The organism is Salipaludibacillus aurantiacus (assembly GCF_900111295.1).
Lineage (GTDB): Bacteria > Bacillota > Bacilli > Bacillales > Salisediminibacteriaceae > Salipaludibacillus > Salipaludibacillus aurantiacus.
In genome coordinates, this window is record NZ_FOGT01000005.1 from 115,343 (window position 1) to 173,013 (window position 57,671).

At 40.8% G+C, this 57,671-nt stretch carries 58 protein-coding genes, 1 pseudogene, 1 riboswitch and 1 other annotated feature (2 of these 61 running past the window's edge); of the genes and pseudogenes, 54 read left to right on the forward strand and 5 right to left on the reverse strand.

From position 1 onward, the window contains the following. The 7 genes from BMW59_RS07640 to BMW59_RS07670 form a co-directional block, all read left to right on the forward strand. A protein-coding gene (locus BMW59_RS07640) for a valine--tRNA ligase (protein ID WP_093049765.1) crosses the window boundary here: on the forward strand, positions 1–986 show its final stretch. Its footprint begins 1,663 nt before the window's first position; the window shows 986 of its 2,649 coding nt (coding positions 1,664–2,649); its start codon lies off the left edge, out of view; its stop codon occupies positions 984–986. A gap of 55 nt (positions 987–1,041) precedes the next feature. Next, positions 1,042–1,899, forward strand: coding sequence for an aminotransferase class IV (locus BMW59_RS07645; RefSeq protein ID WP_093049768.1), 858 nt, complete (start codon positions 1,042–1,044; stop codon positions 1,897–1,899). A gap of 493 nt (positions 1,900–2,392) precedes the next feature. Continuing rightward, positions 2,393–2,743, forward strand: coding sequence for a lmo0954 family membrane protein (locus BMW59_RS07650; RefSeq protein WP_093049771.1), 351 nt, complete (start codon positions 2,393–2,395; stop codon positions 2,741–2,743). Between the two features lie 22 nt (positions 2,744–2,765). Further along, positions 2,766–3,422 carry a PspA/IM30 family protein gene (locus BMW59_RS07655; protein WP_093049774.1) on the forward strand — a complete coding sequence of 219 codons (657 nt, stop codon included), beginning with the start codon at positions 2,766–2,768 and terminating at the stop codon, positions 3,420–3,422. 71 nt (positions 3,423–3,493) lie between these two features. Beyond that, complete coding sequence (liaF, locus tag BMW59_RS07660; protein ID WP_093049777.1) at positions 3,494–4,222, forward strand: cell wall-active antibiotics response protein LiaF; 729 nt, start codon at positions 3,494–3,496, stop codon at positions 4,220–4,222. Further along, entirely contained in the window at positions 4,219–5,268 is a 1,050-nt protein-coding gene (locus BMW59_RS07665; protein WP_093049780.1) for a sensor histidine kinase, read from the forward strand. Before liaF ends, BMW59_RS07665 begins: the two co-directional genes overlap by 4 nt. After that, positions 5,261–5,893 (forward strand): response regulator, encoded by a 633-nt coding sequence (locus tag BMW59_RS07670; protein WP_093049783.1) that lies wholly within the window; start codon positions 5,261–5,263, stop codon positions 5,891–5,893. The genes BMW59_RS07665 and BMW59_RS07670 overlap by 8 nt, the downstream gene beginning before the upstream one ends. Before the next feature lie 33 nt (positions 5,894–5,926). Here the strand turns inward: BMW59_RS07670 and BMW59_RS07675 are convergent, their stop codons facing one another. Both BMW59_RS07675 and BMW59_RS07680 read right to left on the reverse strand, forming a co-directional pair. After that, the gene (locus BMW59_RS07675) at positions 5,927–6,790 is read right to left on the reverse strand and encodes an ATP-grasp domain-containing protein (RefSeq protein ID WP_177174230.1); all 864 of its coding nucleotides are present in this window, start codon (positions 6,788–6,790) and stop codon (positions 5,927–5,929) included. Between the two features lie 20 nt (positions 6,791–6,810). After that, on the reverse strand, positions 6,811–7,713 hold the full coding sequence (locus BMW59_RS07680; RefSeq protein WP_093049789.1) for an ATP-grasp domain-containing protein: 903 nt from the start codon (positions 7,711–7,713) through the stop codon (positions 6,811–6,813). A gap of 128 nt (positions 7,714–7,841) precedes the next feature. On the opposite strand from BMW59_RS07680, the gene BMW59_RS07685 reads away from it, so the two are divergent. The 36 genes from BMW59_RS07685 (at position 7,842) to BMW59_RS07860 (ending at position 44,329) form a co-directional block, all read left to right on the forward strand. Next, positions 7,842–9,179 (forward strand): bifunctional folylpolyglutamate synthase/dihydrofolate synthase, encoded by a 1,338-nt coding sequence (locus BMW59_RS07685; RefSeq protein ID WP_093049792.1) that lies wholly within the window; start codon positions 7,842–7,844, stop codon positions 9,177–9,179. Positions 9,180–9,319: 140 nt separating this feature from the next. Beyond that, entirely contained in the window at positions 9,320–11,017 is a 1,698-nt protein-coding gene (locus tag BMW59_RS07690) for a sensor domain-containing diguanylate cyclase (protein WP_093049794.1), read from the forward strand. Between the two features lie 140 nt (positions 11,018–11,157). Then, positions 11,158–11,421: a hypothetical protein gene (locus tag BMW59_RS07695; RefSeq protein ID WP_093049796.1), complete on the forward strand. Its 264-nt coding sequence runs from the start codon at positions 11,158–11,160 to the stop codon at positions 11,419–11,421. Between the two features lie 31 nt (positions 11,422–11,452). Further along, positions 11,453–13,147: a VanW family protein gene (locus BMW59_RS07700; RefSeq protein WP_177174231.1), complete on the forward strand. Its 1,695-nt coding sequence runs from the start codon at positions 11,453–11,455 to the stop codon at positions 13,145–13,147. A gap of 329 nt (positions 13,148–13,476) precedes the next feature. Continuing rightward, positions 13,477–14,256: a prepilin peptidase gene (locus BMW59_RS07705; protein WP_093049800.1), complete on the forward strand. Its 780-nt coding sequence runs from the start codon at positions 13,477–13,479 to the stop codon at positions 14,254–14,256. Next, positions 14,244–15,248, forward strand: a complete 1,005-nt coding sequence (pilM, locus tag BMW59_RS07710; protein WP_177174232.1) for a type IV pilus biogenesis protein PilM — start codon at positions 14,244–14,246, stop codon at positions 15,246–15,248. The genes BMW59_RS07705 and pilM overlap by 13 nt, the downstream gene beginning before the upstream one ends. A gap of 3 nt (positions 15,249–15,251) precedes the next feature. After that, positions 15,252–16,154 carry a PilN domain-containing protein gene (locus BMW59_RS07715; RefSeq protein ID WP_093049804.1) on the forward strand — a complete coding sequence of 301 codons (903 nt, stop codon included), beginning with the start codon at positions 15,252–15,254 and terminating at the stop codon, positions 16,152–16,154. After that, positions 16,154–17,038 carry a hypothetical protein gene (locus BMW59_RS07720; protein ID WP_093049806.1) on the forward strand — a complete coding sequence of 295 codons (885 nt, stop codon included), beginning with the start codon at positions 16,154–16,156 and terminating at the stop codon, positions 17,036–17,038. Before BMW59_RS07715 ends, BMW59_RS07720 begins: the two co-directional genes overlap by 1 nt. A gap of 434 nt (positions 17,039–17,472) precedes the next feature. Next, complete coding sequence (locus BMW59_RS07725; protein ID WP_093049808.1) at positions 17,473–18,576, forward strand: hypothetical protein; 1,104 nt, start codon at positions 17,473–17,475, stop codon at positions 18,574–18,576. A gap of 28 nt (positions 18,577–18,604) precedes the next feature. Then, complete coding sequence (gene aspA, locus BMW59_RS07730; RefSeq protein ID WP_093049810.1) at positions 18,605–20,038, forward strand: aspartate ammonia-lyase; 1,434 nt, start codon at positions 18,605–18,607, stop codon at positions 20,036–20,038. A gap of 101 nt (positions 20,039–20,139) precedes the next feature. After that, on the forward strand, positions 20,140–20,697 hold the full coding sequence (locus tag BMW59_RS07735; protein WP_093049812.1) for a Maf family protein: 558 nt from the start codon (positions 20,140–20,142) through the stop codon (positions 20,695–20,697). A 13-nt stretch (positions 20,698–20,710) separates the two neighbouring features. Further along, a complete protein-coding gene (radC, locus tag BMW59_RS07740) occupies positions 20,711–21,397 on the forward strand; it encodes a RadC family protein (protein ID WP_093049814.1) in 687 nt (228 codons plus the stop codon). 253 nt (positions 21,398–21,650) lie between these two features. After that, positions 21,651–22,691, forward strand: a complete 1,041-nt coding sequence (locus BMW59_RS07745) for a rod shape-determining protein (protein ID WP_093049816.1) — start codon at positions 21,651–21,653, stop codon at positions 22,689–22,691. A gap of 14 nt (positions 22,692–22,705) precedes the next feature. Continuing rightward, entirely contained in the window at positions 22,706–23,593 is an 888-nt protein-coding gene (gene mreC, locus BMW59_RS07750) for a rod shape-determining protein MreC (RefSeq protein ID WP_093049818.1), read from the forward strand. Continuing rightward, the gene (mreD, locus tag BMW59_RS07755; protein WP_093049820.1) at positions 23,590–24,114 is read left to right on the forward strand and encodes a rod shape-determining protein MreD; all 525 of its coding nucleotides are present in this window, start codon (positions 23,590–23,592) and stop codon (positions 24,112–24,114) included. The genes mreC and mreD overlap by 4 nt, the downstream gene beginning before the upstream one ends. 36 nt (positions 24,115–24,150) lie before the next feature. Beyond that, entirely contained in the window at positions 24,151–24,840 is a 690-nt protein-coding gene (gene minC, locus BMW59_RS07760) for a septum site-determining protein MinC (protein WP_245732997.1), read from the forward strand. Between the two features lie 55 nt (positions 24,841–24,895). Further along, a complete protein-coding gene (minD, locus tag BMW59_RS07765) occupies positions 24,896–25,696 on the forward strand; it encodes a septum site-determining protein MinD (RefSeq protein WP_093049824.1) in 801 nt (266 codons plus the stop codon). A gap of 347 nt (positions 25,697–26,043) precedes the next feature. Further along, positions 26,044–27,411, forward strand: coding sequence for an ABC transporter substrate-binding protein (locus tag BMW59_RS07770; RefSeq protein ID WP_093049825.1), 1,368 nt, complete (start codon positions 26,044–26,046; stop codon positions 27,409–27,411). A gap of 151 nt (positions 27,412–27,562) precedes the next feature. After that, positions 27,563–28,552 (forward strand): LacI family DNA-binding transcriptional regulator, encoded by a 990-nt coding sequence (locus BMW59_RS07775; RefSeq protein ID WP_093049827.1) that lies wholly within the window; start codon positions 27,563–27,565, stop codon positions 28,550–28,552. 89 nt (positions 28,553–28,641) lie between these two features. Continuing rightward, entirely contained in the window at positions 28,642–29,970 is a 1,329-nt protein-coding gene (locus BMW59_RS07780) for a carbohydrate ABC transporter permease (protein ID WP_093049829.1), read from the forward strand. An 18-nt stretch (positions 29,971–29,988) separates the two neighbouring features. Next, positions 29,989–30,810 (forward strand): carbohydrate ABC transporter permease, encoded by an 822-nt coding sequence (locus tag BMW59_RS07785; RefSeq protein ID WP_093049831.1) that lies wholly within the window; start codon positions 29,989–29,991, stop codon positions 30,808–30,810. Positions 30,811–31,142: 332 nt separating this feature from the next. Beyond that, a complete protein-coding gene (locus BMW59_RS07790; RefSeq protein WP_177174233.1) occupies positions 31,143–31,973 on the forward strand; it encodes a M23 family metallopeptidase in 831 nt (276 codons plus the stop codon). Between the two features lie 58 nt (positions 31,974–32,031). Further along, the gene (locus tag BMW59_RS07795) at positions 32,032–32,808 is read left to right on the forward strand and encodes a M50 family metallopeptidase (RefSeq protein WP_143051209.1); all 777 of its coding nucleotides are present in this window, start codon (positions 32,032–32,034) and stop codon (positions 32,806–32,808) included. A gap of 65 nt (positions 32,809–32,873) precedes the next feature. Continuing rightward, positions 32,874–34,337, forward strand: a complete 1,464-nt coding sequence (locus BMW59_RS07800) for an Rne/Rng family ribonuclease (RefSeq protein ID WP_177174234.1) — start codon at positions 32,874–32,876, stop codon at positions 34,335–34,337. A 78-nt stretch (positions 34,338–34,415) separates the two neighbouring features. After that, positions 34,416–34,488, forward strand: a sequence feature (ribosomal protein L21 leader region). Between the two features lie 13 nt (positions 34,489–34,501). Beyond that, a complete protein-coding gene (gene rplU, locus BMW59_RS07805; RefSeq protein WP_093049841.1) occupies positions 34,502–34,810 on the forward strand; it encodes a 50S ribosomal protein L21 in 309 nt (102 codons plus the stop codon). A gap of 14 nt (positions 34,811–34,824) precedes the next feature. Further along, on the forward strand, positions 34,825–35,154 hold the full coding sequence (locus BMW59_RS07810; RefSeq protein WP_093049844.1) for a ribosomal-processing cysteine protease Prp: 330 nt from the start codon (positions 34,825–34,827) through the stop codon (positions 35,152–35,154). 19 nt (positions 35,155–35,173) lie between these two features. Beyond that, the gene (gene rpmA / locus BMW59_RS07815; RefSeq protein ID WP_093049847.1) at positions 35,174–35,467 is read left to right on the forward strand and encodes a 50S ribosomal protein L27; all 294 of its coding nucleotides are present in this window, start codon (positions 35,174–35,176) and stop codon (positions 35,465–35,467) included. Between the two features lie 292 nt (positions 35,468–35,759). After that, positions 35,760–37,451, forward strand: a complete 1,692-nt coding sequence (locus BMW59_RS07820) for a PQQ-binding-like beta-propeller repeat protein (protein ID WP_093049850.1) — start codon at positions 35,760–35,762, stop codon at positions 37,449–37,451. A 40-nt stretch (positions 37,452–37,491) separates the two neighbouring features. Beyond that, positions 37,492–38,232: an MBL fold metallo-hydrolase gene (locus BMW59_RS07825; protein ID WP_093049853.1), complete on the forward strand. Its 741-nt coding sequence runs from the start codon at positions 37,492–37,494 to the stop codon at positions 38,230–38,232. A 414-nt stretch (positions 38,233–38,646) separates the two neighbouring features. Next, entirely contained in the window at positions 38,647–39,657 is a 1,011-nt protein-coding gene (locus BMW59_RS07830) for a PstS family phosphate ABC transporter substrate-binding protein (RefSeq protein WP_093049856.1), read from the forward strand. Positions 39,658–39,732: 75 nt separating this feature from the next. Next, positions 39,733–40,665 carry a phosphate ABC transporter permease subunit PstC gene (gene pstC / locus BMW59_RS07835; RefSeq protein ID WP_093049858.1) on the forward strand — a complete coding sequence of 311 codons (933 nt, stop codon included), beginning with the start codon at positions 39,733–39,735 and terminating at the stop codon, positions 40,663–40,665. A gap of 9 nt (positions 40,666–40,674) precedes the next feature. Next, on the forward strand, positions 40,675–41,550 hold the full coding sequence (gene pstA / locus BMW59_RS07840) for a phosphate ABC transporter permease PstA (protein ID WP_425441262.1): 876 nt from the start codon (positions 40,675–40,677) through the stop codon (positions 41,548–41,550). A 67-nt stretch (positions 41,551–41,617) separates the two neighbouring features. Continuing rightward, positions 41,618–42,397, forward strand: a complete 780-nt coding sequence (gene pstB, locus BMW59_RS07845) for a phosphate ABC transporter ATP-binding protein PstB (protein WP_245733015.1) — start codon at positions 41,618–41,620, stop codon at positions 42,395–42,397. Between the two features lie 13 nt (positions 42,398–42,410). After that, on the forward strand, positions 42,411–43,064 hold the full coding sequence (gene phoU, locus BMW59_RS07850; protein WP_177174235.1) for a phosphate signaling complex protein PhoU: 654 nt from the start codon (positions 42,411–42,413) through the stop codon (positions 43,062–43,064). A 22-nt stretch (positions 43,065–43,086) separates the two neighbouring features. Next, a complete protein-coding gene (locus tag BMW59_RS07855; protein ID WP_093049870.1) occupies positions 43,087–43,839 on the forward strand; it encodes a response regulator transcription factor in 753 nt (250 codons plus the stop codon). A gap of 130 nt (positions 43,840–43,969) precedes the next feature. Continuing rightward, complete coding sequence (locus BMW59_RS07860; protein WP_093049873.1) at positions 43,970–44,329, forward strand: YisL family protein; 360 nt, start codon at positions 43,970–43,972, stop codon at positions 44,327–44,329. 116 nt (positions 44,330–44,445) lie between these two features. Here BMW59_RS07860 and ald read toward each other — a convergent pair whose 3' ends face one another. The 3 genes from ald to BMW59_RS07875 all read right to left on the reverse strand — a co-directional run bounded on the left by ald (position 44,446) and on the right by BMW59_RS07875 (position 46,199). Further along, positions 44,446–45,564, reverse strand: a complete 1,119-nt coding sequence (gene ald / locus BMW59_RS07865) for an alanine dehydrogenase (RefSeq protein WP_093049876.1) — start codon at positions 45,562–45,564, stop codon at positions 44,446–44,448. A gap of 127 nt (positions 45,565–45,691) precedes the next feature. Next, the gene (locus BMW59_RS21595) at positions 45,692–45,907 is read right to left on the reverse strand and encodes a KTSC domain-containing protein (protein WP_177174236.1); all 216 of its coding nucleotides are present in this window, start codon (positions 45,905–45,907) and stop codon (positions 45,692–45,694) included. Positions 45,908–45,971: 64 nt separating this feature from the next. Beyond that, positions 45,972–46,199, reverse strand: coding sequence for a thioredoxin family protein (locus BMW59_RS07875; RefSeq protein WP_177174237.1), 228 nt, complete (start codon positions 46,197–46,199; stop codon positions 45,972–45,974). A 196-nt stretch (positions 46,200–46,395) separates the two neighbouring features. Next, positions 46,396–46,480, forward strand: a riboswitch (cyclic di-GMP riboswitch). A 63-nt stretch (positions 46,481–46,543) separates the two neighbouring features. Here BMW59_RS07875 and BMW59_RS07880 point away from each other — a divergent pair. From BMW59_RS07880 to BMW59_RS07930, 11 genes and pseudogenes are all read left to right on the forward strand, one after another. Continuing rightward, a complete protein-coding gene (locus BMW59_RS07880) occupies positions 46,544–48,337 on the forward strand; it encodes a putative bifunctional diguanylate cyclase/phosphodiesterase (protein ID WP_093049886.1) in 1,794 nt (597 codons plus the stop codon). 135 nt (positions 48,338–48,472) lie between these two features. Then, complete coding sequence (locus BMW59_RS07885) at positions 48,473–48,901, forward strand: disulfide oxidoreductase (protein WP_425441261.1); 429 nt, start codon at positions 48,473–48,475, stop codon at positions 48,899–48,901. Between the two features lie 8 nt (positions 48,902–48,909). Next, complete coding sequence (locus tag BMW59_RS07890; protein ID WP_093049889.1) at positions 48,910–49,380, forward strand: thioredoxin family protein; 471 nt, start codon at positions 48,910–48,912, stop codon at positions 49,378–49,380. A 34-nt stretch (positions 49,381–49,414) separates the two neighbouring features. Then, on the forward strand, positions 49,415–49,678 hold the full coding sequence (locus BMW59_RS07895; protein ID WP_093049892.1) for a hypothetical protein: 264 nt from the start codon (positions 49,415–49,417) through the stop codon (positions 49,676–49,678). A 107-nt stretch (positions 49,679–49,785) separates the two neighbouring features. Further along, the gene (gene iadA, locus BMW59_RS07900; protein WP_093049895.1) at positions 49,786–50,955 is read left to right on the forward strand and encodes a beta-aspartyl-peptidase; all 1,170 of its coding nucleotides are present in this window, start codon (positions 49,786–49,788) and stop codon (positions 50,953–50,955) included. A 344-nt stretch (positions 50,956–51,299) separates the two neighbouring features. Continuing rightward, positions 51,300–51,749: a MarR family winged helix-turn-helix transcriptional regulator gene (locus tag BMW59_RS07905; RefSeq protein WP_093049898.1), complete on the forward strand. Its 450-nt coding sequence runs from the start codon at positions 51,300–51,302 to the stop codon at positions 51,747–51,749. A gap of 50 nt (positions 51,750–51,799) precedes the next feature. Further along, a complete protein-coding gene (locus BMW59_RS07910; protein ID WP_245732999.1) occupies positions 51,800–55,189 on the forward strand; it encodes an efflux RND transporter permease subunit in 3,390 nt (1,129 codons plus the stop codon). A gap of 105 nt (positions 55,190–55,294) precedes the next feature. After that, positions 55,295–55,555, forward strand: coding sequence for an LSm family protein (locus tag BMW59_RS07915; RefSeq protein ID WP_245733001.1), 261 nt, complete (start codon positions 55,295–55,297; stop codon positions 55,553–55,555). 180 nt (positions 55,556–55,735) lie between these two features. Next, positions 55,736–56,386 carry a hypothetical protein gene (locus tag BMW59_RS07920; RefSeq protein WP_093049904.1) on the forward strand — a complete coding sequence of 217 codons (651 nt, stop codon included), beginning with the start codon at positions 55,736–55,738 and terminating at the stop codon, positions 56,384–56,386. Between the two features lie 36 nt (positions 56,387–56,422). After that, positions 56,423–57,062 (forward strand): annotated as a pseudogene (gene trhA / locus BMW59_RS07925) (PAQR family membrane homeostasis protein TrhA). Between the two features lie 282 nt (positions 57,063–57,344). Next, positions 57,345–57,671, forward strand: partial view of a TetR/AcrR family transcriptional regulator gene (locus BMW59_RS07930; protein WP_245733002.1) — the 5' portion only. It continues 279 nt past the right edge of the window; only the first 327 of its 606 coding nucleotides appear in the window; the start codon lies at positions 57,345–57,347; its stop codon lies beyond the right edge, outside the window.

Sequence of the window (57,671 nt, forward strand, 5' to 3'; positions counted from 1 at the left end):
GCACAGGCAGCTCCCCTGGAAACGACTTACGTTTTTATTGGGAAAAAGTAGAAGCTAACTGGAACTTCGGCAATAAAATCTGGAATGCATCACGGTTTGCTCTTATGAATATGGGCGACCTTAAACATGAAGAAATTGATTTAAGCGGAAAAAAATCCATAGCTGACCAATGGATTCTGACCCGCCTGCAGGAAACCATTGAGCATGTAACCAAATTTATTGATTCCTACGAGTTCGGAGAAGTTGGCAGAGCGCTATATAACTTCATCTGGGATGATTTCTGTGACTGGTATATCGAAATGGCTAAACTGCCTTTAAACAGTGAAGATGAGGAAGCGAAGCATACGACCAGATCTGTACTCGCCTATGTGCTTGACCATACGATGCGTCTTTTGCATCCGTTTATGCCGTTTATTACGGAAGAAGTATGGCAGCACCTCCCTCATGAAGGCGAATCGATCACGGTGGCCTCATGGCCTGAGAAAAAAGAAGAATTGATGAATGAACAGGCTGTTAATGATATGCAGCTGTTACAGGAAATTATCCGGTCAGTAAGGAATACCCGTTCAGAGCTTAACGTGCCAATGAGCAGGGAAATTACTCTTCATGTTAAAGTGGACTCCCAGGAAGTATTAGAACAGCTTGAGAGGGGAGAAGCCTACCTGCAAAAGTTCTGTAATCCGTCCGAGCTGAAAATCGGAAAAGAACTGACAGCTCCTGAAAAATCAATGAGTTCCGTATTGTCGGGAGTTGAGCTGTATATGCCATTGGCCGGCCTCCTTGACCTCGACGCAGAGATTCAGCGTCTTGAAGGCGAGCTGAAGCGTCTGGATGGGGAAGTTACCCGTGTACAGAAAAAGCTCGGGAATGAAGGCTTCATTAAAAAAGCGCCTGAAAAAATAGTAGAAGAAGAACGGGCAAAAGAAAAAGATTATCTCGAACAAAAAGATAAAGTCCAGCAGCGACTTGAAGAATTAAAAAATTAAGGGGTGAAAAGGGGTCAGACCCCCCTTTTTTTCCCAGAAAGCCGGAGGTGGCGTGATGCCGGAGATTGCATTTTATAATGATTCCTTTGTGGATATTAACGCGAAAGTCGTTCCAATTCAGGAGCGGGCGCATCAGTTTGGAGATGGAATTTATGAAGTGATCAGGGTGTACAATGGACGTCCTTTCTATATGGACGAGCATTTACATCGGCTTCAAAAAAGTGCAGAGGCTATTGAGCTTCAGCTGCCGTATACGTTAAATCAAATAGAAAATTTATGCCTTGAAGGCCTTGAACGTTCAACGTTAAAAGAGGCAGAAATTTACATTCAGATTAGCCGGGGAATATATACCCGGCAGCACCATTTTCCCGAACCGTCTTGCGCGGTTTTTACAATGACTATAAAAAATGCACGGGTTATTCCGGAAAATAAACGTGTAAACGGAATGAAAGTTCTTACTACCGAGGATGACCGGTGGAAAAACTGTTATATTAAATCACTTAATCTCCTTCCTAACGTTATGGCTAAACAAAAGGCAAAGGTGAACGGTTGTGATGAAGCTGTGTTTCATGACGATGGAATTGTGAAAGAAGGCTCCAGCACTAACGTGTTTACAGTTAAAAACGGCATTTTGCATACTTACCCGGCATTAAATGGCATTCTTCACGGGATTACCCGCAGCATAGTCCTTAAGCTGGCTTCTGAAACCGGGATTGAAGTTGTGGAAGAGCCATTCAATCTGGATTTCCTGTATGAGGCTGACGAAGTATTTATTACGAGTACCAGTATGGAAGTGATGCCGGTCTCCCAGGTCGACGAAATTGAGTTTTCAACAGTCCGGCCGGTCACAGACAAATTAATTGAGCAGTTTCAAGCTTTAAAAGATGATGTGATTACTGGGACAAAAGAATAGGATCCATAAAGAAACCTGGAGAAATATCGTATGATATTTTTCCAGGTTTTCTATTTTTGGAGTTAAAGAAGGTGCCCTTTGACTAAGAATGATTTCAGTCCGCAAGGTGGACGCTTGCCCAGGGCAAATCAATAAAATAGCGCCTCAATCGGCGAAAAATGATTTCAATCAGCGAATTTCCCCCTTCTTTGCCTTTGTTCAACGGGGGAGTATGGTTTCATAGTTTGCGGCTTCGTATTTTAAGACTTGTAGCGGGCTAATTTCAACTCAGTATGGAGTAAAGGTAGAAACATAAAAAGATAACCCCAATTTTCGCAATTATCCGGTCAAACAGTCTTCTGTATTTTTGCCCCCATATCCTGCTATCTGCGCGCTCGTCGAATGCCACAGTAAATACGCCTCTGGTCTTAGTCAATATATATCCGGAGGACGTTATGGACCGACAATTTTCCCGGTAAGATTAAGATAAGAAATGAGAGAGGAGGAAACAACAATGAATTCTTTCCTGTTGTTTTTACTGGCGGTCATTGCATTAATTATCTTTTTGGTTAACTTGGGGCCTCTGATTTTATTTGGTGCAGGCGTGCTTTTGCTGTATGTGATCTTTAAACAGTACATGAAAACAGAATCAACTGGTGCTAAAGTGTTCTGGGTGATTTTAGGGCTGATTGTCCTCAGCATGACTGTCTCAAATATATACGCTTTAGCCGGAGTGCTTGCATTATATATTCTTTATCTGATTTTTAAAAAAGATAAAGAGAAGCCGGAAAAAGCCAGAAGTTCCAACAGCAACGAAGACCCTTTTACTAATTTTGAGCGGGAATGGGCAGACCTGAAAAAATAAACAAGAGTAGGAGATGAGTATAATGGCAAACGTGTTTACAAGGTTGATGGATAGTATTGAAGGTGATATTCAGGCTTTTTTGGACAAGAAAGATGAGAAAAATCCGATGCAGGCATTAAATCATTATTTAAGGCAGAGTGAAAAAGAAACAGAAAAAGTAAGGCAGCTGATTGAGCGGCAGCGCCGGTTAAAAGATGAATTCAGCAGTGAAAGAAAAGAAGCGGATTTAATGGCTGACAAGCGCAGGGACCAGGCGGAAATTGCAGAAAAAGCAGGGGAGCATGAATTAGCAGATTATGCACGGAAAGACTATGAAGAGTACAGAGCGAGAGCTGAACGTCTTACCTACAGTGAAATCGAAGCAATGCGTCAGCTGGAAGCACTCGAAAAAAAATATGAAGAAATGAACCATAAACTGAAAGATATGCGTTTAAGAAGAATGGAAATGATGGGCCGTGAGAATGTCGCCAGAGCGAGACATCAGATCAGTAAATTAGATACCGGTGCAGGTGAAAAGCCATATTCACGCTTTGCAGACATGGAACGGTATATAGAAGAGCTGGAGCACAAAGTAAATAATGATTATTACCGCCACACATTTGACAGTAAAATAGCGAGGATTGAAAAACAAATTAACAGCGGGGGTGCCTCGTCCGAAAGTAACGAAAAAATGGTATGATATAAAGGGTGCGGCCGCCGCACCCTTTTCCAGCAACAAAAAAACTGATCCATCGAAGGAGGCCGCCTGCTATGTTGAATAGAATTCCGACCCATACGTTTAACTGGATTCTCATCATTACTTTGGCTATCCTTCTTTTTGAATTAATGTTTTTCGGCGGAGGATTTATTTTTACAGCACTCTTTCTCGGCTTCTTAATATTTTTGGGCTGGAAAAATTATCACACCTTGATTGGCAAGGTGCTGTTTTGGATTGGGACAGTCAGCCTTGCTTTAAATGTACTGAATATGTATGCTCTCCGCTTTTTATTTCTGGCAGTGATCTTCCTTTTCTTCCGCCATTACTACAAGTCTAAAAAAGAACCTGATTATATAAAGCCGCAATTTAATGGGGAAACGTCCATCGAATCAGAAACTTTAACAGAGTTTTCACCGCTTCTCCAGCACAAATTTTTAGGAGATCAAAAAACAGAAGAGACCCCTTATCAATGGCGGGATATAAATATCCACGGAGGAATCGGCGATCGTGTGATTGATTTAAGCAATACAGTTATACAGGAAGATGCGGTTATATCGATCCGGCATTTTATTGGAAATATTAAAATATATGTTCCTTACGAAGTGGAAGTGGCTGTGCTTCACAGTTCTATATTCGGGCACCTTTCTATATTTCAGAAATACGAAAAAAAGCTGGTCAATCAGTCGGTTGCTTTCCATACAGAAAATTACTTAAAAGGAAAACCAAGGGTGAAAATTGTCACCTCTGTATTTTCAGGGGATATAGAGGTGAGGAGGATATGAGCACATTAATAAGGCATATGCTCATTGCTGTCCTTTTTCTGTTTTTATTTTCCCTTTTTCTCTTAGGGCTTACGTTTACGGCGTTTCCACTTGAAAGCTGGACGCGTCTCTACCAGCAAAGTATTTATGATGTCTCCTATTTATATTTTGTCTTAATTACGATTGGCGCTGCCGGAGTAGTTTTTGGTTTAATTTACGGAGGTTTCTGGAGAAAAAAGTTAAAAAATATAAGTGAAAAGCTGGAAGATTTAATTAAAGGACAGAAAATATCTTTTAAACGTGAAGGGTCTTTAACAGAGCTGACTGAAATTCAGGAACAGGTAAAAAGAATTGAAGAGAAAATGACAAGGCAGGCAGAAATCTCACAGAAACTTGCCTCAGAGCGGGCAACAGAGAGAGAAAAAAGCTTGCATGAGGTCGTGGTGCAAGAGAGAAACCGGCTCGCCCGCGAGCTCCACGACTCTGTGAGCCAGCAGTTATTTGCGGCGTCTATGATGATGTCTACAATTAATGAAACAAACCCGCCTGAAGATCAAATAATAAAGAAACAGCTTAATATGGTAGAAAAAATGATTGACCAGTCCCAGCTGGAAATGAGAGCGTTACTTCTCCACTTGAGGCCGGCCGCATTAAAAGGAAAGACGCTCACAGAAGGAATAGAAGAACTGCTTGCAGAATTAAAACAGAAAGTCCCTCTGTCGATTGAAGCTAAACTGGAAGACCTTACTCTTGACAAAGGGGTGGAAGACCACCTGTTCCGTATTTTGCAGGAATCAATTTCGAATACTTTGCGTCATGCCCGTGCCGGTCTGCTTCAAGTAATGCTTATAGCCAGGGATGATAACGTCATTCTAAGAATAACAGATGACGGGCAGGGCTTTAATGTTGAGGAAGCACGTAATCATGGATCATACGGAATTCAGAACATGTATGAGAGGGCTGAAGAATTGGGCGGTACCATGAAAGTGGTCAGTATAGAAAATGAGGGAACGCGCCTGGAAGTAAAAGTACCAGCTTTAAATAAAAGGGGGCAGAGCGATGATTAACGTTTTATTTGCAGATGATCATGAGATGGTCAGAATAGGCGTCTCTTCTTATTTGTCGGCCCAGCCGGACATTGATGTCATTGCGGAAGCTGATGATGGGACAAATGCCGTGGAACTGGCTCTGAAATTAAAGCCGGATATTATTTTAATGGACCTTGTTATGAAAAAAATGGACGGGATTGAAGCGACAAGAAGAATAATTGATCAATGGCCCGAGGCAAAAATCATTATAGTCACAAGCTTTCTGGATGATGAAAAAGTGTACCCGGCTCTTGAAGCAGGGGCTACCAGCTATATGCTCAAGACATCAAAAGCGAGTGAAATAGCTAAAGCGATCCGGGATACATATGAGGGACAGTCTATACTCGAGCCTGAAGTTACAGGAAAACTTATGAATAAAATGAGAGGGGGGAAAAGGCCGGCCCTTCACGACCAGCTGACAGACAGAGAAAAAGAAGTTCTCCGCCTGATGACTGAGGGGAAAAGTAATCAGGAGATTGCCGATGACCTTTATATCGCCTTAAAAACTGTAAAAGTTCACGTGAGCAATATATTGAGTAAACTTGAGGTTCATGACCGTACCCAGGCGGTTATTTACGCATTTAACCAAAACCTTTTTAAATAGGGAAGCCTGACCTCTTTGACGATTTACAAGGGTTCAATAGGCTATTTCATTATAAATGTAGTTTGCAAATAAGTCGGCAATATTGATAGAACTGTTCATGTAAAGGCTGCGGCACCCGACAGCATCTTCCATTTCATTAAAGAGTAATTCCCCTTGTTCATCTATTAAAAAGTCCAAACCGACAAAGTCTAAATGGATTGAATTCGTTACTAACTTTATTAATTCTTTTTCTTTATTGTCCAGTTCATAAAAACTCGAATTTCCGCCATAAGAAATGTTGGCCCTAAAATCAGTGGCCGATTCGCGTAAAACAGCGCCTGCGATTTTATTGTTAATAATATATATACGTAAATCCTTTCCCTTTACACCGCCTACCGGCTGGTGAAGGAGGTCAGCAGGCAAGGCTCCGCCAATATGGTCTATTCCTTTTACAGGGTCAATAAGTTCTACTCCTGTTCCTCCTCTTCCGATGGGGTCTTTTAGTATAAAAGGCTTTAAATTTGCCTCCCCAGAAACTTCTTTCGCGAGGGATTCTCTGTGAACTGCCTTGCTTGGGAGCATTGGCATACCAATATTTGCAAACACCGCATGAGCAAGCCGTTTGTCATTGGCAACCCTGGCTACGTATGCTGAATTAAAACAACGGATACCTGCAAGTTCTGTAACTTCATTCAGCCACGGTGACACAGAGCGGTTAATCACAAAATCCGGAGCTTGGCACTCATAATTTGCAAAAACCTTTTGATCTTTTGAAAGGTGGAATTGAATCTCTTCATAAGGGATTACTTTTAATGCAATGTCTCTATTACTGCAAGCTTCCTCCAGCATATCGATAAACTTCTGGTTTCTCGGGATATCATTTTTACGGTATACGACCCAGCCGGTTTTATGGCTCATGTATTTCCCACCTTTTAAAGTCATGTTAGTTTATTTGAAATGAAAGAAATCATATAATCAGCTACGTCTACCCCCGTACATTCGTAAATACTCCGCAAGTGGGGATTTGAATTGACTTCGCAGACCATCGGGCCATTTTCTCCGTACAGTAAATCTACCCCGGCAAAATTAGCTTGTACAGCTTTGGCAGCCGCGAGAGCCAGCTGAATTTCATCATTATCAGGACGGTAAGGCTGAGTACTTCCTCCGGCAGTCACGTTAGCGCGAAAATCATTTTCAGAAGTCCGTTTCATTGCCGCGACTACCTCATTGCCGACAACATTTAAGCGGATATCCGTTCCCACACTCAGTAAGGCCGGCTGCTGATAAAGGTGGTCCCTTCCTGCCAGGCGAGCAGCAATTTCATGCAGCTTATGACGGTTTTCCACCCAGTAAACCTGTTCGCCGAAAGAGCCGTATGCTTCCTTAACAATTAAAGGAAGGCCGATTTCTCTCTCAACAGTTTCCAGATAAGTCTTGTTTATTAATTCCATTCCAGGAAAAATCAACGGGGCGATCATCGTTTTCGGGACAGGGATTTGTTTGGCGGCAAGTTTTTCATGCATAAGAGATTTATTATCACAAATACCGATGGCTGTTGAAGAATTAAACAGGTGAACTCCCAAACGTTCCAGCTGTCTGGCTAAGTGCAGGTCTTTATCAGCAAAGTGAATAAAGTCAGGTAACTCTGTTTGTTTCCCGGAACGAGAATAAACAGCAGGATAACCGGCAGATGTGGTACCGGCGATAAACTGATCATTCGTTTTAGCAGCCAGCTCTATGCCTTGTTTTTCTGCTGCTTTTAACATCCAGTCGACGTAATCGAGAAATTTATTTGTTTGTAAATGGCCATTGTATATGAGCCAGCCGTTTAACTTTGCCAAGTTTAAGCTTCCTTTCGCTAAAAAACTTCTGTGTGTTAAGATATTAGGAAAAAATAATCAGTCTTTTATAGTTGATGATGTCATGTTTCTACTGCAAAATCAACATAAAAAAATAAAAGGAGAAAGAAATGATCACTAACTATGAGGAAGCAATTATGTTTATACATTCAAAAAAAGATGCGGGTATAGCTTATTCTCTTGACCGTATGACACTGCTTATGAAGCACCTTGGCCATCCTGAACAGAAAATCAAAGCGATCCATGTTGCGGGTACAAATGGAAAAGGGTCTGTGTGTGCTTTTTTAGCATCTATACTGAAGGAAGCAGGATATGTCACAGGCTCTTTTAATACTCCTGCTTTTGGGGAGGAGAGGAATCAAATATCAGTTAATTCATTGCCCCTCTCTGAAGAAGCATTCACAAAAGGGTGCCAGTCTGTTTATACAGCTGTAAAAGCTGCTGAGGATGAGAAGGGAGAAAAAATCAGTGAATTTGAATGTTTGACTGCAATGGCTATTAATTATTTCGCTTATGTTCGCCCTGTAGATTTTGTGCTGGTGGAAGCAGGGATGGGAGGAAGGCTTGATGCTACAAACATTTTAAACTCTCCTTTAGCTGCTATTATTACAAATGTCGGTATGGATCATCAAAAGTATCTGGGAAGCAAATTAACTGATATAGCTGGTGAGAAAGCTGGCATTATTAAGTCAGGTGTCCCTGTTTTTACTGCTTCCAAGGGAGAAGCTTTGCAAGTCATAAAAGAAGCTGCTGAAGAGAAGGGCAGCTCCTTGTTTTCATTATCGGAAGAAGTGGACCTATTGCTTGGAGAGCGGTCTGACAAAGAACAGTCATTTACTTATAAGCCCAAATATGGAAATACAGATACTTATTCAATTCAGCTTAAGGGCAGTCATCAGATGGAAAACTCGGGTCTGGCGGTAGCTGCAGCACGTTATTTAATGGAAAAGAACCTTGCGGATATAACTCCGGCCCACCTCAGAAAAGGTTTGAAAAAAACGTTTATACCAGGAAGGTGGGAGGCCTTTTTGTCATCTCCTTCTGTTTTTCTCGATACAGCACATAATTTAGAAGCGATAGCTACAGTAAGGGATAATATCAGAACGGTGGAAGGGCATAGGGATATCACGATCTTATTTGCTGCTATGAAAGACAAACCTGCGGCAGATATGATGAACATACTCTCAACTGTAAAAGGTTCCTTGAATGTAACAGAATTTTCTTCTGTACGTTCGATGAGTCGGGCGGATTACAGGAAATTAATTGATAGCGGGGAAAAGTTACAGGGTGTAAATTATGTTGGAAACTGGGCAGAGTGGCTCGATCAATGGCTGAACCTATCGAATGAAAGAGAGGTCCTCGTTATTACTGGCTCCCATCAGTTTATAGGTGAGTGCCGGCAATTTTTAAAGAACCGTCTCGGTCAATCCGACAACCCTTCTATTTAAAAAACCTCTTTAAAATGTAATCCAATAGTCTTAACAGAATATACAAACTATGGTAGTATAAAAACTGCCAACGGTTGGAAAATTCCGAAAATTACAGGGGTGCCGAAAGCTTAAAAAGACATTCAAAGGATGTGACCAAAGTGTCAGAAAAGCAACAGCGGATTGTCTGGTTTATCTGGTTGTTAACACTGCCACCTTTTATTTACATTGTTGCAGAGCATACATATGATGTCCTGGCTGCATCCTGGCTCCCCGTTTTGTCTTTTACTGTTCTAATTATTATTGCTTCTCTCTTTCCCATTCAAATCAGAAGCACATCTATTGTGCCGTTACATGGGATTTCTTTAGCTATCTTTTTACATTTTGGCCTTATTATCGAAATCCTTGTCACTCAGATAGCTTTATTCACCACCTTAACCAGATTGAAAATTTCCAGGAATGATCTATACCGCTATCCTTTAAATTCATTGCTCCTTCTAGCTACTTCACTTGGCGCCGGAGGCATGTTTTACCTTTTTGGGGGAGTTACAGGCGGAGTAATTACCGGAAACTTTACTCAGCTTCTCCTGCCGGTATTAATATATGTGGTAATTTTCTTCTTCCTTAACAATGGGTTAATATATTTAATCCGATATTACATTCTTGGTATATCAACTATTAAATTTTTTGACGAACCGATGAAATGGCAAGCTCTCACTGGCATCCTGATTGTGCCAGTGGGGCTGACACTTGCCGTGTTATATGAGGAAATGAGTTATGCAGCTGTTTTAATGATTGGTATCCCTATCATATCTGTGTCCCTTATCTTAAAGATTATTAACGAAAGTAAGAGAACCACGGCCCTCCTGAAAAAAGTCAGTGCTTTTGGGCATGAAGTCAATCACAGTTTAGATGTAGAGACAATTATTAATAAATTTATAAATACTTGCAACACGATCTTTCCTTCAAATGGCATCTACCTTTTTGAAAGACGCCCGTCCGGAGATTTAAAACCCATTTACACTCATAACCCGCACGCCCGCTCAAATATTAAAATTCTTTATGGAGACCATATCAGCCAGTATGTTTTCACTAAAGGGGTGTCGTGCCGGTTTAATTCTAAAAAAGAGTGGCAAGAGTTAGAAAATGAGAATATATATCAAGGGGTTCAGTCGGTTCTGTCCGCTCCGGCTATAGTTAATCATACGACCGTAGGTGTGATTACACTAACCTCTGACAGGAAGAATGCATTTGAAAAAAGCCATCAGATGGTTCTGGAAATTATAGCCAACTATCTTTCAGTGGCGGTCCAGAATGCCAGATATATTGAAGAGACTAAAAAAGAAAGTGAGCGCTGTTCATTAACAGACTTGTACAATTACAAGTATTTCGAAAACCTGTTAATTGAGGAATACGGGGAAGGAGTGGAAGAAAATTCTTATGCGATCGTTTTGCTGGATTTGGATCATTTTAAGTTAATCAATGATACTTACGGCCACCAGAGCGGCAACGAAGTCCTCGCTCAAGTAGCAGCAGTTCTTTCAGAGACAGTAGGGGATCTTGGGGTAACAGCAAGGTACGGGGGGGAAGAATTCGTTGTGTTACTTAAAAATATCCGCTTGCCTGAAGCTTCAAAAACAGGGGAGAAATTACGGCGGGCGATCGAATCACACTTATTTGTAGTCAATGCCGACCTGGATGGGGGGGAAAGGAAGACTGTCCGGCTCACAGCAAGCATAGGGGTGGCGGCTAAAAGTGATAAAAACGAAGAACCCTTATCCGTGCTGAGAAATGCAGACAGGGCAATGTATACAGGTGCAAAGCAAAAAGGAAGAAATAAAGTAGCACAATTTTCATAGATAAAACAAATAAAGGAAAACGGCGATCAGACAATAAATCGCCGTTTTTTAATTAGTTATTTATATTGCTTAGGAACAGCATGAATGGTTTAATTGACATAATGAGAGATTACTAGATAATGTTGGAAGGAAGTAATCTAATGGTTGAAATTTTTATCGCAATAGCAGGAGCAATAATTTTAATTCCGATTCTTCTTTTCTTGCCCTCAGTATTTCCAAAGACAGTCACTTTCCTGCATATTTTTTTAGCAGCTGTGTACTTTCTTGTCGGGTTGTTTCTTAATCATTATTTTCATTGGCTTGGCGCGGCCAGCAGTATCGTCCTTCTGGCAGTGTTTACTTCTTACCTTTTTTCCAGACGTGCTGAACGCTTAAATGGACGAATGGCTGAAGAGGAGCACTGACAATAGATATTTGACGAAAGAGGTAATATTTATGAAAAAATGGCAATGGTTTGTTTCTTCCTTAATTATTTTGACAGGAAGCTTGATTTTTCTAAGTTTATTTACTTATTCCGGGACGATGGTTTATTCGACATGGCTTGAAGAAGAAAAGTTTGAGCCCCAAACTCAATTAGCTGATATGGATATCAGTGGACTGACCCAAGAGCAGGCTGCTGAAAAGATTGATGCCCGTACAGCTGGCTGGCAAGCTGAAAGGGCCGTTGAATTACGCTGGTTTGATCAATCACAATCTTATGATACGGAAGAGCTGACTTTTAACAGCCATGGGACTGTAGAAAGACTTAATAATAAAGAGTCAAATAGCGGGGAAATCAAAGTATCGGGCGATGAGCAGTACTTAATTGAAGTGTTGGGGTCTTTTAAGTTGTATTCAGAACCAGAAACTGTGGTAAATACCGAAGCTTTACTTAACGACTTGGAAAAGGAAGCGGCGGCTCTTCCGGCACATGATATTGTTGTTAACGTTCATGAATATGTTAACGAAGACAAGGTAAATAAGGCGTCTTCTGTTCACATTGCAAACAGAACGCCGGGGTCGCCTGAACTGGAAGTTTTAGCGTCAGAACTTTCCCCAGTGGTGATCGAAGGAGACAGCACCTTTTCTCTTTTGGAAGTTCTTCAGGACGTAAATACTGAACTAACAGATGAAAAAGCAAAATCCGTCATTGGATCTGCCATTTATGAGCTGCTTCTTCACAGTAACTTTGACTTAATCGAAAGAACGCAAAGTGAGTCACTGGCTCAAAGTATGCCTTTAGGGTATGACGTTAAAATCAGTCAAAGTGACCAGCTTGATTTAGTATTTGAAAACCCGAATCCTTCACCTTATGTGATGGAATTTGAGGTTGTTAATAATTCATTGCAGGCTGAATTGACTGGAGAAGAATTTCCTTATCTCATCGAGGTGGATATTGAAAACCAGGAAGAGATAAAGCCTAAAACGGTTGTTCATTATACTGAAAGACTGGGAAAAGGAGCAACTGAGACTGTAGAGACTGGTTCTGACGGGGTTACCTACAGTTTGAGCCGTACAATTGTGAACCCTCTAAACGATAACAATGAGGCTGAATATGTGGCTTCAGATTACTTCCCTCCTGTTCATCGGGTTGAAATGAGAAGTAAAGAAGATTTCATTGAAGAAGAGGAAGAACCGGTGGAACCAGGAAATGATGAATTTTTTGACGGCTCTGGGGGCGGAGAAGAAGCTCCTTCTTCAGAAGGGCAGCCTGGCGGTCAAGAGTGGGGGGAAGACCCTTGGAACGACGGTTCTGGCGGCAGTTTTAACGGTGAAGGTGATCCTGGGCCAGGAGGTTCCCCGGACGGCTGGCAGGACAGTAACGGAGACGATAGCCAGCACAGAGAAGGTGGAAATGATTCATTTGGTGATAGCGGCGGGTTTGATTTTGATAGTGATGGATTTAACGGTGAAGGGCAACAGGAAGGTTCAGGCAGAAGAGGCGATGGAGGGCAATGGGATGACGAAGGATTCAACTTTGACGGTGGTGCAGGTGATAGCGGCTGGGCACCTGACACTCCTGGTTCAAGGGATGAGAGCGGTTATCCGGAAACTCCAGAAGATGATAGACAAGAGAACGGCATTGAAGAAAGTCCGGGAATGGATTTACCTGATGATGAAGAAGAAAGTCATCCGGTAAAAGGATACTAGAGCAGCAGAAATAAAGAAGGCAGTATGCCGGACTGCCTTCTTTTCTGCCGTTTAATGAGAGAGAGGATTTTTCCTGAAGAGTGAGCTGACTCCTGAACTGTCACCACGAATTAAAGAAACGATGGTATATCCTGTCTCTTTTTAAGTGTTCAAAATGAACCTTTCTTAATAGTAAAATAACTTATTATCCCCCTTTTCTTCAATACGGCTTCTTATCCCGCTTCCTCGATAAATTGTTTTCCTCTTCCTCTCGTCCGGCTCTTAGGACTTTTCAATCTCCTCTTTACCGCTGTATAAAAATTGCAAAATTTCGGAAAGGGCGTCTATTCATGGAAGTGCTGCTTCATGTATACTTGTTTGTAACAGGAGCTGTTCTCGGCTCGTTTTATAATGTGGCAGGGTTGCGAGTGCCAAAGAATTTGTCTGTTATTAAGCCGCCTTCGTTTTGTCCGGCGTGCCAGCATCGTTTAACGTGGATTGAACTTATTCCGGTTTTTTCATACCTTTTTCAGAAAGGCCAGTGTCGAAATTGCTCCTCCCGCATTTCCAGCAAATATCCTCTATTTGAATTGGTTACCGCCATCCTATTTACATCAGCTCCTTTTATAGTCGGCTGGACAGTTGAACTGATCGTTGCTTTAGTGTTTATTTCTTTAGTAGTAATAATAAGTGTGTCGGATTTAGAGACTATGCTGATCCCCGATAAGTTTCTCATTTTTTTCCTCTGTCTGATTGTTCCTCTTCGTATAATTGAACCTTTAACACCTTGGTGGGACAGTCTGGCGGGAGCTGCCTTTGGTTTTCTTCTTTTTCTCTTGCTGGCTGTTCTCTCTAAAGGAGGTATGGGAGGGGGCGATATCAAACTGATAGGGGTAGCGGGGGTGGTCTTAGGCTTTCAAGGCGTCCTTTTAACTATTTTCCTTTCTTCCATTATTGGGACTATGTTTGGATTTGGAGCTATTGCTTTAAAAAAAGCGAAGCGGAAAACAGCAGTGCCCTTTGGCCCCTTTATCGCAGCCGGGGCTCTGCTCAGTTATTTTTTTCATGACACAATGTTTCAATGGTATATAGACGTATTTATGCATGGAGGGCTATTATGGGTGTTTTAGCATTTAGGAAAAAATATCGCATCAGTCTGCAAATAAAGGATTACATATTGCGTAGTGTAGTAACACGAGAAGATTCTTCAAGTTCATTAGTCAATTATTATGAAAAAGTTATTCCTGAAGGTCTGGTGGAGAAAGGAAGTATTATTGATAAAGAAAATTTTGAACTGTTTTTATCCGGTTGTGCAGCAGAATGGAAGATCACACATAAACCTCTGTATTTTTTTGTGCCAGATTCTTCTTTTTTCTTTGGTGCTGCAAAGATTGCAAAAGATTTGAAAGATCAGGATATACGCAAATACATACAAAGCGAAGCTGGTGCAACTATTCATGTGCCTTTTGATGGGGCTGTATTTGATTATCATTTGTTGGAAAATAAAGGGCGAAAAGAAGATGAAGATTATAATTTAAAAAATATTCTGCTGTTTGCAGCTCCTGAACAAGCAGTTAACAGCTATGCTGCCCTTTTTAAAAAAGCAAAAATGACCCCTGTCGCTGCGGATATCGCACCGCTTTCCATACATCGTCTTTACATGCAGAAAGAGGAGCACGCACCTGGAGAAGAACTTATACAACTGGAATGGGACATGAATTCTATTAATATAGGCATATTTAAAGATAATAAACCTGTGTTCTTGCGTAATCATTCACAACCTTTCAGCAGAGAAGACTGGGAAGCCACAGCGGAGGAAAACCTCGTTCAGTGGGTTTGCAAACAGGATGAAAAAGTGGAGCGGGACATACTGAAGGCGCTAAAGGAAGTGAGACAAGTTATTGACTATTGGAGAAGAGCAGAAAAAAAGGGTGGAAATAAAAAAACGGAACTATTTCTAACAGGCGATCATCCAAAATTATGGTTTATACAAAAGTCGCTTGAAGATTCTCTTAAAATGGACGTACAAACTGAAAAATCTATTGATTTATTATCAAAGGTTAATATGGATCTGCCTGGGCAATTTATTCTCCCTGTAAGCCTTTGTCTTAAAGAGGTGTAGCTAATGTCTGTTGAAATTAATTTACTTCCCGAAAAAAGAGCCCGAAAAGGTTTATTTTATATTTATGGGTCAGCTGCGCTTCTTCTGCTGGTAGTCTTATTATTTACTTTAGCCATATCTTATCAGCAAAATTTATTAAAAGAACAGGAAAGGCTGACTGTTCAGGCCGATGAAGTGAGGGAGCAGCAGGAAGCTGAAAGAAGCAAAGTAGCCGGTACAGACGCTGAAGCTGAACAATTAGAGAGTGTGATAGAAAAGCTTGAGGCACAGAGAAACCCGACAACCAGTTTACTTAACATTCTAGTCGGCAATTTGCCGGAGCGTGGTTTTTTTCTTGAGTTTCAGTTTGAAAACCCCGGCCATATAAATTTGGATGCCCAGTTTGAAACGCAAAGAGGAGCATCAAGCTATCTTCATGAAATAAATCAGCTCCCGGCAGTAGAAGAAGCAACCATTGAGGAAATAAAGGGTGAAGAGTTACTTCCCGACGACGGAACTTTCACTGGTGATGAAATGCCAAGGTACCATGTTTCTTTCTCAATCCGTTTATATGAGCATATATTTAACGATTATGAAAACTGGATTGAAGCTATGGGGTCTTATGAAGAACAATTGGAAAGTGAAAGGTCTCTTCAGGATCAGGGAGAATTTGGCGAGTTTGAGCAGGAAGCTGATCCAGAAACTGAGTTTGATACGGAAAGCGGCTCAGATGTGGACACTGATACTGGTAATGACGATGATGGCGATCTTGGGACAGAATTTAATAGTGAAACTGAGTTTAATTCAGATAATGGATTCGATTTAGAAAATGAACTGAATGATTCAGACGATTTAAACGAAGAGGAAGAAAGCCTGTTTAATGACGATGATGTATTTAATGATGACGAAACCGGGGAGGATGACTAATGAAAATTACCTTCAGGCACATCCAGACAGTTTTAATAACTGCATCAGTAATTCTGCTGGCTGGACTCATTGCTTATTATTTTCTGATCATCCAGCCGCTGGAACAGGGAATAGAAGAAAAAGAAACAGAGCTTGGTTACGAGAGAGAAGTTTTAGAGACTCTGAAACAGTCAGACGGGCCGGAAAAGCAGTATACCGATCTTAAAATTCAATCCCTGCTCCAGCAGGTTCCTGTTAAACCATGGATTGACCACTGGTTAATGGATTTTGAAAAAGCTGAACTAATGTCTGATACACAAATAAATCATTACGTTTTCTCAAAAGACGTTTTGTCTGCTTCGGCGATACATGAGCTGGAAGAAGTAGAAGAGCCTGCTATCGAAACTGAAGTGGAATTTAATATAACTAATGAAACTGGAAATCAGGAAAATGCAGGAGTTACCGGTGAATTTGAAGAAGATACAGATGTCGATGTAAGAGTAGACGTGAAAGTTCATATGGAAGATGAGAAGGATCCACCATCCCCAGCAACTGGGGATACCTCAGTTGAAAGTGCGATGGAGATGGCTGACGGCGTAAAGGTTAACCGGATGACTTCGGGCCTTTCTGTAGAAGCAGAAACATTTGAGCAGCTGTTCCAATTTCTCTATGAAATCGAACAGCTGCCCCGCTTAACTGAAATATATGCTCTGTCGTTTAATGCCCCTTCAGAAAGGGACCTTTTATTTGGAGAAGAAGATGACGAAACGGACTTATTAAATATGGATGTGTATTTGAGCGCTTATTATGTGAAAGAACTGGAACATGTATTTGCAGATTATAAACCCTCAGGTCCTTTTGAAGATCCCGGATTTAAGGTAACACCAATATATCAGGATCCTTAAAAGGCTTGAACAGGACTGAGATTGGTTTGTAAGATACGAACAATTTATACTCAAATGATTTAACTATCGTCATAACACGCAGGCTCCCCGTGGGAAAAGTGCAGCTCGAAGATTCCTAAGATCAGCGGTTTGGGCTGGTCAAGGAGGCTGAGCTTTTACCCAAGGAAAGCGACGTGTTGTGACGATACAAATTTAACCGTCTATCAAAATAAAAACCCCCCGCCTGTGTTTAGATTTTTCATGTTTATTTTACTTTTGACTTATCCTCTTACAGCCAGCATTCTCATTTATCTCATCCGGCAATTACTCTCTTTTTTAGATCGCGGTTTACAGATAATCCGGTGTGCAAAAATCCTGAATCTTGTTCTATCATTTTCGTCCAGTTAATAGAATGGTATAAAAGCTGGTCGAAAAGAAAGGAGCGGCGTTTCATTGTGACTAAAAAGAGAGAGGTACTCGTTCGTCTGGACGGAAAGTATAAGAAGGTTGAAAAACGTATTAATTTTAACGAAACAGCTGCAGCTAAGGATTCTGGAAAAGTACAGCAAAAGTATGCACCTTTACTAAGTGCCAGGCAGTCTGACGAGAAAGAGACAAAAAAAATAGTTAATTTACAAAAAAAACGACAATTTTTGGAAGATACTCAACAACCTTTCTGGGATGATGGCAAAAGTCACCAGAGTCCTAAACTTCCTCCTTCACAAAGGAAAAAGAAAAAACCGTCGTGGAACCGGTTTTCTTTCAGTTTTTTAAAAAATATTGTCTTTTTGTCTGTTACTGCTGCTGTCCTTGTTGGCAGCGCGTTCGGATTAATGCTGCTTTCTTTATTGTCTGGTAATGATACGAGTGCAGAAAGTGAGCAAGGAGTTTTACAGTCAATTGGTCAACCGGCTGAAACTGCAGTCAGAGCTGAGAATGATTTAAAGACATTTCCTGCATTTGACCTCCAGTTAGTTCAGGGCGGCGCGTTTTCTACTCAAGAAAAAGGTCAGGAGATGGCTGGTGTAATAAAAGCAAAAGGGTTTCCTTCGGTAATAATGGAAGATAACGGCACATATTTTTTATTTTTGGGTATCGCCTCCGGAAAGGAATCGGCAGAAGTTATTGGCTCTCATTTGGAAGCGCATAATCAGGATACTTATATTAAGCCTTATGCTTTTAAAACGTCTGAAGCTGAAGTAGAGGACTCCGTTTATTCTGTGTTATCAGCTGGTGTGCAGTGGATGGAGCTGGCTGCCAGGATGTCAGTTAAAAATATGGAAGGACAAGTCCCTGCTGATCAGGACGTCACGGCATTTTTCCAAAGCGGAGCAGTCTGGAAACAATCACATGAAGCCCTTTCGACTAACAACAGTGACGTAGAGGAACTGCTCCAACAATGGCTGGATCTGACAGAGCCTGTTATGGAAGTCTATTCAGCTGGGACCTTTTCAGATGCTTTTGCATGGGAAATTCAAGATTCACTTCTTAAAGGTATGATTATTTATGATAAGCTAATTAGAGAAATAGAAAATAACAATGACATAGACCACACATAATAAAGATGCGGATAAGGAAGGGGTAATTATGAGTTCGTCATCACCACAAGTAAGAATAGAAAAAGATTTAATGGGAGAAAAAAAGATCCCTGCAGATGCCTATTACGGCATTCAGACAATTAGAGCACAAGAAAATTTTCCTATCACCGGGTTTCCTCCCCATGAAGAGCTCATAAAAGCATTCGGGTACGTAAAAAAAGCGGCAGCCAAAGCGAATGCCAAAGTTGGCGTATTGAATAAAGGCATCGCGGAGGCAATTATACAAGCAGCTGATGAAGTCATTGCAGGCGAGTTTAACGAAGAATTTATCGTAGACAGTATCCAGGGCGGCGCAGGCACGTCTTTTAATATGAACGCGAATGAAGTCATTGCTAACCGGGCGATAGAAATTCTGGGCGGTAAAAAAGGCGAGTATTTAAAAGTCAGCCCTACAACCCACGTGAATATGGCCCAGTCTACAAACGACACGTTCCCTACCGCTATTAATATCGCCTGTCTTAATTTGTCACAAGGGTTGATCAAAGCATTAAATGACTTAGTTGAGACAATGAAGAAAAAAGAAGACGAGTTTGACCATGTCATAAAAATGGGCAGAACACATCTTCAAGATGCGGTGCCTATAAGGCTGGGACAGGAGTTTGGTTCATATGGGAGGCTCCTCGCCAGGGATTTAAAACGCGTCAAGCAATCAGTTGACCAGCTTTATGAAGTGAACATGGGAGCGACAGCAGTAGGAACCGGATTAAATGCCATGCCTGCTTATATCGATCAGGTGACTAAAAATCTTGCAGAAATAACAGGACTGCCTTTTCATCGTGCGGATAATTTAGTGGATGCCACACAAAATACGGATGCATACACTCAGCTTTCAGGAGCCATGAAAATTCTCGCTATCAACCTATCCAAGATTTCCAATGATCTCAGGCTGATGAGTTCCGGTCCGAGAACCGGTTTTAATGAGATTAATCTTCCGCCGAGACAGGCAGGGTCCTCTATTATGCCTGGGAAAGTTAATCCTGTCATGTGTGAAGTTGTTAATCAGATTTCGTTCCAGGTTATAGGAAATGATCACACAATCAGCCTTGCCTCCGAAGCAGGCCAGCTAGAGTTGAATGTTATGGAGCCGGTGCTGGTATTTAATCTTCTGCAATCTTTTACTATATTGAGAAACGGTATTAATGTATTTAAAGAGTTTGCAGTAGAAGGTATTGAAGCAAATATCTATCATTGCAAACAGCTGGTGGAAAACAGTGTAGGGATCATAACAGCTATAAACCCTCACGTTGGATATGAAACAGCAGCAAGGATTGCAAAAGAAGCAATTTCCTCTGGCAGGCCGGTCAGGGAAATTTGCATTGAAAGAGGAATCCTGTCGGAAGAGGAACTTGACCAGATTCTTGACCCACTAGAAATGACTAATCCGGGTATTGCGGCAAAAGAATTAATTTTTGGCGAAGAATAACACCCTTACAGAATGCAGCTTGAACAGAGAGGAAGAGTTTAGTAAAATATTAAGTGTCTCTTCCTCTTTCCATAATCTCTCAAAAAAAGGATGGGACATGCATGAAACCTTTCATATTAGCCTCACAATCCCCTAGAAGAAAGCAGCTTCTGGAACAAGCCGGTCTTTCTTTTTCTATTATTCCAAGCAGTATCGAAGAAACAGTACCTAATCATTACTCCCCCGAAGAAACAGTCGCTTTATTAGCTTACCAAAAAGCCGCAGATGTTTTAAAAGATCACAGAGATTCTGTCGTTTTAGGTGCCGACACTATTGTGTCACTTGATGGAACAATTCTGGGTAAACCTGCGAATGATGAAGATGCCAGAGCCAAACTTCACCTCCTTTCCGGCAGAACACACCAGGTTCTTACTGGGGTAGCTATATTATCTTCAGAAAAAGAAGTAACTTTTACAGCCCAGGCTCAAGTCTCGTTTTATTCGCTGTCAGATGAAGAAATTGACAATTACATACGAAGCGGAGAACCGTCTGATAAAGCAGGAGCGTATGGCATCCAAGGCCTCGGGGCCACCTTTGTTGAAAAAGTGGAAGGGGATTACTTTGCGATTGTGGGTCTTCCTATTGCAAAGGTTAGTCGTGCTTTAAAGTCATTTAATTAGAAGGAGGACTTGTATGGCTATGTCGATGATGATTAAAGATGTCCCAAAAAGTGAGAGGCCAAGGGAAAGGATGCTGAGGGAAGGCCCTCAGTCCCTGTCCAACCAGGATTTGATTGCGCTTTTACTTGGTTCCGGAACCAAATCAGAATCAGTTATTCAGCTTTCAGCAAGAGTGATCCAGCATTTTAATGGGCTTAAAATGCTGAAAGACGCAAGCATAAAAGAATTAATGGATATTCACGGGATAGGTGAAGCGAAAGCCGTGCAGCTCCGGGCTGCACTCGAATTAGGAAAGCGGATTCAGCAGTTTCCAGCTGAAGATCGGTATGTGATCCGTTCCCCGGAAGATGTTTCCCTTTATATGATGGATGAGATGCGCCATTTACAGCAGGAACATTTTGTGTGCCTCTATTTAAATACCAAGAACCAGGTGGTTCATAAACAGACCGTTTTTATCGGAAGCCTGAATGCATCCATTGTGCATCCGCGGGAAGTGTTTAAAGAAGCTTTCCGGTATTCAGCTGCCTCTATCGTATGTCTGCACAACCACCCTTCTGGTGACCCTGGACCAAGCAGGGAAGATATTGATGTTACTAAACGGCTCAGTGAATGCGGAAAAATGCTGGGAATTGACCTGCTTGACCACGTTATTATCGGTGATAAAAGGTTTTGTTCTTTAAAAGAAAAAGGTTATCTTTAATTCTTCTATGTATTCTCCCCCTGTTTTAAACTCCTTTTATAAAAATTGGAAAGAACGCTCTTTCCATTATGTACACGCTCCCCCTGTTATGTTAGGATAAAATGAGGATTTTACTGAGTATCATGGAAAATGCTACTCAATTCTTAAAAGATTGAGTATAATTAATCTTATGGACTTTTAATTCCTTTTAAAGCATACTTGAGTGTTTTTTATTAATTATAAATTTTTTAGACCTTGAGAGGAGATTACATAGATGTTCGCAGGATTTTCTAGAGATTTAGGAATTGATTTAGGTACGGCAAATACATTAGTGTACGTAAAAGGTAAAGGAGTCATTCTCCGCGAACCTTCAGTAGTAGCGATGCGGTCGGATACAGGGGGAATTGAAGCAGTTGGAAACGATGCAAAAAATATGATAGGGCGTACACCGGGGAATATAGTGGCGATCAGACCGATGAAAGATGGTGTGATCGCTGATTTTGATACGACAGCTACCATGATGAAATATTTTATTCAGCAGGCTCTGCGGACCCGGTCAGTATTCACGAGAAAACCGAATGTGATGGTATGTGTACCTTCCGGCATTACTGCTGTAGAGAAACGAGCTGTTGAAGACGCTACGAAGCAGGCTGGAGCCCGTGAGGCTTATACAATTGAAGAACCTTTTGCTGCAGCTATCGGTGCAAACCTTCCAGTATGGGAGCCGACAGGGAGCATGGTTGTTGATATAGGCGGAGGAACGACAGAGGTGGCAATTATTTCACTGGGCGGTATTGTAACAAGTCAGTCCGTCCGCGTAGCAGGAGATGAAATGGATGATGCAATTGTTCATTATATTAAAAAGACATACAGCCTTATGATTGGTGAACGCACAGCAGAGGCAATTAAATTTGAAGTGGGTTCAGCCGGCACAGCAGAGCCGGGTGCCGAGATGGATATTCGCGGCAGAGATCTCGTTTCAGGCCTTCCAAAAACAATTACAATAAACTCAGAAGAAATAACAGCAGCATTAGCTGACACAGTAGCACAAATTGTCCAGGCAGTAAAAGATACACTTGAGGAATCGCCTCCGGAACTTGCGGCAGACATTATGGATCGAGGGATCGTATTGACTGGCGGGGGCGCACTATTAAGAAATATTGATAAAGTGTTGGCCGATGAAACAAATATGCCTGTCCTTGTTTCCGAAGATCCTTTGGATTGTGTGGCTGTAGGTACGGGGAAAGCACTGGAAAACCTTCATTTATTCCGGTCAAAAGCAGGAATATCCGTACGCTCAAATCGAAAAGGATAAAGTAGGTGTCGCAGATGTCTCCATTTTTTTCTAACAAGCGGCTGATTATTTTATTAGTTTGCATGATTATCCTTGTCGCACTAATCGGTTACTCCATGAGTGACAGAAAAACACTCTCATGGCCTGAGCAGTTTGTGGCAGATACTGTAGGTACGGCTCAGTCAGCATTTTCAATTCCCGCTCATTTCGCAGCGGGTTTCTTTGAGAACGTGCGCGATATAAGAAATTTATACACCGAGAATCAAGTGTTAAAATCGCATTTGGATGAATTTGCTTCTCTTCAGGTTGAGTTGAACCAATTGCGAAGAAAAAATGAAGAACTTGAGGGGGCGCTTGACCTTCAGGACGATTTGGATTTGATGGACTATACTGTCCGGTCAGCTATGGTAATTCACCGTTCGCCCGACAGATGGAATGAACTTGTAGGGATTAATAAAGGGGCGCAGGATGGCATCGAAGAAGATATGGCAGTGATGACATCCCAGGGGCTTATTGGAAAAGTTAAACAGGTTTCACAATTTTCCTCATCAATACAATTATTAAGTGACCAGGATATTACGAACCGTATTTCAGCAATGGCAGACGGGGACGAAAGTATTTATGGGTTCATAGAAGGCATTCATAATGAGAGCGGCTATTTACAGTTTACAAAACTTGATATTGATGCTGAACTTGAAACAGGCCAAACTGTGTCTACTTCCGGTTTGGGAGGCGTTTTTCCTGAAGGCTTAATGATTGGAGAAATTGTAGATTATGAAAATGATGAATACGGGCTTACCCAAACGGCCTATATTGAACCTTCAGCTAATTTTTATCATCTGGATTATGTGATGGTTGTTGAGCGGGGAGCCCCCACTCTTGAAGATGATATAAACCCGGATGCTGAGGCGGATAACTCATGATAGCTCGTTATTCTTTAATTGTTGTGTTGTTTATTCTGTTTATAATTGAAGGAACCGTTTATCAGATATTTGCACCAGATCTGCACGGTTTTCCTTACCAGTTAATTCCCCGGTGGATGTTTATGCTGATTTTACTGGCCGGCATCTTCCGGGGAAGAGGATACGGTTTGTTTTACGGGATCATGTTTGGGGTTTTTTATGATATTGTGTATTCTCAAATACTTGGTATATATACATTTGGGATGGGGTTAATTTCTTATATTTTATCTATTTCAATCCCTTTTATAAAAGATAATGTGGCAATGACTATCCTCACAGTAACGTTTGGTGTTGTGTTATTGGAATATTACGTATTTGGAATGATGACGTTACTAGGTGTGACCGATATGTCCCATGAAACTTTTTTTAACGACCGTTTTCTTCCAACTATGATTATGAATTTTACGTTTCTGGTTATTTTTACTTATCCATTAAGGTTATGGTTTCAGTTCCTTGAGAAGAAGTTTAATGAATTAATTTAATAGCCGTATATTCCGGAAAGTGAGGGGGGAGGCATGGTGAAGAGTAAACAGAGAAAGTCCCAGCATGTCATTATAAAAGGAACAAAAGATGGTCTAACTTTTATGTTGGATGATCAGTGTTCAATAGAAACGCTTAAAGAGGAATTGCAGAAAACACTATCCGACAGGCCTGAGTCAGCAAATGAATCTGTTCAGCCTGTAAACGCCAAACTGGTGGTTGGCAAACGCTATTTGGACCGTTTTCAAATTGAAGAACTGGAAAGTTTATTTTCAGAAGAGATGAATGTAAGCATAAATGAAATTGAATCGGAAGTCATTTCGAAAGAAGAAGCGGAAGAAATGAAACAGAATATGCAAGTAACGAGAGTGGTTAAAGTTATCAGATCAGGACAAGTCCTGGACTTCAAAGGAGATCTGCTTCTGATCGGAGATGTAAACCCAGGGGGCAAAGTTAAAGCGACAGGAAATATCTACATAATGGGGAGTCTTCGGGGAATCGCCCACGCAGGCAGTCAGGGTAATGAAGAAGCCATTATTTGTGCGGCGGAGATGAAGCCTTCCCAGTTACGAATAGCTTCAATGATTCGCAGACCTCCTGAACAGAATGGAGAAAATTCCGGTTTTGAAGAAGGCGAATGTGCTTATTTGAATGAAGAAAAGGAAATGGTTCTGGATAAACTTCAGATACTGTCTAAAATACGGCCCAACCTTTCAATGGAAATATAATAATAAAAAGGGAAGTATTGAGTAATCAGAAGGTTGCTAGGAAGGGGAGAAGAATATGGGAGAAGCCATTGTTGTGACCTCAGGAAAAGGCGGCGTAGGAAAGACCACTACCACGGCAAATATTGGTACAGCCCTCGCGCTGGCCGGAAAAAAAGTCTGTCTGGTAGATACAGATATCGGCCTTAGAAATTTAGATGTGGTAATGGGCCTTGAAAACAGGATTATTTACGATCTGGTAGATGTGGTGGAAGGGGATTGCAGGCTTCATCAGGCATTAATTAAAGATAAACGATTTGATTGTCTTTATCTTCTTCCTGCTGCCCAGACAAAAGATAAGTCTGCTGTAGAACCATCGCAAATGAAAAAATTAGTTGATGAGTTAAAACAGGATTATGATTATATTCTTATCGATTGCCCGGCGGGCATCGAACAGGGGTTCAAAAATGCGGTTGCAGGAGCAGACAAGGCGGTCGTAGTTACTACTCCCGAGATTTCTTCAGTGAGAGATGCTGACAGAATTATTGGTCTGATTGAAAAAGAAGAGCATATTTCTTCCCCGAAACTTATTATTAACCGGATTCGCCCTCATATGATGAAAAACGGAGATGCGATGGATGTCGAAGAGATTGTATCTATTCTCGCTATCGATCTGCTTGGAATTGTAATAGATGATGATGATGTGATTAAATCATCTAATAAGGGTGAGCCGATTGCAACTGATCCAAAGAGTAAAGCCTCTATTGCTTACAGGAACATAGGGCGGCGTATAACCGGTGAAACAGTTCCCCTTATGTCACTCGATGAAAAGAAGGGTGTATTCAAAAAAGTAAAGGACTTTCTGGGAATACGAGGATAAACTAAACCAGCATAAGCGTGCTGTCAGGCTGATGAGAAAACTTTCTCATCAGCTTTTTTTATATCCCCATCTAAAGGATTAGGGTCAGACCCCCCCATTTAATTCCATTTCACCCTGTAATATGAAGGAATCATTTATTGATTGTGAATTCAAAAAGAAATCTATAAAAATTTCTGAAAAATCACTTGAAAACGTTATCATAAAGAATTATAATACAAATATGAAAACGATTACATGATTTAAATCAATAGGAAATATCATTTTATATTATAATTATAATTTCCTATTTTTTAAAAAGATCGTGTGAAATCGTTATCAGAAAACCTTTAAAGGGGGCAATACAGAAAATGAAAATTTGGAAAAAGGTACTTTCGGGAGCGGTCGCTATATCCATGGTGAGTGTTATGGCTGCATGTGGTGGAGATGATGATGCAAATGAAACACCTGTCAACGACGATCCTGCCAATGAAACAGAAAACAACAACGCAGACAACGTAAACAATAATGATGAAGACGGAGCAGAAGCTTCTGAAGACCAGGAGGAAGTCACTCTTACTTATGCCCGAGGACATGATGCTACTGGTGCAACTGACAAACTGGTTGAAGCCTTTATGGAAGAAAATCCGCATATTACAGTGGAATTCCGTGAAATGCCGGCTGATACAGGTCAATCTCATGACCAGTATGTAACCGAGTTTAGTGCCGGAGATGCCACAATTGACGTGTTTGATGCCGATGTCATCTGGCCTGCTGAATTTGCGCAAGGCGGATATGTACTCGAATTAGACCGTTTTATTGAAAGAGACGGTATTGACATGGATGCCTACTTTGAAGGAACGGTGGATTCGGGTAACTTTGACGGCCGCCAATGGGCGATGCCTAAGTTTACAGATGCCGGATTATTATATTACCGCTCCGACATTGTAGATGAAGCGCCTGAAACTTGGGACGACCTTATTGAAATGGCCGGTGAATACCAGGGTGAAGAAGGAACTGACTTTGGTTACTTAATGCAGGCTAACCAGTATGAAGGTCTTGTAGTAAACGCAATTGAATTCATCGCTTCTTATGGTGGAGAAGTTATTAATGAAAATCAGGAAGTAACTGTTAACTCTCCGGAAACAATCGCTGCCATTGAAAAAATGGTCGAAATTGTTGAGTCTGATTTTGTACCGGGTAATATCTTGAACTTTGATGAGCCATCAACACATACAGCTTTCCTTGAAGGTCAATCTGTATTTGCCCGTAACTGGCCTTATATGCAGGCGATGACTGAGGATGAAGGTCAGTCACAAGTGCAAGGCAATGTAGAATTCGCTCTGTTACCTGCCGGTGATGCAGGGAGTGCAGCGGGGCTTGGCGGCTGGATGACTATGATCAACCGTAACAGTGAGAACCCTGAAGAAGCATGGGAATTTGTGAAATTTATGACAGGTCCTGAAGGCCAAAAGATCACTGCAATTGACGGAGGATCTGCCCCTACTTTACGCGACCTTTATGAAGATGAAGAAGTACGTAATGCAGCTCCATTATTTGCAGATGAGGAGTTTGTTTCCACATTAGAAAATGCGGTGCCGAGACCAGTTTCACCTATCTACCCGCAAATTTCAGACATTATGCAAATTGAACTTTCACGAGCACTTGCAGGAGAGATTTCTGCAGAAGAAGCAGCTGAAAATATGGAATCTCAAATCGAGTCGGCTTTAGCGGAATAACATGTGTGAGGGAAGTGGATCACAGTCCGCTTCCCTCTTCATTTTCCTATATTTCCGTTGAGCTTTCAGGGGAATTTTCAGGGTTTCTTAAGGAATATGAAACGCATTATAAATCAGGATTAGTTAGTTTAAAGCAGGTGAGGGGATACAGATGGCAACCATTAAAGAAGTAGCAGCAAAATCCGGATTGTCACCAACCACAGTTTCGAGAGTAATAAATAATCATCCCTACGTAGATGATGCGAAACGAAAAAAAGTCATGCAGGCAATGGAGGACTTGGGATATGTCCCTAACTCTTCTGCCAGAAGGCTGCGTGGCCAAAGAACCAATACGATTGCAGTCATCATCTCACGAATTGTGAATCCATTTTTCAGCCATTTAGTAGATGCGATGGAATTGATTGCCGGGGAAAAAGGCTATCAGCTAATTTTGTGTGATTCCCGTTTAGATAAAGACCGGGAATTACGGCATTTAGAATTGTTGAAAGCTAAACAAGTTGACGGGATTATTTTAGCTTCCTTACAAAATGAGTGGAAGGCTATTGAACCTTTTACAAAATACGGGCCGGTCATCAGCTGCAATGAATATGATACGAATGCACAGATGCCGGTAATCCGCTGTGACCAGGTGTATGGCGGCTATATTGCAACAAAGCATCTTATTGAAAAAGGCCATACTAAAATTGCTTACGCGGGTGGTGCTGACCGTATTCAATTAACGAGAGACAGAAAAACAGGAGTCTTTAAAGCCCTTAAGGAACACGGGCTCTCTATTCCCGAAGAGTGGATGTTTCCAAGCTTTTATGGCATTGAAGACGGTAAAAATATATTCCAGCGGATCTATGCGATGGAAAATCGGCCGACAGCTATATTTGCCGGCGGGGATGAAGTAGCTGCAGGGATTATTCAGGAAGCAAAACGGTTTAACTACCGCATACCAGAAGATTTAGCAGTGATAGGGTATGACAATCAGCCCATTGCCGATTTAATTAATCCCGGAATTACCACGATTGAACAGCCTATGAAACTGATGGGGACAAGGGCAATGGAAATGATGGTAGATATGATTGCCTATAATAGAAAAGTCACATATAAAAAAGAGATTTTGCCGCTTCAGTTAGTGGTTCGCCAGTCAACGTGAATAGCGAACCTCTAGCCTTTCTGCTGAAATCGATTTCAGATTTTACCAGCTTAATAGGATTGATAAGAATCCTGTAAAGGAGGATGAACATGGGAGATAAGAAAAAAGGCTTTCAATTAAGTGAAACACAGCTCGGATATTTAATGGTTCTTCCTGCTCTTATACTTATTGCTGCTATTACATTATGGCCGGTAGCCCAGTCATTCTGGAACAGTATGTTTGATTACCGTTTAAATGATCCGACGAGGAACCAGACGACTCTCAGTTACCAGATTGACCTTGAAACGTACGCTAATAATTACTTTTATATTGACCGTGATTTAGAAGCCATTGAAAACGAAGCGGCGGGCACTGAGTTAGAGGAAACAGTGGCTCAGCTTCGCCAGGAGATTGAAACTTACCACGATCAGCTCGTGACACTTCCTGAAATTGAAGAGCAGTACGAGATTGTTGACGAAATGGTCATGAACTTTGAGCCGGTTAATGACCGGGACTTGCGATATGGCAGCCTGGAAAAAGATTTTGCAGAAGGCTATATTTCTTTACTGGAAGATGGCCAGGATGAGCTTTTGGATGCCATAGGCGACCACGATGAGGAAATGGAAAGCGCCTTGAGTGCCGGGGCTGCTTCACTGACATCCCTCGATCGCAGCTTAATAAGACCTAACTTTATTGGTCTTCAAAATTACGGCAAATATTTAACGGACGCCCGTATGTGGTCTGCGATGTGGAATACAGTGTTCTTTACCGTCGTCTCTGTCTTTTTTGAATTGACAATTGGACTTGCGGTCGCTCTCATTATTAACAGAGCGTTCATTGGACGCGGAGCTGTCCGGGCGGCTGTCCTGATTCCCTGGGCGATTCCGACAGCGGTCAGTGCGATGATGTGGAATTACCTTTATGATGGACAGTCCGGGGTGGTTGCCCATTATTTCGAACAGCTTGGAATAATTTCTGATGCCTCCGTTCTTTTAAGTACAGGCTCGGGAGCCATGTTCTCGATTATTTTAGCAGACGTCTGGAAAACAATGCCTTATATGGCCTTATTGCTTCTTGCAGGTCTGCAGACGATTCCAGAATCCTTGTATGAAGCAGCGGAAGTTGACGGGGCCAACAGGATACAGCGCTTTATTAACGTCACCTTGCCAATGCTTAAATCAGCCATTCTTGTTGCTTTACTGTTCAGAACGCTGGATGCCTTCCGGGTATTTGACTTGATTTATGTACTGACAGGCGGCGGACCTGCCAACAGTACGGAATCAATATCTGTTTATGCCTATCAGGTGCTTTTTGCGCAATCCAACTTTGGTGAAGGGTCTGTGCTCTCAGTGATCGTGTTCTTAGCTGTGGCTCTTATCAGTATCATTTTCATCAAATTGATCGGTTCTGACTTGTTTGAAGGCAAAACAGGCAAATAATAAAGGAGGTTATCAAACATGCGAAAACGAGCAGGTGTTTCATTTTATATCTTTTTAAGCTTGTTTATCTTTGTGATTATGTTCCCGTTTCTGTGGGTCTTTCTCACGTCAATTAAACCGCCTATTGAAATTTTCGCAGGCTTTAACTGGTTTACAACGAACCCGACTTTACAGTCTTATATTAGTGCCATTGATACGAGGCCTTTGTTTCTGTATATGTGGAACAGTATTGCTGTTTCCAGTTTAACCACAGTGATAGCTATTTCTGTTGCCTCACTTGCGGCTTACGCTGTGACCCGGCTGCCAATTAAATTTAAAGGGACGATACTCGGGATTGTGCTTGCGGCCGCTATGTTTCCGCAAATCGCGATTATTTCACCTATTTTCAACTTGATTCAGAGCCTGGGGCTTCGTAACAGTTATATGGGGCTCGTTATTCCTTATATCACGATCAGTTTACCGCTTGCTATCTGGATTTTGGCGACCTTCTTTAAGAAAATACCTTTTGAGCTGGAAGAGTCAGCCAAACTGGATGGTGCCACACCTTTTCAGACGTTTAGAAAGATTATTTTTCCGCTTGCGGCACCCGGGGTATTTACAACAGCCATTCTTGTCTTCATTGCGGCGTGGAACGAGTATTTATTTGCGTTAACTATTAACTCTGATGATAACTGGCGCACGGTGCCAGTAGGGCTGTCCATGTACCAGTCCCAGTATACGATTCCTTGGGGGGATATTACCGCCGCAACCGTTCTTGTGACGATCCCGATCGTTGTCGTCGTTCTCCTCTTCCAGAGACGTATAGTGGCGGGGCTCACTTCAGGGTCAGTAAAAGAATAAACGGTGTCACACTTTAAACAGACTGGAATATAATACGATTACCCCCTTATATTAATATATATTTTGGTACCTCCTTCATTTACGAAGGAGGTTCTTTTTATGATAAGACAGGATAGATTGTGGCGGATCACTTCATTTTTTTGATTGAAGGACAGAAACTGGGCTGCCTAAGGGATTAAGCTCAGTTAAAAATTCTCTTTCCTGACTCAATCCTTCGGGAAATCCTGTTGCAGGCAAGTCCTCAGTTATATTCGGGAGCTTGGCGGTTCTAACCTTTTTAGCCAGGACATAAAATCAGTTAAGACGAAATTATGGACAAGGATGGGAAGCTGATGAATCACAAAGTGACAAAGCTAAAAAGGAAAATGGAAGCGAAACGCCGTCAGAGAAATATACGAAAAGTTACTGAACAAACAGGTGAAAGGCTGAGAGGGGACGGACCTACCTATTGGGGCATGAAGCACGACGAAGAGCGAGAAGATACGTTCTATCCTATTGAGGCCGGTAAAGGACTTCCCCAAGATAAGTCTTCCCCTGAACCTTTTTTTAGAAAAGATACGTTTATGATGCAGATTTTGGCCAGTATATGCCTATTTTTAATTGTTGCCATTATACTGCAGTCAAACTCTCCTGCATTGGAAGGGCCAAGAAATTACATTTATACGTCTTTTCAAGAAGAGTTTCAATTTGATCGGGCGGCTGCCTGGTATGAAGATTTATTCGGACGCCCTCTCGCACTTCTTCCTGATCAGATGGAAACAGTTGCCCCTGGAAATATGAAAGATAATTTAGAGGATAATTACGCCCTCCCGGCGACAGGGACCGTAAAGGAGACTTTTGACCAAAACGGCAGGGGAATTTTTGTAGAAACAGAGGCAGGTGAATTAATTGAAGCTGTCAGAAGCGGCGTCGTCCGTTACATTGGTGAAGATGAAGAGAATGACTGGGGGAAAATTGTTATCGTCCGCCATTATGATGGCGGGGAATCATGGTACGGGATGCTGGATGAGATTCATGTAAGCCTGTATGACCACGTGGACAGCGGAGAAAAATTAGCCCGGGTCTCTTCGATTAAAGACGAGTCAGAAGTAGGGGTGTATTACTTCGCTCTTAAAGAAGGGGATGTCTTTATTGATCCTGTAGAAGTGATCTCCCTTGACTGATTTACTGAGAAAAGTCAAAATTCATCCTCTTTTATGGATAGTTCTTAGTATAGGAGGATTGACAGGATTTTTTAAAGAAATACTGATGCTTTTGTTTATTGTTTCAGTTCACGAGTTAGGCCACATATTTATGGCCCGGCGTTTTAACTGGAGGATCCGGAAAATAATGCTCATGCCTTTTGGAGGCATAGCTGAAATGGACGAGTATGGGAACAGGCCTGCAAAAGAAGAAATTCTGGTAGCTGTCAGCGGTCCATTGCAGCACTTATGGATGATTGGTCTCAGCTTCCTTCTATTAGGCTCTGCCTTTTGGACGGAAGCTGATCACCAATTGTTCCTTTTTCATAACATTGCTATATTACTGTTTAATTTGCTCCCGGTTTTACCTCTGGATGGCGGGAAATTGCTGTTTTCATTTCAAAGTTATGTTCTTCCCTTCCATAAAGCTTATCAATCCACTTTTATATTATCTTTTGTCTGCTTAACAGCTCTTTCCTTTCTGAGTCTATTTATGCTTCCTTTCCATTTGAATTTAATTATGGTAACCACCTTTTTATGGGTGCATCAATACCTCGAATGGAAACAGAGACACTATCATTTCTTGAGGTTCTTACTTGAAAGAAAACATATAAAAAGGAATAAAAAGAATTATCTGTTGAATGTTTCGCCTGCTCTCACAGTCGCCCAGGCTGTCAAGAATGTCCACCGGGAGAAAGAGTTAACCTTATTAATAAATAAAAACCAGGTTATACAGGAAAAAGTACTTTTAGACGCATTTTTTGACAGATATAAGCAAACCCAGCCTTTATCCTGTCTTCTTAAAGGTGACTGGTAATTGCCCTGTAAACCATTTATAATATGGGCAGACTAAAGGATTCCTTAAGGAGATGGGAGCGAACAGTGAGGAAAATTATTTTGCACCGCCTGCTGAATGAAACGCGCGGGGCGGTTTTAGAGAACGGAAAAGTAACAGAATGGTTATTCGATATTCCTTCAGATTCTCCCGGCCCGGGGAGTGTGATTAAAGGAAAGGTAGAAGACATTCTGCCAGGAATGGACGCGGCATTTATTAATATCGGCTCTGAAAAAAACGGATTTCTTTATAAAAAAGAATTAGCAGCTTTTCAGCAGGATCCTCCACAGGATATACCGGTGACATCTCTTGTTGCTAAAGGACAGTCGATTATAGTACAAGTTAAAAAAGAAGAATCCGGCTCAAAAGGAGCCAAGCTTACAGAACATTTAGCATTCCCCGGGAAATATGTTGTATTTTTGCCTTATGGCGGCTACGTAGCTGTGTCTAAAAAAATTACCCCTGAAGAGACGAGAAATGTGTGGAGAGAATGGGGAAAAGACCAGTTGGAAGGCCGGGAAGGACTGATTATCCGGACGCTTGCTGAGGAAGCGCCGGTTGAGGAAGTTAAAGAAGATCTGGCGCGCCTGAAAAGCAGGTATTCTGCTGTCCTTAAGAAAGCAAAAGAAATAAAAGGGACAGGAACTTTATATGATGAATCATCCATTTATGCCAGAGTGTCAAGAGATTTTTTAAACGATGATAATACTGAAATAATTGTCGATTCACCGGAAGATTACCAACAATTTACCAGTGAAGGGAATCGTGCTAACATTGAACTTTATCAGGGGAAAGAAAACATATTTTCCCGCTTCAATATCGGAAAACAACTGGAACGGGCTTTAAAACCATTTCTTTGGCTCAAAAACGGAGGTTCTCTTCACATTGACCATACTGAAGCAATGACTGTAATTGATGTAAACTCTGCAAAGTTTACCGGCAAACAGGGGCTGAGAGATACTGCGGTGAAGATTAATTTAGAAGCAGCGAAAACAATTGCCGAACAGCTTAGGCAGAGAGATATAGGCGGCATTATTCTCATCGATTTTATGGATATGGCAGATGAAGCCGACAGGCAGGAAGTATTAAAAACGTTAAATGAAGCTCTTAAACATGACCGGACTATTACCAATGTTTTAGGGTTTACCCAGTTGGGCCTGCTGGAAATGACTCGCAAAAAAACTAGGAATCCACTGAGAGATATCATGTTTAATGACTGTCCTGCCTGTCAAGGGACAGGCAAGGTCAAGAAAGAAGAAGAGATAGCAAAAGAATTGGAAGAAGCCGTGTTTACGAGAAGATATGATGATGAGGAAGCCATAATTGTGGAAATTGGAGAGTGGATTATCCCGCTTTTCTGCGGCAATAATAAAAAGCGTATGAAACAGCTTGAAAAAATAACTAACAAAAAAATATTTCTTACCCCGTCATCTTTGCCAGGATTTGAAATCCGCTACATGGGAAATATTGAGGAAGCCCGATTAAAATGGAAAAAACACGTTAGCCCTTGAAGTAAAGCCTTTATAATCCATTGACATGCACTTTTACATTATGGTATGATGTCTTTTGTTAGTTGTTTGGATGCACCCAAAGAGCTACAACCGCACAGAACAGGTTATAAGCATTTTTAATGCACCTGGGATGGCGAGTCTGAGTATTTAAAGGAGGTGCGCACATGTACGCAATTATTGAAACTGGCGGAAAGCAAGTGAAAGTGACTGAAGGACAGGAAGTTTACGTTGAGAAGCTTGACGTAACTGAAGGTGATACAGTTACATTTGACCGTGTTCTTCTAGTGGGTGGAGACGAAACAAAAGTTGGTTCTCCATTACTTGACGGCGCAACTGTGACAGCAAAGGTTGAAAAACAAGGCCGTGCTAAAAAGTTGACTGTATTCAAGTATAAAGCTAAGAAAAACTACCGTCGTAAGCAAGGTCACCGTCAACCTTACACAAAAGTGACGATCGATAAGATCAACGCTTAAAAGGTGGACTGACGATGATCCATATCACGTTTGACCGGAACGAAGACGGTACAATCGATTCATTTACCATGACAGGCCATGCCGATTCAGGACCGCACGGACAGGATCTTGTATGTGCGGGAGCTTCAGCCGTTTCGTTTGGAACGGTAAATGCAGTGGCTGAAATCTGTGGAACTGAAATGGAAGTTGAAATGAATGATAATGGAGGCTTTCTCCGCTGTCGTGTTCCTGACAAATTAGATCGTGACACTTATGAGAAAGTACAATTACTATTAGAAGGCATGCTGGTCTCTATGAAAACAATGGAAGACCAGTACAGCCGGTTTATATGTATTGAATCGTAAATATGCAGGAGGTGAAGACATGTTCTTAAATTTGGACCTTCAGTTTTTCGCCCAGAAGAAGGGTGTAGGTAGTACTAAAAACGGTCGTGACTCAATTTCCAAGCGTTTGGGCACTAAGCGGGGAGACGGACAAGAAGTGACAGGCGGATCAATCCTAGTTCGCCAGCGAGGCACTCGTATTTACCCTGGTGTTAACGTCGGGAAAGGCGGAGACGACACGTTGTTTGCGAAAGTGGACGGCGTTGTGAAATTTGAACGCGTAGGACGTGACCGCAAGCGGGTAAGCGTGTATCCTGAAGTTCAGGAAGCGTAATATATTATGAAAAACTCTGATGATTAGTCTCTAATCATTAGAGTTTTTTTTAATTCTTCTGAAACAGTACAGTAACAGATGGCATATACAAAAGTTAAAAAATAGAAATGCTGCCAACATGGCTTTTTCACTTATTAAAAGCTGTTATCTTTAAATTACGATCCTCAATTAAATTGTTGAGGGTCTTTTTTTAGGTTGGCTGACTTCATATGGGAGGACACAGAAATTATGACAAAATTTTCAAATATTATGTGATATATTGGTGGGAAATTGATCAATAAGGGTGATATTTTTGTTAAAGTTATGGCTGCTAGCTACATTTGCAGTGATTTTATCCCTTTCTGCCTGTAATGATGTCGACCAGCTTACTGTTTCTAAAGAGGAAACAGAAAATCAAAAAAATATGGGAGAAGAGATAGAGAAAGAAGAAAGAGAACATAGCGGAGATAATTTCACTGAAGATAAACAAAATACATCAGAGCGTGTATCAGCGGGACAGAGTGATAAGTATGAACCAATTGTGATCGAAGAATATTTTCGGGACCATATTGAATTTCAATTAGAAAAAGGTGATGTCGTTACAGAACCAGATGAGGTGATGTTTCCTGAAAATTATACTGAATTAGAAGGTGTACTGACATTCAGGGGAGGGCCCTGGCGTGACCGTCCTTCTTATGGAAGCATCAGTGCCTCCTCAAAAATGGTCCTTGAAGAGCAATGGGAATTTACTACCGGACATAATGAAGAGTGGGGAGGAGGAGCTGGCTGGACTGGACAGCCAGCGATTATTAAATGGGACGAGGAGATAAGAAAGGTAATGAATATAAAAGAAGAATTCAAAGAGAAGGAAAACTTCGTTGAAATAATTCAAGGCTCCCTTGATGGGAATATTTATTTCTTTGATCTTGAATCAGGCAAGCAGTCAAGAGAACCGATCAAAGTACAGAATCCTATTAAAGGCAGTGTATCTGTGGACAGCAGAGGATACCCGCTTTTATACCAAGGGGACGGCGTCCCTCGGTCAGATGATAAAAAAGGAGAGGATAATTTCGGCTTTAATATCTTCAGCCTTCTGAATGGTGAATTGCTCCACCATATTGATGGAAGAGATGAGTATGCCCACCGTGAATGGGGAGCTTTTGATGGTTCGGCATTGATTAACAGAGAAACCGATACTCTCATAACTGGCGGGGAAAATGGCATTTTTTACAACATTAAATTAAATACAGTCTTTGATAAAGGTGAAGGGAGTATTTCGATATCTCCTGAAGAGCAAAAAATGCGGTATGAAATTGAAGACAATGATTACCAGGGTATTGAAAATTCTGTGGCCGTGTATAAAAACATGGCGTTTTTTGCGGATAACGGAGGATCGATCCTGGCGGTTAACCTTGCAGATAATAAACCCATATGGGCGCTTCCTCCATTAGATGATACAGATTCAACCATCGTTATGGAAATAATTGATGATGTGCCGTTTCTCTACACAGGAACAGAAGTGGATATTCAAGGTGAAAACGGAGATGCATACCTTCGTAAAATTAACGGAATTACAGGAGAAGTAGTATGGCAAAAAAGCTATTTTGCTTATTATTATCCCGGAGTGGTAGGCGGTGTGTTAGCTACACCGGTACTGGGGAAGAAAAGTATGGATGGGCTGATTATTTACACAATTGCACGTCATCAGGGGGTATACGAAGGAATTATGGTTGCTCTTGACCGTGAAACTGGTGAAGAAGTATGGAGATGGGAGACGGATGATTATGCCTGGAGTTCGCCTGTAGACATTTATAATGAGAACGGGGAGGGCTTCCTTATTCAGGCAGACTTTGGAGGCAATCTTCACCTACTTAATGGTTTAACAGGAGAAGTGCTGGACTCCAAAAACTTTGGCCATAATATTGAAGCTTCGCCAGCTGTTTATAATGATAAGATAGTATTTGCAAGCAGAAGCGGTAAGATACATCAAGTAAAAATTAAGTAACAGTCTTGTGGAAATAAAGTAAAAAGGAGGAGGAAGGTATATGAAAATAACTGTCATTGGCTACTGGGGAGCATATCCTGAGGCAAATGAAGCAACGAGCTGTTTTCTCCTGGAAGAGGGAAACACAAATATACTGCTGGACTGTGGAAGCGGTGCTGTTTCCAAGCTTCAGAATTACAAGGCGCTGAAAGACATAAACGCCGTTATTCTAAGCCATTATCACCACGATCATGCAGCTGATTTAGGGGTTCTTACATACAGCCGGGTGGTCGATATTAACCTTAATAAGACAGATCAGCCGCTTAATATATTTGCTCATGAAAAAGACAAAAAGGAATATAGTAAACTTGGAAAGCCGCCTTATACAAACGTACAGCCCTATAATGGAGGGAGTAAGGTCGAAGTCGGACCGTTCACTCTCCAATTTCAACAGACAGCGCATTCTGCTCCCTGCTATGCCATGAAAATACGGTCAGAGAAGAGCCCTGGAACACTAGTTTATACGGCGGATACTTCTTACGATGAAAATCTTAGTCCCTTCTGCCGTGACGCTGATTTATTAATTGCTGAAACAAGCTTTTATGCTGGCCAGGATGCAGCTTCATTTGGCCATATGACTAGCAGCGAAGTGGCCAGGCTTGCCTCCAATTCCGGTTGCAAGTCTGTCCTTCTCAGTCACCTGCCACACTTTGGAAATCATCATCAGCTGCTTGAGGAAACGGAGGCAGAATTTAAGGGAGACATTCAAATAGCAAAAACAGGTGCCATTTTTAATTTATAAGCATGTCTCCGGGACAGAAACCATCACGGTTTCTGTCTTTTTTTTATTTTCAGGCTTTATTAAAGGTATATAGTGATTTAAAATCCACATTAAAACTTATAAAAAGCTTTTTTTAGCCGGCTAATGTTTCATTTTGAACGAAAAATAATACTATTATCAGTGGAAGATGGATTCTATCAGCGAAAATCGGGTTCAATCGGCGAAAAATCAAATCAATCAGCGAAAACAGGATTTAATCGGCGAAAAAACAAATCTATCAGCGATTTTCCATTAATAGGATGTGAGGGGCCCTTTACAAACAGTTTACAAAATATTTACCTTTGATTCATTTTGGCTTAATAATCAAGAAGTATACTTCAAATTGTGGTCGAACGATCATTACATAAATTAGAGGAAACAGAGGAGGAAGTTGAAATGAAAAAACTAAAATTATCATTGATGTTGACAGGTCTATTAGCAGTTGCCTCAGCTTGCGGGGGAAACGAAAGCAGTGAAGCAGGCGGGAATAATAACGATAACGAGTCTAACGGCGGCAATAATAATGCCGGTAATTCGGAAACAGAAGAGCTTTCAGGCTCAGTACAAATTGATGGATCAGGAACTGTTTATCCGCTTCTATCACGTATTGCAGAAGAATACATGGTTAACGAGCAGCAAGGTGTGAGTGTAGAAGTGAGCCGGGCGGGGACAAGCGCAGGTATGCAAAGATTTATTAATGGTGAGACAGATTTATCGAATGCCTCTCGTACAATCAAAGAAGAAGAATTACAAGGACTCGAAGAAAATGGAATTGAAACACAAGAATTTAAAGTAGCTTTAGATGGTATGACTATTGTTATCCACCCTGACAATGATTGGGCAACTGAAATGACAGAGGAGGAAGTGACTGATCTGTTCATTTCAGGGAAGTATGCAGACGATGACAATGTTCTCTGGTCTGACGTTCGTGATGACTGGCCGGATGAGGAAGTTAACTTCTATGGTCCAAATGAAAACCACGGCACTTATGAGTTTTTTGTTGAGGTATTACTAGATGAGCAGGACCTTGTAGACGGAATTAATTTGCAGCAGGATTATTCCACTTTAGTAGAATTAGTTTCTGATGATGAAAATTCCATTGGGTTCTTTGGATTTGGTTACTATATAAACAACGATGACAAATTAGGCGTAGTTTCCGTTGATTTCGGTGATGGCCCTGTTGCCCCTTCTCTTGACACTATTGCTGAGGATGGAGATTACGCTCCGTTTACACGGCCGGTTTTTACTAATTTAAGCATTGATGCTGCGAAAGAAAAGCCGGAAGTTAAAGATTTTGCTAAATACATTTTTGAAGTGGCTGACGACTTAGCCGGAGAAACTGGATTTGCACCATTACCGGAAGAAGAATTAAACAGTTATATTGAAGAAATTGACGAAATTGAATAGTAATCCAGTAGATCATCAGAGAGAGCCTGAGGGCTCCCTCTGATGAATGTATGTATGTGAGGAAGGAGCAAAACAATGTCTTATTCAGCGAATGTAAAGGACATGATCGAAACTAATAGAAAGAATAGTAAACTTGCAAAATTTGAAAAGATGATTCCTTTTTTGCTGTTTTTAGCAGCGTCCATCTCAGTTCTTACAACATTAGGAATTCTTGTTACGTTATTGTTCGAAACAGTTCTGTTCTTTCAAAACGTCTCTTTTAGAGAATTCTTTCTACAGTCTGAGATGAGGCCTCTCAACCCTACAAATCCACAGTTTAGTATATTACCGTTATTGGGAGCGACCTTGCTTTCTACCGGAATTGCTATGTTCGTAGCTGTACCGGTCGGTCTTACTACTGCCGTTTATTTAAGTGAATACGCTACGGACAAGGTGAGGCGAATTTTAAAACCTTTAGTAGAAGTTTTAGCAGGAATCCCAACAATTGTATATGGTTTTTTTGCCTTTACGTTTGTAACTCCCTTCCTTCGCGAATTTATTCCTGCGCTTGACCGGACAAATATTTTAAGTCCAGGGATCGTTATGGGGATTATGATTATTCCAATTGTCGCTTCATTATCAGAAGACGCGATGAGTTCTGTGCCTAATTCGATTCGTGAAGGAGCAATGGCCCTGGGCGCTACAAAGTTTGAAGTCGCCTTTCGTGTTGTGATTCCTGCTGCAATTTCAGGCATTATTGCTTCCTTTGTTTTGGGCATCTCCCGGGCAATTGGTGAAACAATGATCGTAACGATTGCAAGCGGCAGCAATAAAAACCTCACATTTGATGTCACACAAAGTATGCAGACGATGACCGCTTATATTGTAGAAGTGACAAGCGGAGATGCCGGGGCCGGAACAACGGCCTATTACAGTTTATATGCCGTAGCAATGACATTATTTGTTTTTACACTTGCCATGAATATGTTTGCAAGGTATATGACGAAAAGATTCAGGGAGGTGTATTAATTGCAATATATGGATCTAGATGCGGTTCAGTCGAGAATGACTAAACGTATATTCTTTAACCGCCTGAGTAAAATGTTGTTTTTAGCCTCAGCCTTTTTTGGTTTAATTGTTTTAGCTGTCCTTCTATATGATGTGGTCTCAGACAGTATTGGTTGGTTAAGTATTGACTTTTTAACAAGCCTTCTTTCTACAAATCCGGATATTGCTGGTATTAGAGGAGCAATTCTCGGTACCGTCTGGCTTATGGTTATTGTAGGTCCGGTGACTATGATTCTTGGCGTATGTACGGCCATATACCTTGAAGAGTATGCCCGCCCTTCAAAGTTTACAACATTCATTCAGACAAATATTTCTAACCTTGCCGGAGTTCCGTCCATTGTTTTTGGGCTTCTTGGTTTAACCGTTTTTGTCAGGCTTTTTGGATTAGGTTCAATCGTACTAGCAGGCGGATTAACAATGTCCCTGCTGGTCCTCCCAATTGTAGTAGTCGCCTCCCAGGAATCCATACGTGCGGTGCCTGCACATTTAAGGGAAGCGTCTTTTGGAATGGGAGCTACCAAATGGCAGACTATTAAAAATGTTGTATTGCCTGTTGCTTTACCTGGTATTTTCACTGGAATGATTTTGGCAATTTCCCGGGCAATTGGTGAAACAGCTCCACTCGTGGCGATTGGAATACCAGCTTTAATTATACCTGCACCGTCAGGAATTTTTGACAGGTTCACTGCGCTGCCAATGCAGATTTACTACTGGACGATCGATTCAGTAATGGTTCAGGAGTATGCTTATCTGGCCGCAGCCACCATTGTCGTATTACTTCTCATTTTATTTACTTTAAATTCGATTGCTATATTAATTAGAAATAAGTTTGACCGCCGTTATTAAAACCTATTGACCTAATGAAAGGAGACTCACAATGGCTCAATCACTTTTAAAAAAGAAAAAACCTGTGATGGCTGAGAATAAAACCGAAGCTAAACCGACCGTGTATGATACTAAAAAATTAAATTTATGGTATGGAAAGACACATGCTCTTAAAGATATCGATCTGGAAATTCAGGAGCGTTCCGTCACAGCGATTATAGGCCCTTCCGGCTGCGGGAAATCAACTTATATTAAAACGTTAAACCGTATGGTAGAAATGAATCCGGAGGTTCGCACGACGGGTGAAGTTCAATACCGCGGAAGGAATATCTTTGATCGAAACTATTATGTAGAAGAATTGCGCACAAGAGTAGGAATGGTATTTCAAAAACCAAACCCATTTCCAAAATCAATTTTTGATAATGTGGCATACGGCCCTAAAATTCACGGCATCAGGGATAAAAAAATTCTTAAGCAGATCGTGGAGAAAAGCTTACGGGGGGCGGCTATCTGGGATGAAGTAAAGGACAGGCTAAACGAGAATGCTTATGGATTATCGGGCGGCCAGCAGCAGCGTCTATGTATTGCCCGCTGTTTAGCTGTAGAACCTGACGTTATTTTAATGGATGAACCAACCTCAGCGCTGGATCCTAAGTCAACTTTAAAGGTGGAAGAACTGGTTCAGGACCTGAAAAAAAATTATTCAATTATTATCGTGACTCATAATATGCAGCAAGCGGCACGTATTTCGGATAAAACAGCTTTCTTCCTAAATGGAGAAGTAGTTGAATATGAAGATACAAACTTAATTTTCTCTAATCCAAACGATAAACGAACCGAAGACTATATTACCGGCCGGTTCGGATAAGGAGGCAGCAGACGTGGGTGTCCGTACAAATTATGAAACTGAACTTCAAAATTTAAAAGGTGATATCGGTCTTTTAAGTTCAATGGTTGAAGAGGGCTTTAATAAGGCTGTAAAGGCAATAGTCATAAGAGATTATTCTGCCCTGGAAGAGATTATCGACCGGGACGAGGAAGTAAATCGCCTTGAATTGGAGATTAATGAGAATGCTACAATAATGATTGCTAAACAGCAGCCTGTGGCCTCAGACTTAAGAAAAGTGATGGCAGCTTTAAAGGTTGCGAGCGACCTCGAGCGAATGGGAGATTTGACGGTGGATATGGCTAAATCTGCTCTTAGAATGGACGGTGGTTTGGAAAAGAATCAATTTAAAAACCAATTAATGAAACTGGCAGAAATGACTTCAATAATGATGAAAGAAGTGCTTCATGCTTATGAAAGAGCAGATATATTAAGAGCTCAAAAAATTGCAGCTATGGATGACGAAGTTGACGACTATTACGGTGATTTTCTTAAAGAAGTTATTCAAACGGCCTCAGGAAATGAAGCTGAAGATATGATGCAATTAGCATTTATTGGACGTTTTATTGAAAGAATAGCAGATTACTGTACAAACGTAGCGGAATGGATTATTTATGAAGTGAACGGCCGGCGTTTCGATTTAAATTAAGCACATTAAACAGGGTGATTAAATGAGTCAGGATAAACCAGCTCCTACTATTCTTATAGTCGATAACGATATAACCCTACGTTTAAAAATGCAGGAAACTTTTCACTCTTATGGCTTTGATGTATGGGTGGCCAATAACGGGAAAGATGCTGTTAAGATAATTACTTCTCTTAAACCTGATGCTGTAATAACGGCTATGAGTCTCCCCCGGTTAAGCGGTTTTGATTTATGCAGGGAGTTAAGGCAGTCTCTGAATATATGGACGCCAGTTCTCCTAATAGCTGAAAAAGCAGATGAACTGGAGGCAGTATTAGGCTTTGAATTGGGAGCAGATGATTATTTAGTGAAGCCTCTAAGGCTGAAAGAAGTAGTAGCAAGGGTCAAATCTGTCATTAGAAGAGGGAGCCTGTGCTGTGATACTCCAAGTGTTTCAGGGGTTCATGAGTCAGAAGGATTGCTCGAGAATGGAGCTTTAAGTTTAGATCCGGTACATTTTACTTTGTATAAAAACGGGGACACAGTGGAATTAACTCGTAAAGAGTATGAACTGGTGTATTATCTGTTAAAAAACAAAGGAAAAGCTTTTACAAGGGAGCATTTAAAAACAATCATTTCAGGGGATGATCATCAAATTGATGAACGCATTATTGATGTGTTTATCAGCCGTATTCGCAGAAGAATCGAACCTAAAAGCCGCAATCCTGTTTATATTAAGACTGTAAGGAATGTAGGCTATATGATGAAAGAGATTAAAGAAAAAAAGTTAAGTTATTAGAAAAGTTTGTTCCGAAGAGGTGTTTCAGGAACAGGCTTTTTATTATCCTAATGAAGTGTTTTGCCTCCAGTGATGTTTTCATATATACTACTAAACAGTTATATTCCTGTATATTAAAGGAGGGAAAAAATTGTTTCAGTATGATGTGTTTTTACACTCTCATGATTTATTCTGGTTTATCACACTCATTCTTTTTGCTTTAGTACTGGTTTTTTTAAAGAGTGGATTAATAAAACCTGCAAAAGTTCTCCAAATGATTTTAAGGTTTTTATACATCCTTGTATTTGGTACAGGACTCGTCTTAATTGCAATGAATTTATGGTGGGGATCAATTGTTAAGGGCGTCTTAGCCTTTTGGCTGATTTACGTAATGGAAATGATCTCAACACGCATGTCGAAAAAAGAGCTTACCCCCTGGACGTCTTTTATTTTATGGATTCAATTTTTCGTATCTTTTGTCGCAGTTATATATTTCGGGTATTTTATTTAAGGCTTATTACATAAAGAGCATAGAGCGTACATAATACAAAAAAACCTGTTGTGATGAGCACAACAGGTTTTTTATGGGTAATTCAAAACCTCTCTGGACTATAATCAGCTTGGGGGCTATAGCTGCAAAGCTTCCTCAACAGATACATACTCATAGCCAAGATCGCGTGCTACTGCTTCATAAGTCACTTTACCGTTGGCTGTATTGACACCTTTGACAAGAGCCGCGTTGTATTTAAGCGCTTCGTGTAATCCCCGGTTCGCAATTTGCAAAGCATAAGGGATCGTGACGTTTGTTAAACCAATGGTCGAAGTGCGCGGCACAGCACCGGGCATATTGGCGACAGCATAATGCACGACACCGTGCTTTGTGTATGTCGGGTTATCGTGAGTTGTTATTTTATCTACCGTTTCAACGATTCCTCCCTGGTCAATAGCAACATCTACAATAACTGACCCAGGCTGCATTTCTTTTATCATCTCTTCTGTTACAAGTTTTGGCGCCTTTGCCCCTGGAATGAGAACAGCTCCGATAAGGAGGTCTGATTCTTTCACTGCCTGGGCAATATTCAGAGGGTTGCTCATAAGTGTATTGATTTCTGTACCGAAAATATCATCAAGCTGACGCATACGTTCAGGGCTTAAATCCATAATGGTTACGTCAGCCCCGAGTCCCATAGCAATTTTGGCAGCATTGGTTCCTACCACTCCGCCTCCAATAACAGTCACTTTTCCACGTTTAACTCCCGGAATGCCGGAGAGAAGAACGCCGCTTCCTCCTTTAGGTTTCTCGAGAAACTGCGCTCCAATTTGAGAAGCCATTCTTCCGGCGACTTCACTCATAGGAGTCAACAAAGGAAGAGTGTGGTTAACTTCAACCGTTTCATATGCGACAGCGGTGACACCTTTTTCGGTTAGAGCTTTCGCCAGCTTTGGAACGGCGGCCAGGTGCAGGTATGTAAATAGAATAAGTCCTTCTCTAAAATATGGGTATTCATCCTCTAAAGGCTCTTTTACCTTCATAATCATTTCAGAGCTGTGCCAGACATCGCTCGCTTCGTCAAAAATTTTGGCGCCTGCAGCTTCATAATCTTCGTCATTGAAACCGCTTCCAACGCCCGCCGATTTCTCAACTATAATGTCATGGCCCGCCTGCTTCAGAGTTAAAACGCCCGCTGGAGTTAAAGCGACCCGGTTTTCGTTGTTTTTTATTTCTCTGGGTACTCCAATTTTCATAAATACACCCTCCTCTTAGTTTACATTGATTGAAATCCACATCTATTGTAACGAACTTCCTAAACTTGTTCCAGCTTTTTTAAACAGAAATAAAAGACAAAGCCCTTGGAAAGGCTTTGCCTTAAAATCAATCATTCATTTTTTTACAGGGAAACCTGGGTTTAATTCTGTCTTCAAAGAACTTCTTCATATTATTACTCGACATGAGTCCAACGTAATCTAATTTGAACACTTCATAATAGATAATATAACTCCCGTCTTCAAAACGGACATGAAGCTGTTTTTGTGTTTCATCATAGCCGAGTGAGCGGAAATACCCTTCTTTAAATTCTGTTTTTTCCACGTTAATCACCCTTTTATCTCCGACTTTTAAATAATGTACCCTTTCAGCCGCCAAAAAAAACAAATTACATGAAAAACTGTGTAATTTCTTCTTTAGAAAGCACCTTTCCACTGGATAGCATACGGTCGTTGATGAATAGAGCAGGAGTGTAGAATACTTTTTCCGGCGAACGAGGGAGGTCATGAACGGTTAAAATGTCAGCTTTTATTCCTAATTCTGAAATCACTTCTGTTACCCTTTTCTCAAATACTTTGCCGTTAATATTGGAGGTAATACAGATTTTTATTTCCACTGAACTCACCTCTTACTATTTCAAATATTCCCCTTTTCTATATTATAAAATGGAATAGACGCTTTGCGCTTTTTCATGTGTGGACAATCAATGGCAATATTGTTAACAAATTGGAAACGTTCTAGGGAAACAGAGGATAAAAAAACTTGCCGCTAAAGTCCTGCTCCGATTAAAATAAGAGTAGAGTTTTTAACACGAGAATAGAGGACTGCTGAGAACACAATCCTGTATATGGGCACTTAAGATTGTGGGAGCGATTAGTGCAACCGGCCTTTAGCTTTTTTAGGGCCGGTTATTTTTGTGTTTTAAACCTGTTTCTCACTTATTACTGAAGGAGGGGGACAATGAAAGCGCAGTGCAGGAATTCATTAAAAGTAAAGGCTGTGACTCAAGAGTTATCTGCAGCAGAATGGATAGAGTCGCTCGGAGAGAAAGGGTTAACTGATCCCTGTTTCACAGCTTCTCTCATTGACGTATTATTAAAAGCTGTTGAAAGAACAACCATAGTAGTGGTTGCGGACCTTACAGGAGAAGTAGTTTTTGTAAGCACTGATTATTCAAATAAAATGAATTTTGACCAGCATGAATTAATAGGGATCCCTTTCAGGGATTTATTAAAAATGACACATGTGGAGCAAGAAGACATTTATGCTCTGGAGAAAGTTATCTCATCGAAAAAAGAATTTATGGGCACATACAGACATCTAACCAAGAGTGGAAAAGAAATTGTTTTAGAGACGGTGTTTTTACCAGTTTTGCAAAGTTCATTCAATTCCGGCTTTATTTTAATTCTCCACAAGGACCTTACGCCATTGACTGAGGCTGAAGCAGCCATTCAGGAGTTTCTGACAGTCGATGTTATGACAGGAATGAAAAACCGCAAACAGTTTGAAGCAGATCTCTCAAAAACGCTTCAATTATGCAAAGAAACCGGAGAAGATGCTGCGGTATTACTTTTAGATATGGACCGTTTTAAATTCTACAACGACACTCTGGGACATTCCACTGGGGATAAACTGATTGAAGAAATATCAAAAGAATTAAAGAAGTTTGAAACTCAGGGTACTGCCGTTTACCGTTATGGAAGTGATGAGTTTTCAATCATTACGAGTGGACGGTTAGGACAAAAGAGACTGGCGATTTTGGCTAACAAGCTCTTAACGAGGTTTGCTATGCCGTTCATGGTTAAAAGTCATGAACTGTTTATTTCAGCTTCAGCAGGGATTTCCCAATTCCCGCAGACTGGATTAACATGTGCTGAGTTAATAAAGCAGGCGGAAACGGCCATGCAATATGCTAAGGAAACAGCAAAGGGACACTGGTATTTTTACAAGCCTTCTTTAAAAACACAGCATGAGGAAAGGGTTATTTTGGAAGACAGATTAAGAAAAGCAGTACGAAAGAAATCGTTTGAGCTTTATTACCAGCCACAATTCAGTTTAAGAAAAAAAACAGTAACAGGGCTTGAGGCGCTATTACGCTGGAATGATGAAAAGCTGGGAGAGGTGCCTCCTGCAGTATTTATTCCAGTCGCTGAAGAAACAGGGTTAATCATTCCAATTGGTGACTGGGTATTGGAGGAAGCTTGCAGACAGACAAAAAAATGGGCAGAAGATGGATTCTCTTTAAAGATAGGGGTAAATATTTCACCTTTCCAGTTTCAAACAGAGAACCTCGTAGGCAAAGTAACCTCTATATTAAAAAAAACAGGGTTAAGCTCTCATTATTTGGATTTGGAAATTACTGAGACCGGTTTATTAATTAACCAGGAAAAAAATTATAATATATTAGAACAGTTAAAAATGCTCGGTATAAAGCTTACTATTGACGATTTTGGTACAGGTTACAGTTCACTTAGTTACTTAAGGCATTTTCCTGTTGATGCTTTAAAAATTGACCAGTCGTTTATCAGGGAAGTTAGTGAAAACTGTAATGATCAGGCAATTGTTACATCTATTATTCAAATGGCTCACAACATGAATATAAGTGTGACAGCTGAAGGAGTAGAAACACCGGCTATGGTTACTTTCCTTAATGAGCGAAAATGTGATGAAATACAAGGTTACCTTTACAGCGAACCTCTGCAGGCAGAAGAAGTTGCTCATTTTATTAAAACAGGCGGTCAGGAATTACTTTAATAAATTCTTAAACTTTAACTCTCCATTCAGCTCAGCCGGAGTTTGTATTACATAGGTTTCTCTTTACAAACCCTTTCTATTTTGGATACATTATATAAAGAGCCGGGAAGGTATTTACAGAAAAGGGGGATCCACTTGAAAGCCTCGGAACAGAAGATAGAATATGCGATGCTGGCAGCGTGGGGAATTGCATTTATCTCAACGCTGGGCTCGTTATATTTTTCAGAAGTACAAAACTTCATACCGTGTGAATTGTGCTGGGTGCAGAGAATCTTTATGTATCCGCTTGTCATTACACTGGGTATTGCTGTTGTTAAAAAGGATGCCAGACAGGCTTTTTATACTCTGCCTCTGTCTGTTATAGGAATGGGAACAGCCATTTATCACTACTTGCTCCAAAAAGTCCCATTGTTCTCTGGAGCAGCTGAAGCGTGCGGCATTATACCTTGTAATTATCAGTATATTAATTATTTTGGATTTATCACTATTCCTTTTTTAGCCTTTACAGCATTTTTATTAATTTCATTAATTATGGTATGGATAGTGAAGAATACTAGGGAGTGACAGATCTCATGAAAAAATTAATTATTTTTGGCGGGATAGTAATTTTATTATTTGCAGCGATTACTTTTATAACCTCTTTTCAAAATGAGCAAAGATCAGAGGGGAATCCTTTTGGAAAAGACAGGCTGAGCAGTGAAACGATAGAACAGCTGGATGACCCGCTTTATCAGAATATCATTTTGCCTGAGGAACTTGAGGAAAAACTTCAAGCAGGCGAAGATGCAACAGTCTATTTTTACAGCGGACGATGCCCAGCATGTGATCAGGCTTCACCAATTTTAATACCTAAAGCGGAAGAGCTTGATATTGATTTGCACTTGTATAATATATTAGAATTTGAGCAAGGATGGAATGACTACGATATCGAAGGGACTCCTACAGTTATTCACTTTGAGAATGGAGAGGAAACTGCAAGAATTACAGGGCTTCATGAGGAAGAAACTTACGAACAATTTTACAGACAAGTAGTTTTAAATTAACTGGCAGGCTGATTTAATAATGGAGGTATGTTAAATGGAAAGGCTATTAAAATGGATAGGTTTAAGTATATTTATTGGATGGACAGCAGCCATTTTAGTTAATTATTCTATTTACCAGCATGCAACGACCCAATTAACGTTTGTACATCCAATGGTTGACGGGATCATTTTTATGTTGATTATGTTAGGTGTTTACATTTATATCTGGAAGTCGTATAAGAAAAAAAGGACAACAGCTACAGTACAACTAGGCGTTTTCGGAGCATTATCCATCGTACTGGCTATCGTTTTTCTATAAAACATCCCGTAAATAATATGATGATCAGGGCCGCCGTGTTTTCCATAGCGGCCTTTTTTTATGCTATATTTTAGAAGTAATTTAAAAATCCGGAAAGGCGGGATCAGGTGCTTACAGTTATAAAAAATGCTGATGTATTTACACCAGCTCCTCTAGGAATAAAGGATGTATTAATAGGAGGAAGTAAGTTCATAGCTCTGGCAGAAAGTATAGACGCTGAAAGTTTAAGCGACTTTACAGAAATTATGGAGGCGGATGGGAAGTATCTGGTTCCTGGTTTTATAGATGGACATGTACATATTACCGGAGGGGGAGGGGAGGGAAGCTTTAAAACGAGGACGCCCGAATTAATGCTTTCTGACTGTATCCAAGCCGGCATAACGAGTGTGGTAGGTGTCATAGGAACCGATGGGACAACACGGACGATGGCCAACCTGATAGCCAAAGCGAAAGGATTAAAAGAAGAAGGGATCAGTTGCTTTTGTCAGAGCGGTAATTATCATGTTCCAATTAAAACGCTGACAGGCTCGCTCGAAAATGACATTATGCTGATTGATGAAATTATTGGAGCAGGTGAAATAGCTATTGCTGATCACCGTTCCTCCCAGCCTTCTGTCGAAGAGCTTGCCCGCCTTGCCAGTGAAGCCAGGATTGGAGGTATTCTGTCAGGAAAAGGGGGAGTCGTTAATATACATGTAGGTGATGGCCCTGGGCAGCTTGATCTTATAGAAAAAGTAATTGAAACGACTGATATTCCTATCTCCCAGTTTTGGCCAACTCATATTAACCGGTCCTTGCCATTACTGGAACGGGGGATTGAGTATGCAAAGAAAGGCGGGTATGTAGATTTTACAACGAGCAGCCTTGATGATGAGAAAGGCAGCGATTTGAAGTGCAGCAAAGGTCTTAAAAGGATGCTGGAGGCCGGCGTACCAATTGAACAAATTACTTTTACTTCGGACGGACAGGGAAGCCTCCCTCAATTTAATAAACATGGAAATTTCACTGGTCTAGGCATTGGGAGAGTGTCAAGTCTGTTTTCCGAAGTTAAAGATGCTTTTATGAGTGAAGGGCTTCCTTTGGAACAAGTGTTAAAAACTGTTACGGATAATCCGGCACGTATCTTGAAGCTCGCTGATAAGGGGACTGTCAGTGAAGGGAAAGACGCTGATGCTGTGTTAATTGATAAAAAGACATTTACAATAGACAGTGTTCTGGCTCGCGGCGAGTGGTTAATGAAAGATTCTGTTCAGAGAGTTAAAGGCACATTTGAATAATTAATTTAAACTATTACTTTTCCTGAAATTTCATAAAGTGATAGTAGGGCTATTTATTTAATTGTCCTGTTAAAAGGCAGAGACTGAGACAAAAAGAATAGTAACCATAAAGAACTCCGGACAAATATTTGGCGATATTTGTCCGGAGTTTCGTTTTTACAGATACAGGAGGTTTACACTGACGAAGAATAAAAGCAGTGATTTTCAGTCCGTCAGGTGGACGCTTGCCCCGCTTCTGTTCCGCATGCTTAGGGTGCAGTTCAAACTTATTGACATGGTATTTTATGACCGCTATAGTTAAGAAAGTTAATAATTAAATCTCTTAATAGTTTAGGAGGGGTGCTATGTCTATCGAAAAAATAGTAGATGAAATTGAAAAGCATGTCATAGATATCAGTTTAAAATTAAACCACGAGTTTGGAAGTGAATTGGAAAACAAATTATCATCTAACCAGCAATTGATGCTTTTTCTTGTGGGGAGGAAAGATATTAAACATGTAAAGGATCTGGCTTACTTTATGAATGTGTCGGCAAGCGCCATCAGCCAGATGGCTGCAAAGCTTGAACAGATGGATTTAATTATCAGGGAAGTTGATAAAAATAACCGGAGGAATACGGTTTTGACTCTCGGGCCTGAAGGAAAATCCCTGTTAAACCAGATGGAAGAAAATCGCAGTGCGATAACTAATAAATATTTATCACAATTGACAGAAACAGATTTGCTTAACATAAGAGATGTGTTAAATAAACTTAATCATATTATAGGCAAGACGCAGAAAGGGGAGACACCATGAGAGGCCTGACCGGATTTTCCATCAGACGACCCGTTTTTACACTTGTAACCATGGCATTATTTCTATTGTTAGGGGCGGTGTCACTGACAAATATACCATTGAAGCTTATTCCTGATATTGAGGCGCCTATTGCGGCTGTTGTTACCAGTTATGATGATGCAAGCCCCCAGGAAGTTGTTGACCAGGTTTCGAGACCTATGGAAAACAGTCTTTCAACTGTTTCGGGCTTAAATAATATCAGTTCAATTTCAATGGAAGGTTCTTCTTTAACCATTCTTGAATTTTCCTGGACGACATCCATTGATGATGTGGAAAACGATATTATAAGCAGGATGAATCAGGCTCCTTTACCATCTGGCGCGAATCAGCCTCAATTTTTTAAGTTTGATCCTTCACAGTTTCCAATTATTCAGTTATCTCTTTCATCTGGAGATGAAGATGTGGATTTAGATGGTTTAGTGCAGGAAATGGAAACAGACCTTTTGCGGGTTGACGGAGTGGCAACTATTGATTTACTAGGTGACGCTGTAGAAGAAATAGAGGTGTCCTTAGATCAGGATTTACTTGAGGAAAACGGCCTGGATCAGTCAGATGTTGTTCAAGCATTACAGGCGCATAATATAACTGCACCGGGAGGCATTGTCAGCGACGGTGATATGGACCTTACTACGCGTGTATTGTTTGAAATGGGGGGCGTTGAAGATATTGAGAATATCGTCCTGACTGTAGACCCTGAAACCGAAGACGATGTAACAGTAGCAGATGTGGCTGACGTTGAATTAGGACCGGAGCCTTCAGATGTTATTACTCGGACTAATCAGGATGAAAGTATTTTAATGAGTGTCCAGCAGCAGTCAGATGCGAATACAGCTCAGGTTTCCAGAGCCTTCATAAATGAACTTGACGATTTACTCGCTGAGGATCAATACAGCGACATAGACTCGGCTGTGCTTTTCAATCAGGGGGAATATATCGATGATGCAGTGGCTAATGTTGCCTTGGCGCTTGTCGCTGGTGGAATCATCGCCATGCTGGTTCTCTTCGCCTTTTTGAGAAGTTTTAAGACACCTTTATTAATAGGAATCGCTATACCGTTTTCCGTTATTGTAACGTTTGTACTTTTATTTTTTACTAACTTTTCATTAAACATTATGACCTTAGGCGGACTGGCGCTTGGGATAGGGATGCTGGTTGATAACTCGATTGTAGTGATTGAGAACATTTACAGGCATCTTTCATTGAAAAAAGAGCCTAAACAGGCGGCTCTGGACGGAACAAAAGAAGTAGCAACAGCTATAACGGCATCAACTCTAACTACTATCTCAGTGTTTTTGCCAGTCGTATTTATTTCAGGTATTGTAGGAAATCTTTTCAGGGAGTTTGCGTTGACTGTGTCGTTCAGTTTACTTGCTTCATTGGCTGTCGCATTAACTGTCGTTCCAATGCTCGCCAGCCGGTGGCTGAAAGCACCTAAAGAAAATATTGAACAGAAACGCCAGAATTCAAAGTTTATTTCATTCTTTGACAGGTCGGCAAGATGGTCTCTGAAAAACCGGTTTGTAGTCTTTTTTGTTACTTTACTGCTTCTTTTAGCAGGCGGTTTTGGGGTCACAACAGTGGGTACGGAGTTTTTACCTGCGACTGATGAAAGCTTTTTCCAAATTGATGTAGAAAATGAGCCTGGCACGCCGTTAGATGTGACCTATGAAGATGTCCAGGAAATAGAAGACATACTGGATGACTATAACAACATTCAACATTATACTTCCGTAACAGGCTCAAGCGGTGACCAGGGGCCGACAGGCGGAAATGGTACGAGCCATGAAGCTGTCATTTATGTGACTATGGTTCCTGTCTCAGAAAGGGATATTTCAACGATGGACTTCTCTGAAGATATTCGGCGGGATATTGAAAGAGCAGCACCAGATGCTGACATTTCCATCTCTATGGATGCTTCTTTCGGCAGCGATCCTAATACGTTCAGTTTTGATTTAAACGATTCAAATCCTGTCCGTCTGGAAGAGACAGCTCAAGACTTACAGGAAGAATTTGAAGATATGAATGAGTTTACTGAAGTAACGAATACACTGGAAGAAACAGTTCCGGAGCTTCAAATTTTAATCGATGATGAGGCAGCCCGCGAAGAAGGATTTACTCCTGCACAAATTGCAGAAACAGTTGATAATAAAACAAGAGGTGTATTTGCCACTCAAATTGTAACTGATGAAAATGATGTACTTGAAGTTCATGTTCGTTACGATGAAGAATTTACCGGAGAGCTCGAAGCCCTTGAAGAATTATTACTGCAAAATCCAGAAGGAGATTTCGTCCAGTTAGCTTACCTGGCGGATATTGAGGAAGGAGAAAGTCCAGAAACGATTAACAGGGTTAACCAGGAAGAGTCTGTACAATTTTCGCTCTCGTTCGGGTCTGACTACAATTTAAGTGAGATAAACGAGCTTGTTCAGGACACGATTGACGATTACGGTCTGCCAAGTGAAACAAGTATTTCCTACACAGGTGACCAGCAGCTGCTGGAAGACGCAATCAGTGATCTGACACTGGCCCTGATTCTGGCAATAGTCTTCGTTTATCTCGTTTTAGCAGCCCAGTTTGAGTCGCTTAAATACCCGTTTGTCATTATGTTTACAGTGCCGCTCGTAGTTATCGGAGTAGCTATTGGATTAACGGTTACCCAGACACCGGTCAGCGTCACCGGCTTTATAGGGATTATTGTTTTAGTAGGTATTGTGGTCAATAACTCGATTGTGCTTGTTGATTACATTAATCAGCGTAAAGAAGCAGGGTACAGAAGCTATGAAGCCATTGTAGAGGGAGTAAAAGACAGGGCAAGGCCAATTTTAATGACGGCTTCCACTACAATTTTGGCGCTTATACCTTTAGCTTTAGGATTTGGTGAAGGAACTGAGATACAGCAGCCTTTAGCCATTACAGTAATCAGCGGGATGGTCAGCGCGACATTTCTGACACTTGTGTTAATCCCGGTTATCTACAGCTTTTTTGATAAAGACACGAGGTATTTAAATAAGAAATATATGATGCCGGACGGCAAATTGATTCCAGCTTATTTACTTGATGACAAATATACTGACGACCAAGGTAAAGAGAGACGGCATTACCAGCTCGAAGAAAATCAGTCATCTGTCGAACAGGAACCGGATTTTTCTGATTTTTATAAAGAAGCTGATGAGGAGCCTTACAGCCAGTATGATGAAGAGGTGGAGGACAAAGAAACATTAAATGATGAAACGGACAGTACTTTTTATAAAGACTTGTCTGAATCTGAAAACGAAGACCCTCTGAACCTTCCATCGAGAAAAGACCGGCACCGTTCATCTCAAATGACAAGGGATGATTTACTCGATATACTGGAAAAAATAGTGGATAAAAACAGAAACAATAAGGATAACAATTTTTAAGAGAAGGGGCCTCCCTTCTCTTTTTTTGTTATGAAGGGCTTGTGTCCAACCAAAAAACGTGTTGAAGCAATACACTAATCATGTACAGATAGAGGAGGTGATGCTGTGAGTCAGGTAAGCTATTACTATGGTATGTGCTGTCGTTATAAAGGAAGAAAAGTCCGTATAACGGATGTTGCAGGAAAGGAATATCGGGGCAGAATTGTTAATGTAGATAGTAAATATGTCTATTTAGAGCAGGATAGAGGATTTGGCGGTTTCGGGTATGGCTATTACAGGCCTTATCCAGGGTATTATTATCCTGTAGTGCCGGTTGCTTTAGCGGCGATCGGAGGATTTTTTTTAGGAGCGGCATTCGTCTGGTAAAGAAAAGGGATTATAATAAGAGACTTGCGGCAGAGACCAACTCCATGTCGAATGGAGTTGGTTTTCTGGTTTTAAAAGATCTTTTCATTCAATGGAAGATAATGATAAACTAAAAGAGTTACCAACTATAGTCACATAAAGACTTTAGTAATAAAATACAGAAGATCGAGGGGAAAGAAAATGAAAAGCAAAATGCTGTTAATAATCAGTTTTCTCCTTATCATTTCTGCGTGCACTAATAATGATAATGAGTCATCTAATGATCAGGAAGGTTTCCAGGAGACAGAGGATATGGAAACCCTGATAGCTACAAACAAAAAACTTGTGGAACAGCTTGAAAAAGAGCTGGACGAAAAAGATCAGTACAATGAGAGAATTAAGGATTTAGAAGAAGAAAACAAACAATTGAAAGATGATGTGCTTACCTATAAACAACAGGCTATTGAATCAGATGAAGAGCACCAGCAGGAATTGGAATTAAGGAACGAACTTGACCAGAGCGCCCGGGAACTGTTTCAATATATGCATGAGAGAAATCATACTGAATTGGAACGGTTAACTGCTTCAAATATTTCCGTACAGGAAGAAAATGACGTTTTGGAAGTAACCGATGAAGAGGACAATATAAGGACGTTCCATTATATGCAGCTTAATAATATGGTATATATACGTCAACGTTCTTTTTCTCTGGATATGTCGCAAGAAACTTTTGTTACCGAATATGAGTTTTATACTCATACTGATGACAGTTTTCTTTTTGAGGGAGCTATAGAACTTGTCTATACGGATGAAGATGGGTGGAAACTTTCATCAATCAGGTATATCCAGTAAAGACCGTTCAATCTCTTCATAAAAAAGGAGTTAAAAATGGGCAGTACTCACACTTTTACAAAAAAAGAAGAACTGGCAAATGCCATCACCCATGGGGGTTGGTGTCCTGCTGAGTATCGCGGCTTTAGTATTACTAATTGTATACTCAAGTATATACGGGGGTCCTGCCCATGTTATCAGTTTTACGATTTATGGTGTAACTTTATTGCTGATGTATATTTGTTCAACACTTGTACACAGTTTTCCGGAAGGCAAAGCTAAAAATATATTTGAAATTCTGGATCATTCAGCGATCTATCTGTTTATAGCAGGCACCTATACACCCATTATGGTCATTGTTGTAGAAGGGGCAAAAGGTTGGGTTCTGCTCTCGCTCGTATGGGGACTGGCTGTAGGAGGGATTATTTTTAAAGCTTTCTTTGTGAAGCGGTTTATAATAATTTCTACTCTGGTTTATCTTCTAATGGGCTGGATGGTTGTTTTTGTACTTGAACCAATAGCAGCTGCTATTCCTGTTGGCGGATTGGTGCTTCTTATTACTGGAGGAGTTTTATATACGGTAGGGACCATTTTTTATATTTGGCGTAAATTCTATTATCATCACGCTGTTTGGCATCTGTTTGTCCTTTTGGCCAGTGCAGCTCACTTCTTTTCAATACTCGTCTATTTGCTTTAGCAAGGTAGCGCCTGTCTCCATTATACGTAAGTGACTAATTTAAATTCTGTTTACACACTCCTTGATGAATTACTGACAATAATTCATTAAGGAGTTTTTTTGCGGGCATACTTAACTTACTAACAATACAACTGTCACTAAGTTGTCAACTTACTGATAAAATATTGTAAAGTAATTCACAGATTCTTTTCAATGTAAGCCTTTATAATGAAAGTAAGTTGTTAGTTATTACTAACACATTGTGATCGATTGAACAGTTATTAAGGACAGGTGGTGAGAGATATGATTGAGGTTAAAGATAAGCAAGGGATGTCCACTGAAGAAATTATTTTGGAAACCGCTATTGATCTTATGGAGAAAAAAGGATTTAAGGCAGTGACAACTAAAGAAATTGCTGCTCAATCAGGCTTCAGTGAAATGACCCTGTTCAGGCATTTTGGAACCAAACAAAATATTTTAGAAAAAGCCGTTGAAGTATACTCTTATTTAATAGATATGAAAACCATCTTATATGACCACGTGGAATATGACTTGAAAAAAGATTTAAAAAGGGTAAGCGAAACGTACCATAAATATAATCAGCATAATTATAAAATGGTACTTTTGTCA

Bases quoted from the DNA above. Each gene is read 5' to 3' on its own strand.
- BMW59_RS07645 (WP_093049768.1), top strand. From the start codon at position 1,042: ATGCCGGAGATTGCATTTTATAATGATTCCTTTGTGGATATTAACGCG.
- BMW59_RS07650 (WP_093049771.1), top strand. From the start codon at position 2,393: ATGAATTCTTTCCTGTTGTTTTTACTGGCGGTCATTGCATTAATTATC.
- BMW59_RS07655 (WP_093049774.1), top strand. From the start codon at position 2,766: ATGGCAAACGTGTTTACAAGGTTGATGGATAGTATTGAAGGTGATATT.
- liaF (WP_093049777.1), top strand. From the start codon at position 3,494: ATGTTGAATAGAATTCCGACCCATACGTTTAACTGGATTCTCATCATT.
- BMW59_RS07665 (WP_093049780.1), top strand. From the start codon at position 4,219: ATGAGCACATTAATAAGGCATATGCTCATTGCTGTCCTTTTTCTGTTT.
- BMW59_RS07670 (WP_093049783.1), top strand. From the start codon at position 5,261: ATGATTAACGTTTTATTTGCAGATGATCATGAGATGGTCAGAATAGGC.
- BMW59_RS07675 (WP_177174230.1), bottom strand. From the start codon at position 6,790: ATGAGCCATAAAACCGGCTGGGTCGTATACCGTAAAAATGATATCCCG.
- BMW59_RS07685 (WP_093049792.1), top strand. From the start codon at position 7,842: ATGATCACTAACTATGAGGAAGCAATTATGTTTATACATTCAAAAAAA.
- BMW59_RS07695 (WP_093049796.1), top strand. From the start codon at position 11,158: ATGGTTGAAATTTTTATCGCAATAGCAGGAGCAATAATTTTAATTCCG.
- BMW59_RS07700 (WP_177174231.1), top strand. From the start codon at position 11,453: ATGAAAAAATGGCAATGGTTTGTTTCTTCCTTAATTATTTTGACAGGA.
- BMW59_RS07705 (WP_093049800.1), top strand. From the start codon at position 13,477: ATGGAAGTGCTGCTTCATGTATACTTGTTTGTAACAGGAGCTGTTCTC.
- pilM (WP_177174232.1), top strand. From the start codon at position 14,244: ATGGGTGTTTTAGCATTTAGGAAAAAATATCGCATCAGTCTGCAAATA.
- BMW59_RS07715 (WP_093049804.1), top strand. From the start codon at position 15,252: ATGTCTGTTGAAATTAATTTACTTCCCGAAAAAAGAGCCCGAAAAGGT.
- BMW59_RS07720 (WP_093049806.1), top strand. From the start codon at position 16,154: ATGAAAATTACCTTCAGGCACATCCAGACAGTTTTAATAACTGCATCA.
- aspA (WP_093049810.1), top strand. From the start codon at position 18,605: ATGAGTTCGTCATCACCACAAGTAAGAATAGAAAAAGATTTAATGGGA.
- BMW59_RS07735 (WP_093049812.1), top strand. From the start codon at position 20,140: ATGAAACCTTTCATATTAGCCTCACAATCCCCTAGAAGAAAGCAGCTT.
- radC (WP_093049814.1), top strand. From the start codon at position 20,711: ATGGCTATGTCGATGATGATTAAAGATGTCCCAAAAAGTGAGAGGCCA.
- BMW59_RS07745 (WP_093049816.1), top strand. From the start codon at position 21,651: ATGTTCGCAGGATTTTCTAGAGATTTAGGAATTGATTTAGGTACGGCA.
- mreC (WP_093049818.1), top strand. From the start codon at position 22,706: ATGTCTCCATTTTTTTCTAACAAGCGGCTGATTATTTTATTAGTTTGC.
- mreD (WP_093049820.1), top strand. From the start codon at position 23,590: ATGATAGCTCGTTATTCTTTAATTGTTGTGTTGTTTATTCTGTTTATA.
- minD (WP_093049824.1), top strand. From the start codon at position 24,896: ATGGGAGAAGCCATTGTTGTGACCTCAGGAAAAGGCGGCGTAGGAAAG.
- BMW59_RS07770 (WP_093049825.1), top strand. From the start codon at position 26,044: ATGAAAATTTGGAAAAAGGTACTTTCGGGAGCGGTCGCTATATCCATG.
- BMW59_RS07775 (WP_093049827.1), top strand. From the start codon at position 27,563: ATGGCAACCATTAAAGAAGTAGCAGCAAAATCCGGATTGTCACCAACC.
- BMW59_RS07780 (WP_093049829.1), top strand. From the start codon at position 28,642: ATGGGAGATAAGAAAAAAGGCTTTCAATTAAGTGAAACACAGCTCGGA.
- BMW59_RS07785 (WP_093049831.1), top strand. From the start codon at position 29,989: ATGCGAAAACGAGCAGGTGTTTCATTTTATATCTTTTTAAGCTTGTTT.
- BMW59_RS07790 (WP_177174233.1), top strand. From the start codon at position 31,143: ATGAATCACAAAGTGACAAAGCTAAAAAGGAAAATGGAAGCGAAACGC.
- rplU (WP_093049841.1), top strand. From the start codon at position 34,502: ATGTACGCAATTATTGAAACTGGCGGAAAGCAAGTGAAAGTGACTGAA.
- BMW59_RS07810 (WP_093049844.1), top strand. From the start codon at position 34,825: ATGATCCATATCACGTTTGACCGGAACGAAGACGGTACAATCGATTCA.
- rpmA (WP_093049847.1), top strand. From the start codon at position 35,174: ATGTTCTTAAATTTGGACCTTCAGTTTTTCGCCCAGAAGAAGGGTGTA.
- BMW59_RS07825 (WP_093049853.1), top strand. From the start codon at position 37,492: ATGAAAATAACTGTCATTGGCTACTGGGGAGCATATCCTGAGGCAAAT.
- BMW59_RS07830 (WP_093049856.1), top strand. From the start codon at position 38,647: ATGAAAAAACTAAAATTATCATTGATGTTGACAGGTCTATTAGCAGTT.
- pstC (WP_093049858.1), top strand. From the start codon at position 39,733: ATGTCTTATTCAGCGAATGTAAAGGACATGATCGAAACTAATAGAAAG.
- pstA (WP_425441262.1), top strand. From the start codon at position 40,675: ATGGATCTAGATGCGGTTCAGTCGAGAATGACTAAACGTATATTCTTT.
- pstB (WP_245733015.1), top strand. From the start codon at position 41,618: ATGGCTGAGAATAAAACCGAAGCTAAACCGACCGTGTATGATACTAAA.
- BMW59_RS07855 (WP_093049870.1), top strand. From the start codon at position 43,087: ATGAGTCAGGATAAACCAGCTCCTACTATTCTTATAGTCGATAACGAT.
- ald (WP_093049876.1), bottom strand. From the start codon at position 45,564: ATGAAAATTGGAGTACCCAGAGAAATAAAAAACAACGAAAACCGGGTC.
- BMW59_RS07880 (WP_093049886.1), top strand. From the start codon at position 46,544: ATGAAAGCGCAGTGCAGGAATTCATTAAAAGTAAAGGCTGTGACTCAA.
- BMW59_RS07890 (WP_093049889.1), top strand. From the start codon at position 48,910: ATGAAAAAATTAATTATTTTTGGCGGGATAGTAATTTTATTATTTGCA.
- BMW59_RS07895 (WP_093049892.1), top strand. From the start codon at position 49,415: ATGGAAAGGCTATTAAAATGGATAGGTTTAAGTATATTTATTGGATGG.
- BMW59_RS07905 (WP_093049898.1), top strand. From the start codon at position 51,300: ATGTCTATCGAAAAAATAGTAGATGAAATTGAAAAGCATGTCATAGAT.
- BMW59_RS07910 (WP_245732999.1), top strand. From the start codon at position 51,800: ATGGCATTATTTCTATTGTTAGGGGCGGTGTCACTGACAAATATACCA.
- BMW59_RS07920 (WP_093049904.1), top strand. From the start codon at position 55,736: ATGAAAAGCAAAATGCTGTTAATAATCAGTTTTCTCCTTATCATTTCT.